Genomic DNA, 55676 nt, shown 5'->3' with positions numbered 1-55676 from the left:
ATCAGCGAAGGTAACGCCCGCGCAGCATGTTGTAGTACAGCGGCTTGATCATGTGCACCTTCAATCGCCACCACATCCAGCTCGGCTGCCCCTGGTCGATGAAGCCGAAGGTCGGGACCTCCTCAAGGGTGTAGTCGAACTCGACCAGGGCGGCCTTGCCCACCTCGGTGATCAGCGGGCAGGAGGTGTAGCCGTCGAAACGCTGTTGCGGTTCGCGATCCTGCAGCACCGACACCAGGTTGTCCGGGGTCACCGACCCGTGGGCCCGGACCGTGGAGGCCGTCTTGCCGATCGCCGTGTCCACCACGTCGCCGGCGCCGAACACGTTCGGGTAGCGGGCATGCTGCAGCGTCTGGTCGTCCACGGCCAGCCAGCCGCCTTCCGCCAGACTGCCGTCTTCCACCGCCAGACCGGCCTCGCGCACCCAGTCGTGGGCGCGCATGGGCGGCACCACGTGCAGGTAGTCGTAGTCCACCGTCTCGCGATTGCCGTCGCCATCCACGAAGGTCGCACGGCGCAGCTCGGGCTCCACGCCCTGCAGCACGGATCCGGATTCGATCCCCACTCCGCGCTCGCCATAGATGTCGCGCACCATCCCGTCGAAACGTTCGACACTGAACAGCGCCCCTTCACGGACGTGATAGTGGAAATCCACCCGGTCCCGGTGACCGGCCGTGCGCAGCAGGTCTTCCGCGATCAGGGTCGCCTTGATCGGTGCACCCGCGCACTTGATCGGCGTATTCGGAATGGTGAAGCGTGCCACACCACCCTGCTCGCCCAGGCGCTGCGTCTGTTCGTACGCATGCCGCGCCTGCTCGGGGCCGGCATAGATACTGGTCAGGCCGTTCTGCCCGATATCCGCGCGCTCCAGGCCTTCGATCGCCTCGTAATCCAGATGGATCCCGGTGGCAACGACCAGGAAATCGTAATCCAGACGATCCCCGCCGGCGGTCTCGACCACCTGACTCTCCGGATCCACCGCGGCCACGTAGTCCTTCTTCCAGTCGACGCCGCGCGGGATGTAATGCTCGTTGCGCGCGGTCACGTCGCTGACCGAATAGGTCCCGGCCGCGACCAGGGTCCAGCCGGGCTGGTAGTGATGGGTCTCGCTCGGTTCCACCACGGTGATGCGCGCCCCGTCCAGCAGGTCGCGCAACCGCGCCGCCACGGTCAGCCCGGCGGCGCCGCCGCCCAGCACAACGATCCGCGCGCGGGTCTGCACACCGGCCTGCGCCGCCGCCGGCGCAGACCCTACGGCTGCCGCCGCAGTCAGCCCGCCGGTCAGTTTAAGAAAGTCCCGCCGCGAAAGTCCGTCCCGCAATACCAGCGGTGCCTTTGACGAACCTGCCTTATTGCGATCTGTCATGTGTATGCCTCCTCGCGACCCCGTCATCCCGCGGGGCGTCTTTTTTCGGAGCGGTCGCCGGTGGCGCCGCGCTTCAGCCGTTCTGACATACAGATTTCGTGCCAGTGCCACAAAACCCGCAAAAACCGCATTCCGCGCCCCTCGCCCCCCCGACTCCGGAGGCTTTGTCTGCCGTGAGTGTCACTTCAATGTTCTAGACTGTCATGTGCGGCATGCACAACACCCCGGGGATTCCCTGTTCCCCGCGGGGTGCAGCCGCAAACCGCGTCGCAGCGCGAACACGCACCCCAAAGCGAGAACTGGCACGCAACTTGATTGTCATCCGGGCGGAACGCACAGCGCGTCCTCTCTCAATCGTTCACGGAGGCAATGCCATGGAGCTTGACCCCTTACTCCTGTCACGACTGCAGTTCGCATTCGTCGTGTCATTTCACGCACTGTTCCCGGTATTCACCATCGGGCTCGCCTCGTTCATCGCCTTCCTGGAATTCCGGGCCTGGCAGACCGGCGACGCCCTGTACACCCGGATCTCGAAGTTCTGGATCAAGATCTTCGCGGTCGTGTTCGGCATGGGGGTGGTCTCCGGGATCGTGATGTCCTTCCAGTTCGGCACAAACTGGAGCGTGTTCTCCTATGCCACGGCCAATTTCCTCGGGCCGGTGCTGTCCTACGAGGTGATCACCGCATTCTTCCTGGAGGCGGCATTCCTCGGCGTACTGCTGTTCGGGCGTGACCGTGTCCCGCAGGGCGTGCATGTGTTCGCCGCGCTGATGGTGGCGCTGGGTACCTTCATCTCCTCGTTCTGGATCCTGGTGGCCAACAGCTGGATGCAGACCCCGGCCGGCCTCGAACTGGTTGACGGCGTGTTCCAGGTCACCTCGTGGGCCGAGGCGATCTTCAACCCCAGCTTCTGGCCGCGTTTCTTCCACATGGGTCTGGCCTCGCTGCTGACCGCCGGCTTCGTGGTGGCGGGCGTCTCCGCCTACTACCTGCTGCGCAACAAGCACGTCGAGATGAACCGCAAGGCGCTGGGGACCACCATGTGGATCCTGCTGTTCGCCGCCCCGGCCCAGCTGGTGGTGGGTGACATCCACGGCCTCAACACCTTCGAGCACCAGCCGACCAAGGTGGCGGCAATGGAAGGGGTCTGGGAGACCGAACGCGGGGCACCGTTCCTGCTGTTCGCCATCCCGGATTCGGCCAACGAGACCAACCACCTCGAGATCGGCCTGCCCAACATGGCTTCGCTGGTGCTGACCCACGAGCTGGACGGCGAGGTGCCCGGGCTGAACGAAGTGCCCGCCGAAGAACGTCCCCCGGTCGGCATCACCTTCTGGTCGTTCCGCATCATGCTGGCCATCGGCTTCGTGATGATCGCGTTCGCCCTGTGGAGTGCCTGGCTGCGCTTCCGTGGTGACCTGTTCGGCTCGGAGCGTTTCCTCAAGGGCCTCACCTGGATGATCCCGACGCCGTTCGTCGCGGTGCTGGCCGGCTGGTTCGTGACCGAAACGGGCCGCGCGCCCTGGCTGGTGTACGAAATCATGGACCACGCGACCGGCCTCACGCCGTCGCTGACCGGCGGCATGGCGCTGTTCAGTCTGCTGGGTTACATCGCGGTGTATGCCGTGGTCTTCACCGCCGGCGTCTATTACATCGTGCGCATCGTGCGCAAGGGTCCGGAGCCGGACCACCCGGTGCAGGAGCCGCAGCACGCCAAGCGCCCGCTGTCGGCGGCCGATACGCCGTTCAACGACAACCCTGCCGCTGACGCAAGGAGCTGAAACCATGGTCGATATCACACTGGTATGGGTCGTGATCATCGCCGTCGGACTGGTCGGCTACGTCCTGATGGACGGGTTTGACCTGGGCGTGGGGATCCTCTTCCCCTTCGCCCCCGGCGAGCAGTCGCGCGACATCATGATGAACACGGTCGCCCCGGTCTGGGACGGCAACGAGACCTGGCTGATCCTCGGGGGGGCCGGCCTGCTGGCGGCCTTCCCGCTGGTCTACTCGGTGTTCCTGCCGGCGCTGTACATCGGGGTGTTCCTGATGCTGGCGGGGCTGATCTTCCGCGGCGTGGCCTTCGAGTTCCGCTTCAAGGCGAGTTCGGCGAAATCCCGGCGCGGCTGGAACGCCTCCTTCGCGATCGGCTCGATGGTCGCGGCCTTCGCCCAGGGGGCGGTCGTCGGGGCCTATATCCAGGGCTTCCAGATGGACGGGCTGAACTACGCCGGCACCGCGCTGGACTGGCTGACCCCGTTCACGGTGCTCACCGGTCTGGGTCTGATGGCGGGCTACGCCCTGCTGGGCGCGACCTGGATGATCCTCAAGACCGAGGGTGAAACCCAGGCCTTTGCCTACCGCGTGACCCCGTGGCTGCTGGGTGCCGTGCTGGTGGTGTTCGGGCTGGTCAGTGCGATCACGCCGTTCATCGATGCCAAGGTCATGGAACGCTGGATGGGCACCTTCGAGATCCTGTGGGTCCTTCCGGCCCTGGCGCTGCTGGCGGCCTGGCAGATCCTGCGCTCGGTGCGCCGGCGCCACGAGGGGCTGCCCTTCGTGTCCACGATCGCCCTGTTCATCTTCACCTTCCTGGGGCTGATCGTGAGCAAGTGGCCGTACGTGGTTCCGCCGGACTACACCTTCTGGGACGCCGCATCCTCCCCGGATGCGCAGCTCTTCATCCTGATCGGGGCGCTGTTCATCATCCCGATCATTCTCGGCTATACCGCGTGGACCTACTGGGTCTTCCGCGGCAAGGTCACGGCGGACGCGGGTTACCACTAGCGCCGCTGCCTGACCGTTCAGGGTTTGCGACCGGGTCTTTCTCTCTCTCTCCGGACCCGGCTCGCAGGCAACCGCCCGCTGCGGGGCGGACACGAGGCGCCACGAACCTTCGGGTTCGTGGCGTTTTTTGTTTGCGGAGCACCGCAACACGATGCGGGAACATGACTCCAACCGGGAACACGGGAGATACTGCCACACGCAGGGACCCATTCCCGGACACCGGAGCCGTCAGCATCGTGAACGAAAAGTTGCCCACAGAATCCGTGCCTCAATGGACACGCGGCCTGGACCGCGACGAGGTGGTCAGCATCCTCGACGTGTTTCAGGAGCCCGCCATCCTGCTGTCGCCGGACTACGACATCCTGGGCGCCAATCATGCCTATCGGCATCTGTACGAGGTAGATGCCGGGGGCAACGGGCAACGCTGCTACGAAGCCTCGCACGACTTCCGCCGGCCCTGTGATGAAGCAGGCGAGACCTGCCCTCTGCGTGACACCCTGGCCACCGGCAAGCCCAACCGCACGCTGCACGTCCACCACACGGCTCGCGGCAAGGAACACGTGGACGTCGAGATGTTCCCGATCCACGGTTCCGACGGCAAGCTGCGCTACCTGATCGAGGTCCTGCACCATCTGCCGGTCTCGTCTCCGCAGGCCGGGGAACAGGGGCTGGTCGGACAGTCCGCCGCCTTCAACGAGATGCTGGGGCTGGTCAGCCGGGTCGCGCCCAGCGAGGCATCGGTGCTGCTGCAGGGCGAGTCGGGCACCGGCAAGGAGCTGGTGGCCCGTGCCGTGCACGACCAGAGCCGCCGCGCGGAAGGCCCGTTCGTGCCGGTGGAATGCTCCGGCCTGACCGAGACCCTGTTCGAAAGCGAGCTCTTCGGCCATGAACGCGGCGCCTTCACCGGGGCCACCCATGCCAAGGCCGGGCTGGTGGAGTCCGCCGCCGGTGGCACACTGTTCCTCGACGAGATCGGCGACGTACCCCACGGGCTGCAGGTCAAGCTGCTGCGCCTGCTGGAGACCCGGACCTTCCGGCGGGTGGGCAGCACCGAACCGCGGCGCGCCGATTTCCGCCTGGTGTGTGCCTCGCACCGTGATCTCCGCCAGCTGGTCCGCGAAGGGGAGTTTCGCGAGGACCTCTATTACCGGCTGAGCACCTTTCCCATTCGCGTACCGCCGCTGCGCGAACGCAAGGCGGACATCCCGATCCTTTCCCAGGCCCTGTTCGAGCGTCTCGAACTGCCGGCCCGCCCGTATCTCAGTCCGGGGGCGCGCGAGGTGCTGGAACGCTATCCCTTCCCCGGCAACATCCGCGAGCTGCGCAATATCCTAGAACGCGCCGCGCTGCTCAGCGACGGCGAGGAGATCCGCGCGGAACACCTGGGCACCGAGGTGACCGAAGGCGTGGACGATCGCGACCTGCCGCCGCCGCGCGCGCTGGCCGACGGCGAGATCCGCCCGCTGGAGGAAGTGGAACGCGAATACCTGCGTTACGCGGCCACCGTACACCGGGGCGACCGGCGCTCGCTGGCGGCGCGTCTGGGGCTCAGCGAGCGCAGCCTGTACCGGCACCTGCAGCGGCTGGATGACGCCCTCTGAGCCGCACCCGCCGGTGCCGCTTCGCGTGGCGCATCAGCCCGTGACAACCCCGTAACAGCGATCCCCCAGCGGACAGCCGTCGCACAGCGGGCGTGGCCGGCAGCGCTGTTTGCCGTGTTCCACGATCAGTGCATGCAGTTCGTTGAACGCCACGGTATCCGCACCCAGCTCGGCCTCCACCGAGGCCCGCAGCGTCTCGTAGCCGTCCCGCGCATGCGGTCGCCCGAGGCGTTCGAACAGGCGCCGGGTGTAGGCATCCACGACGAACACCGGACGGTGGAAGGCGTACAGCACGATGTCATCGGCCGTTTCCGGACCGATGCCCTTCACCTCCAGCAGGGCCTCGCGCAGTGCTCCGGTCTCCAGCGCAGACAGCGCCTCGATCCCGCCCGTCCGCTCGAGGAACGCCAGCAGGTGCCGCAGGCGCCCGGCCTTGACGTTGTAATACCCCGACGGGCGGATCCGCTCGGCCAGTTCCTCCGGCTCCAGGGCCGCCATCCCTGCCGGCGTCAGCGCATCCGCCTCGCGCAGGGCCGCAAGCGCGCGCTCCACGTTGCTCCAGGCCGTGTTCTGCGTCAGCACCGCCCCGACCATGACCTCGAACGCGGTCTCGGCGGGCCACCAGTGCAACGGGCCATAATGCGCATGCAGCCGTTCCAGCACCGTGCGACAGTCCGGCGCCGCGGTGTCAGCCCCGTCGGTCATGATTCAGCGCCCCGGCCGGCCGCGTCCGCCGCGCGCTCCCCTGCCCTGGCGCGCGCCGGGCTTGCCGGATTTGGCGGTCTTCGCCCCGGCACCCGGACGTGACGAACTCCAGCCCTCGCCCTTGTCGCGACCCCCGGCTGCCCCGCCCTTTTTCTTTTTCGGCCGTGTGCCGCGACGTTTCTGCGGCGGCTGCAGGTTCTCCGGCACATTCAGCCCCGCCTCGCGATACAGCGCGGCCACTTCGCCCACCTCGAGGTCACGCGCAGCGCCCGATTTCAGCCCGCGCCCCAGCACCACCGGCCCGTAGCGCACCCGGATCAGGCGGCTGACCGTCACCCCGACCGCATCCCACAGCCGCCGCACCAGCCGATTGCGGCCCTCGGTCACGATCACGTGATACCACTGGTTGGCGCCATCGCCTCCCCCGGCCTCCAGGGCATCAAATCGGGCCGGTCCGTCCTCCAGCTCCACGCCCTCCAGCAGCATGCGCTGCGTCTCCTCCGGCACCTGGCCCAGCACACGCACCGCGTATTCGCGCTCCATGGCGCCGCCCGGATGCATCAGCGCATTGGCCAGTTCGCCGTCGGTGGTGAACAGCAGCAGCCCGGAGGTATTGAGGTCCAGGCGGCCCACCGCCACCCAGCGCTGGCCCTTGAGCTTCGGCAGGCTGGCAAACACCGGACGCCGGCCCTCCGGATCGGAGCGCGAACAGATCTCGCCGACCGGCTTGTGATAGGCGATCCAGCGGTGCGGATATTCCGGTCGCGTGACCACGCGGCCGCGCACCCGGATCACGTCATCCGGCCCCACGCGATCGCCCAGTCCGGCGGTGCTCTGGTTGATCTGCACCTCGCCGCGTTCGATCCAGCCCTCGATCTCGCGCCGCGACCCCAGACCGCGCGCCGCGAGGACCTTCTGTACCCGTTCCTGCATCGGCTCCTGCCACTGTTTATGATGGGCGCCCACGATACACCAACGGGAACCCGCCATGAGCCCCAATGCGCCCGAAACCGGTGACGCCGTCACCACACCGCTGAATATCGCCGTCCTCACGGTCTCCGACAGCCGTTCGGCGGCCGAGGATCGCTCCGGCGATGCCCTGGTCCAACGCCTGGAAGCCGCCGGCCATCAACTGGCCGAGCGCGACCTGCAGCCGGACGACATCTACGCCCTGCGCGCGGTGGTCTCGCGCTGGATCGCCGATCCGCGGATCGACGCCATCCTCACCACCGGTGGAACGGGTATCACCGGCCGCGACGGCACCCCCGAGGCGGTGTCGGTGCTGCTGGACAAGACCATTGAGGGCTTCGGCGAACTGTTCCGCGCGCTGTCGTACGAAGAGATCGGCACCTCCAGCCTGCAGTCGCGGGCCCTGTCAGGCGTGGCCAACGGCACTTACGTGTTCGTGCTGCCGGGCTCCACCGGGGCCTGCCGGACGGCCTGGGACCAGCTGATCCGCGCCCAGCTTGACGCCCGCACCATGCCCTGCAACCTGACCATGCTGATGCCGCGCCTGAAGGAAATCTGAGACGCGCAGGAGGTCAGCCCCCCTGACCGATCCCCTGACCGCTCCGGCACGGCATTCAGCCATCCACGTGGACCTGCAGCCAGTACTCCAGCAGTGCCGCGTGCCACAGCTTGGAGCCCTGGATGCGGGTGAAATACTGGTCCGGGGCGTCCAGCAGTTTGTCGATGTAGGCCGGCTGATACAGCCCGCGCTCGCGCGCCGCACGCGAGTTGAGGATGTCGCGCATGAAGTCGAGGAAATCCCCGCGCACGTATTTCAGCGCCGGCACCGGGAAGTAGCCCTTGGGCCGGTCCAGCACCGCGTCCGGCAGACGGCCGCGGGCGATGCGCCGCAGCACGTCCTTGCCGCCGTCGCCCAGCTTCAGATGCGGCGGCATCGCCGCGGCGGTCTCCACCAGTTCGTGGTCCAGGAACGGCACCCGCGCCTCCAGGCCGAAGGCCATGGTCATGTTGTCCACCCGCTTGACCGGGTCGTCGACGATCAGCGTGGTCACGTCCAGCGCCAGCACCGCATCAATGAACGAGTCCGCGCGGTCGGACTCCAGACGATGGAACTGTTCGCGCAGCCACTCCCCGGTCACGTCATTCGGCGGCGGATGGCGCAGCATCTCGGCCATCTCGGGGTGATCGCGATCGAAATAGTGCCGGCGGAAGCGTTCCACCCAGTCGCCGTGACGATCCTCCGCCATCTGCGGGTACCAGAAATAGCCGCCGAAGACCTCGTCCGCCCCCTGGCCCGACTGCACCACCTTCACGTGCTGCGAGACCTGTTCGGACAGCAGGTAGAATGCGACCGCGTCCTGCCCGAACATCGGTTCGGCCATGGCCTCCACGGCCTCCGGCAGCCGTGCGAGCACCTGGTCGTTGGGGATCAGCGTGGCCTGGTGATCGGTCGCGTAACGCTCCGCCACCGGATCGGAATACTCGAACTCGGAGCCCTTTTCCTCGGGCTGATCCTCGAACCCCACGGTAAAGGTGCGCAGATCCTGCGCACCTTCTTCCATGGCCAGCGCCACCAGCAGGCTGGAATCCAGGCCGCCCGACAGCAGCACCCCCACCGGTACATCCGCCACTTCCAGGCGCCGGCGCACCGCGCGGCGCAGGCCCGCCTCGATGCGTTCCTGCCATTCGGCGTCACTCACCGCCTCCGCAGGACGTCGGGCGTTCAGTTGCCAGTAGCACTGCTGGCGCTCCTGGCCGTGCGCATCGATGGTGATGTAATGACCGGGTTCCAGCTTGCGCACCCCCCGCAACACCGTGCGCGGCGCCGGCACCACGGCATGCAGCGAGAACAGCATGTGCAGGCCCTCGGGATCCAGCTCGGTATCCACACCGCCGCCGGCCAGCAGGGCCGCGGTATTGGAGGCAAAACGGATCCCGTCACCGGTGCGCGCAAGGTACAGGGGCTTGATGCCCATGCGGTCGCGCGCCAGCAGCAGGCGCTGGTGTTCCCCGTCGAACAGTGCGAAGGCGAACATGCCGTGCAGCCGCGCCACCACGCCCTCGCCCCATTCGGCATACCCGCGCAGGATCACCTCCGTATCACCGCTGGAGAAGAAGCGGTGACCGCGCCCCTCGAGCTCGCTGCGCAACGCGCGGAAATTGTAGATCGCCCCGTTGAACACCAGCGACAACCCGGTTTCGGGGTCGAACATCGGCTGGTGCGCCCGCTGCGACAGGTCCAGGATGGACAGCCGCCGGTGTCCCAGCGCCACCCGGCCCGAGGCCCACAGGCCATCGGCATCCGGGCCGCGGCGTTCCAGACAGGGCAGCATGCGCGCGACCGCATCCGCGTTCGCGCGTCGCTCGCCCCAGACGAATTCTCCGGCGATTCCGCACATGGGTTATGGATCCATCCCGGTCGAAGTTGGCAAAGATTGAAAGGCCGTGCGCAGTGCGTCAGCCAGCGCCCGCCCGGCGACGCCGGCCGCGTCACCGTCGGCCAGCGTGAGATAGAACGGCACCCGCATACGCCCGCCGGCCTCCAGCACCAGTTCCGCCAGGCGACCGGAGGCCAGATCATCCGCCACACGGTCCAGCGGCACCCAGGCGAACCCGACTCCGGAACGCAGCACTTCCAGCACCGTGGACACATGCCCCACGGTCCAGCGCTGATCGGCATCCAGCCAGCCGCCTTCACCGTTGCCACGGGCACCCGAATCGCGCAGCACGACCTGGCGATGAGGCCGCAGGTCACGCCGGGTGAGCACCGCACCCGACCTCGCCAGCGGGTGCCCCGGATGAGCGACACACACCATGGTCTGTTCCCCGATTTCCTGCGCCAGGAAATCCGAGGGCACCTGGGGCGCCAGCAGCATGTCCACTCGCCCCTGCTCCAGACGCTGGGGACCGTCCTCCAGCACCACCTCGTGCAGCTGGATGCGGGTCGCCGGCTGTTCGCGCGAAAACGCCTCCAGGGCATGGATGACCCGCGCGGCGGGGATGATCTGCTCCACCGCCAGGTGCAGTTCCGATTCCACGCCGGTGGCCAGCGCGCCGGCCAGGGCCTCGATGTCCGCGGCCTCCTCGAGCAGGTGTTCCGCGCGCCGCAGCAGCGCATGGCCCGCCGGCGTCAGTTCCGCCTTGCGGCCCTGCAGCTGGAAAACCTCGACCCCCAGCTGTTCCTCCAGCTTCTGCACCGCGTGGTTCACGCTGGAGGCGCTCTTGTGCACCCGCTCGGCGGCGCGGGCGAAACCACCCGCATCCACCACCGCCTTGAGCATGCGCCACTGCTCGAGGGTTACCCGGGACATCCGCAGTCCGGGCTGTGCGTGCGCGCATGCCATTCCGCACGCATGCGCTCCACCGCCCGCGTCCCCAGCAGGACCACGTGCACGGTCGACGGATAGATGGTGCCGGCCGCCCGCCATTGCTCGGCAAGCTCGGGCTCCTCGCCCCGACGGATCAGGAAGAAGTCACGCCCCTCTTCCAGCTCACCCTCGCGGGCCCGAAACATGCGGAACGCCGTGCCCTTGGGCTGGCCGTTCCATTCGTCGACCTGACGCAGCGTCAGCACCGGAACATCGCGGTAGACCACCGGCTCGGGCTCCGCCCCCCCGGCATCCTCGCAACCATGAAAACGACCCGGAGCGCGCGGGTCCCAAGCGTCGGAAGCAATCATGGTGGCATTATGGCACGCACAGACGATGCGTCGACCACCCGCCGACCCCGAGGAATCGCATGGAACTGCTGCAGGATTTCGGACTGTTCTTCGCCAAGGTCGTCACCGCCGTCATGGCGGTGCTGATCCTGATGAGCGCCTTTATCGGGCTGATTGCCCGCAGCCGCGAGCGCCGCCCCGACCAGCTCAACGTCAAACGCCTGAACGACCGCTATGCACGCATGGAAAAGACCGTGCGCCGCGCGGTGGAAGGCCCACGCACCCGCCTGCAGCGCCTGCGAGACCGCCTGCGCCGGCGCCGCCACCCCGGACACCCCTTTGATGGCAACGGCCAGGGCAACGGGACCCCCGATGGCGGGACCCCCTATGGATCGACGCAATCCGCCGGGGTAAGCGACGCCGACACCGCCGAATCGCCGGCCGACCCGTCCGGTTCTTCCGCGCCCGGGGGAAACCCGGTCAGCGAATCACCAACCGTGGTCGAACTCGAACAGGAAGAGGCCCCAGCGCCGCGGGTGTTCGTGCTGCGCTTTCAGGGCGACATTCGGGCGTCGGCGGTGGACAACCTTCGCGAAGAAATCACCGCCGTGCTCACCCTGGCCGAGCCCGGCCGCGATCAGGCCGTCGTGTGCCTCGAGAGCCCCGGGGGAATGGTACCCTCCTACGGCCTCGCGGCCTCCCAGCTCGTCCGCCTGCGCGAGGCCGGGCTGGATCTCACCGTGGTGGTCGACCGCGTGGCCGCCAGTGGCGGCTACATGATGGCCGCGGTCGGTCATCGCATCGTCGCCGCCCCGTTCGCCATCCTCGGCTCCATCGGGGTGGTGGCGCAGATCCCCAATCTGCATCGCTGGCTCGACCGCCACGACATCGACTTCGAACTGCTGACCGCCGGGGACTACAAGCGCACCCTGACCGTATTCGGCGAAAACACCGACGCCGCCCGGCGCAAGTTCCAGGATCACCTCGACGAAACCCACGAACTGTTCAAGCAGTTCCTGCAGCGATACCGCCCGCAGCTGGAACTGGACCGGGTCGCCACCGGCGAACACTGGTACGGGGACCAGGCCCGCGCCCTGGGGCTGGCCGACGAGATCGGCACCAGCGACGACCTGTTGATGAAACTGGCGCGCGAGGCCGAGGTCTTCGAGGTCTCCTATACCCGCGCGCAACCGCTTGGTCGACGGGTCGGCATGGCCGCCGAACAACTGCTGGAGCGCGTGCTGCACGCCCGCAGCCCCGAAGATCACGCCCGCGGGCCGGGCGAGCCGCCACGCTGACGGACACGCTGACGGAATGGATCCGGCCCGTCCATGCGTCTTGTTGGTATCGCCAGCCCACATTGCAAGGGAGAACGTGATGTCCGCACATGCAAGCCGTATCGGTCCCCTCGCCAGCCTGGTCGCCGGGGCACTCCTGCTGGGCGCCCCGCTTACCACCCCGGCACAGGACGACATGCCCTGGGGCTCCGCCGAGGTCAACCAGAAGGAGTACGAACCGGCCCGCGTGGTGTATGACGTGGCCGTGGATACCGCGGACGAGATGGATTTCGTCCTCGACCGCGTCAGCATGCTCAACAACGTGTACGAGGCCGATCCGTTCGATTCGCACATCGTGCTGGTGCTGCACGGCCGCGAAGTGCCCTTCTTCACCCACGATCAGTTCGATGAACATCGTGACCTGATGCGCCGCGCCGAGTCCCTGACCCGTGCCGGCAACATCGACATCCGCATGTGCGAGGCCTCCGCCGCCCTGCGCGGCATCGAGCCCGAGGACGTGCACGGGTTCGTGGAGATCGTCCCCATGGCGGACTCCGAAATCATCCATCTGCAGCAGGAAGGCTATTCCTACATGCAGTAAACCGATCCCGGCCGACGCCGAACCCGTTCGGCGCGCACAAAAAAGGCCGCCGGGGACTCCCCCGGCGGCCTTTTTACTGTCCTGTTTGGTCGGGACGGCAGGATTTGAACCTGCGACCCTCTGCACCCCATGCAGATGCGCTACCAGACTGCGCTACGCCCCGAACGCGATATATGGTAATCGAGAGCGGCCGTTCGCGAAAGGGGGCGAACAACCCCGTCTTCCGCGTGTTTCAGTTCCTCAGCACCTTCAGTACCGATTCCAGTTCCTGAATCGTGTCCTGGATGATCTGCCGGGCCTGCTGGTGATCCTCGCGCGCCTCGTCCCCGGAGAGCTTCTGCCGCGCGCCACTGATGGTAAAGCCTTCTTCGTACAGCAGCGCGCGGATCTGACGGATCAGGATGACGTCCTGACGCTGGTAGTACCGGCGGTTGCCGCGCCGCTTGACCGGCTCCAGCATCGGGAATTCCTGCTCCCAGTAACGCAACACGTGCGGCTTGACCAGGCACAGCTCGGCGACTTCCCCGATGGTGAAATACCGCTTGCCCGGGATCGCCGGCAGCTCCTGGTGGTTACTCGCTTCCAGCATAGCTCTCGACCCGTTCGCGCAGTTTCTGGCCCGGGCGGAACGTCACGACGCGGCGCGCGGAGACCGGGATCTCTTCCCCGGTCTTGGGATTGCGCCCCGGGCGCTGGTTCTTGTCGCGCAGCACGAAATTGCCGAACCCCGAGAGTTTCACGCCCTCGCCGTCTTCCAGCGACTGACGCATCTCCTCGAAGAACATTTCGACGAATTCCTTGGCCTCGCGCTTGTTCAGGCCCAGTTCCTCGTTCAGCGTGGCGGCCAGATCCGCCTTGGTCACAGCTGCCATCGATCAGTGCCTCAGGGTCGCATTGAACCGGCTTTCGAGGTGCGCCACCACCGCATCGGTCACGGCGGTCACATCGGAGTCATCAAGCGTGCGATCAAATGCCTGCAAAATCAAGCCCAGAGCCAGACTCTTCTCGCCCGGATTCAAACCCTTGCCCTGGTAGACATCGAACAGCCGGACGTCACGCAGCAGCTCCAGCTCGAGTTCGCCGATCGCCGCCAGCAGATCCCCGGCGGGCACGTTCTCCTGCACGACCAGGGCCAGATCCCGCCGGATCGAGGGATAAGCCGACAGGGGCCGGAACTGCGCCACCGGGTCGGTACTGACGGTCCGTGCATCCAGGTCGAACAGGAACACCGGGGCCCCGAGGTCGAAGCGCTCCGCCAGCGACGGATGCAGCTTGCCCACCCAGCCGATCGGCTGTTCGCCGGCCAGCACACGGGCACTCTGACCATCGTGCAGCGCGGGATGCTTCTCCGCGCGGAAGCGCAACGGCTCCGCCAGGTTGCCGCAAAGGGTCTCCACCTCGCCCTTGGCGTCGAAGAAGTCCAGCTCGCGGGATGCCGTCTCCCAGTGCTCGGGCATGGCCCGTCCGCTCAGCAGCCCGGCCAGCCGGGGTTCCTGGGACAGGCCGGAGGCCCCGGGCACGAAGCGCAGGCCGTGTTCGAACAGCCGCAGGTCGTACTGCTGCCGGGCCGTATTCCAGGCGGCCGTGCTCACCAGCCCCGGCCACAGACCGGGGCGCATCACGCTCATGTCGGAGGCGATGGGGTTGGCCAGCGCCAGCGGCTCCACCTCGGGATAGAAGCGCTGCGAAACCTCGCGGTCGATGAAGCTGAAACTGATCACCTCGTGGAACCCGCGCCGGGTCAGACCTTCCCACAGCGCCTTCAGGCCACCCGGCGGCGTCACCGGCGGCACCGCGCCCGGCAGGGTGCGCGGCAGACGGTCATACCCGTGCACCCGCGCCAGTTCCTCGATCAGGTCTTCCTCGCGCTCCAGGTCGAAGCGCGCACGCGGGGCCAACACCCGCCACGTGCCATCGCCACCGGGCTCCACCACGCAGTCCAGCGCCCGCAGGATACGCTCCACCTCGCCGTCGTCCAGGGCGACCCCGAGCAGCCGCTCAATACGTCCGGCGCGCAGGGTGATCGGCCGTTCATCGTGCGTCGAGGGGATGTCGCCGACCGTCTCCACGGGCCCGCAGGCGCCGCCGCAGATCGCCAGCAACAGCTCGGTGGCCCGTTCCATCGCGCGCGGCACCAGGGTGGGATCCACACCCCGCTCAAAGCGATGCGACGCATCGGTATGCAGCCCGTGTTCGCGAGCCCGGCCCGCCAGCGCACGCGGCGCGAAATGGGCACATTCCAGGACCACCCGGGTGGTGTCGTCATCCACCGCCGAAGCGGCTCCGCCCATGATTCCGGCCAGCGCCAGCGGTTGGGTCTCTCCGGCGATCACCAGATCCCGCGCCGACAGCTCCACCGTCTGCTCGCCGCCCAGCAGGGTCAGGGACTCGCCCTCGCCGCCCCGGCGCACGCGAATCACCTCGTCGGCACGGTCGGCATCGAAGGCATGCAGCGGCTGACCCAGCTCCAGCATCACGTAGTTGGTCACGTCGACAATCGCGGAGAGCGGGCGCACCCCGGCCCGGCGCAGGCGTTCGGACATCCACAGCGGCGTGGGTGCCCGGGCATCCAGACCCTCGAGGATCCGCCCCGAATAGATCGGACAGGCCTGCGCATCGTCGACGGTCACGCGCACACGTCGATCCAGCGTCGCCTCCACCGCGGGCGCCGGGCGGACCTGCAGCGGCCGGTCCAGCAGGGCCGAGCACTCGCGGGCGATCCCGCGCATGCCCAGACAGTCTGCGCGATTGGGCGTCAGGTCGACCTCCAGCACATGATCATCCAGCCCCAGCGCCGTGCGCAGGTCGCTGCCGACTTCCAGGTCCGCGGGCAGATCCAGGAGGCCCTCGGCGTCCTCGGCCAGGCCGATCTCGCGTGCGGAACAGAGCATCCCTTCGGAGGCCACGCCGCGCAACTTCGAGCGCTTGATGCGGAACTCGCCCGGCAGCTCCGCCCCGACCACCGCGACCGGCGCCACCATTCCCGTGTAGACATTGGGTGCGCCACAGACGATGTTCAGCGGTTCCGCCTCGCCCGCCTCCACCTGACAAACCCGCAGGCGGTCGGCATCCGGGTGCGGCTCCACGCTGATCACCCGGCCGACCCGCACGCCGTGAAAGACCGGCGCCGCCGCTTCGATGGCGTCCAGCTCCAGCCCCGCCATGGTCAGGCGGTGCCCGAGCTCCCGCGGGGTCTCGTCGATCTGCAGCCAGTCCTGCAGCCATTCCATACTGATGCGCATTAGCCTGCCTGCCCGAATTGCCGAATGAAGCGGATGTCGTTGTCGAAGAACAGCCGGAGGTCATTGACCCCGTGGCGCAGCATGGCCATGCGTTCCACGCCCAGGCCAAACGCGAACCCGGTGTATTCCTCCGGGTCGATCCCCACGTGACCCAGTACGTTGGGATGCACCATCCCGCAGCCCATCACCTCCAGCCACCCCGTGTGCTTGCACACGCGACAGCCTTCACCGCCGCAGTGCACGCACTGGATGTCCACCTCGGCCGAAGGCTCGGTAAACGGGAAATACGATGGCCTGAAGCGCGTGGCCAGATCGTCGCGCTCGAAAAAGCCCCGCAGGAACGCATCCAGCACCCCGCGCAGATCGGCAAAGGTGATGTCACTGTCCACGCACAGCCCCTCGATCTGATGGAACATCGGGCTGTGCGTCAGATCGGAATCGCAACGGTAGACCCGCCCGGGCGCGATCGCGCGCAGAGGAGGTTTCTGCTGTTCCATCGCCCGGATCTGCACCGGCGAGGTATGCGTCCGCAGCACGCGGTGGGCATCGAAGTAGAACGTGTCGTGCATCGCCCGCGCCGGATGATGCGCCGGGATGTTCAGGGCCTCGAAATTGTGGGTGTCGTCTTCCACCTCCGGGCCCTCCGCCACGCGGAACCCGAGACCGGCGAAGAAATGCTCGATGCGTTCGATGGTCGAGGTAATGGGATGCAGCGCCCCGCCGGCGGGACGGCGCCCCGGCAGGGTCACGTCCACCCGCTCGCGCGCCAGCTGCGCCTCGCGCTCGGCCTCGGCAAGCGCGGTCCTGCGCGCCTCGATGGCCTCCGCCACCCGTTCCTTGGCCGCGTTCACCGCCTGCCCCGCGGCCGGCCGTTCTTCCGCCGGCAGCCGGCCCAGCTCCTTGAGCTGCGCGGTCAGCACACCCTTCTTGCCCAGATAGTGGACCCGGACATCATCCAGCGCCTTCAGGTCCGTGGCGGCCTCGACCCGCGCCAGCGCCTCGTCGGTCAGCTCCTGCAATTGCTCCACGTACTGCCCCCTTTGCAAACAAAAAAGGGAGGGCCTGAACCCTCCCCTTTCGGGATCCCCGCATGATCCGGGGTTGCCGGCCTTTCCCGCCCGCGCTCCGGCGGGCCGTCGAGGCCGGCGATGATCCTGCGGGATCTCAGGCCGCCTGAGCGGCTTTCGCCTGTTCGGCCAGCTTGCCGAAAGCGGTCAGATCGTGCACCGCCAGATCGGCCAGCGACTTGCGATCGATCTCGATGCCGGCCTTCTTCAGCCCGCTCATGAAGCGGCTGTAGGACAGGTCGAACTGCCGCGCGGCGGCGTTGATGCGGACGATCCACAGCGAACGGAAGTCGCGCTTTTTCTGGCGACGGTCACGATAGGCGTACTGGCCAGCCTTGATGACCGCCTGGTTGGCAACGCGATAGACGTTCTTGCGTGCCCCGTAGTACCCCTTCGCCTGCTTGAGGACCTTCTTGTGACGGGCGTGAGCGGTTACACCGCGCTTGACTCGTGGCATATCTCGATTCCTCGGTCAGTTCAACGATGGTTGGGCAGCATCTTGCGCACGGCGGCCGTGTCGGCCTCGTGCACCATCGCCGGGCTGCGCAGGTGACGCTTACGCTTGGTGGACTTCTTGGTCAGGATGTGGCTGCGGTGCGACTGGAACCGCTTGTACTTTCCCGACCCCGTACGGGTGAAGCGCTTGGCCGCACCCCGGTTGGTCTTGATCTTGGGCATTTTCTTCTCCGGCATTTCGGACCGGTTCCCCGCAGGGCCGGTCGTTTGTGAAAAGGGCGATCAGGTATGCGGAAACCCGCCGCCCCTTGTCGATGTCCGCCCTACTGCTTCTTGCGGGCCGACATCACCATGATCATCTGGCGTCCTTCCATTTTGGGGCGCTGTTCCACCACCGCGATGTCGGACACGTCCTGTTCGATCTTGTCCAGCAGCTGATTGCCCAGCTCCTGGTGGCGCATTTCGCGACCACGGAAGCGGATGGTGACCTTGGCCTTGTCACCCGCCTCGAGGAAACGCCGCAGATTCCGCAGCTTGACGTTGTAGTCGCCCTCGTCCGTTCCGGGACGGAACTTCACTTCCTTGATCTGGATCTGCTTCTGCTTTTTCTTGGCTTCCTGAGCCTTTTTCGACTGTTCGAACTTGTACTTGCCGTAGTCCATGATCCGGCAGACCGGCGGCTCGGCATTCGGCGAGATCTCCACCAGGTCCAGGCCGGAATCGCGGGCCATCTCGAGGGCCTCGTCGCTGGTGGTAATCCCCCGGTTCTCGCCTTCGGCGTCGATCAGCCGGATTTTCGGGCTCGTAATCTGATCGTTCAGGCGAACGGTTTTCGCTGCGCTAATGGCCTTTTCTCCAGTTCAGGTTCCGGTGCCCCGGCTGGCAACCTCTTTCCCGAGGCGTTCGCTCAGTTCGTCCAGGGACATGGTGCCGAGGTCTTCCCCGTCGCGGGTACGAACCGCGACCTTGCCCTCTTCCATCTCCCGGTCTCCGAGCACCAGCAGGTACGGCACGCGCTTAAGCGTGTGCTCGCGGATCTTAAAGCCGATCTTTTCGTTTCTCAAGTCGGGCTCGATCCGAAAGCCCTGCTCGCGCAGGCGCCGCGCCACGTCCCGGGCGTAATCATCCTGGCGTTCGGTGATGGTCAGCACCGATGCCTGCACCGGGGCCAGCCAGGTCGGGAAATGCCCGGCGTAGTGCTCGATCAGAACGCCGAAGAAGCGTTCCACGGAGCCCAGCAGGGCGCGATGGATCATGATCGGCCGCCGCCGCTCATTGTCTTCGGCGACGTACTCCATGTCGAAACGCTCGGGCAGATTGAAGTCGAGCTGAATGGTGGAACACTGCCACTGGCGACCGATCGCGTCGTGGATCTTGATGTCGATCTTGGGACCGTAGAACGCACCGCCACCTTCGTCCAGGGTGTATTCCAGCCCCTTCTTCTCGATCGCGCCGCGCAGGGCCCGGGTCGCGTGATCCCAGATCTCGTCCGACCCGACCGCATCATCCGGCCGGGTCGACAGGTTCACGTCGAAATCCTCGAAGCCGAAGGTCCGCAGGGTCTCCAGCGTGAGGTCGATGACGCCCATGACCTCGTCCTCGATCTGATCCTCGCGACAGAAGATATGGGCGTCGTCCTGGGTGAACCCGCGCACGCGCATCAGGCCGTGCAGCGCCCCGGACATCTCGCGCCGGTACACCGTGCCCATCTCGCCCCAGCGGATCGGCAGATCACGATAGGAATGCAGCCGGTCCTTGTACATCAGCACGTGGAACGGGCAGTTCATCGGCTTGAGCTGGAACGCCTGGTGCTCGTCCTGCATCGGCTCGTACATCGAGTCGGCGTAAAACTCGGCGTGCCCGGAGGTATGCCACAGCTCCAGGTTGGCGATATGCGGCGACACGACGAAGTCGTAGCCGGCCTTCTCGTGCATCTCGTACCAGAAGTTCTCGATCTCGCGGCGGATGCGCGCGCCCTTCGGGTGCCAGAACACCAGCCCGCCGCCGGCCTCGTCCTGGATGGAGAACAGGTCCAGCTCCGCGCCGATCTTGCGATGGTCACGGCGTTCGGCTTCCTTCAGGCGATGAAGATGCTCCTCCAGCTGCTGCTTGTTCGGCCACGCGGTGCCATAGATGCGCTGCAGCATCTCGTTGTCGGAATCGCCGCGCCAGTACGCCCCGGCCACGCTGGTCAGCTTGAAGGCCTTCAACTTGCCGGTGGACGGGATGTGCGGGCCCCGGCACAGGTCGATGAAATCGCCCTGACGGTACAGCGAGATGGTCTCGCCCTGCGGGATGGATTCGATGATCTCGGCCTTGTATTCCTCCCCCATGTTGCGGAAGTACTCCACCGCCTCGTCGCGGTCCATGGTCGAGCGCTCCACCGGCAGATCCTGCTTCGCCAGCTCCTTCATGCGCTTCTCGATCTTTTCCAGATCTTCCGGCGTGAAGCCGCGGTCATACGCGAAGTCGTAGTAGAACCCGTTCTCGATGGTCGGGCCGATGGTCACCTGGGCATCGGGAAAGAGTTCCTTGACCGCCTGCGCCATCAGATGCGCGGTGGAGTGGCGGATGATCTCCACGCCTTCCGGATCGCGGTCGGTGACGATCGCGACCTCGGCGTCGTCATCGATCTCGTGGCGCACGTCCACCAGTGCGCCATTCACCTTGCCGGCGACGGCAGCCTTCGCCAGGCCGGTGCCGATGTCCTTCGCCACGTCCATGATGGTGACGGGTTGATCGAACTCGCGGCGGCTGCCGTCGGGGAGGGATACTGCAGGCATTGCGAAACTCCTTCGCCGACCCATACGCGGGGTCGAACGTCGCTGATTCAGAAAATGAAAAGGGTTCGGACAACCGAGTTGCAGAGGTTATCACGAACCCCGCACAAACCGACACGAATCCCTGCCCGCAGCGGGGCGGGGCGCCCCGGCCCGTCGGCCCCTCACCCTTCGGGCACGGCCTGGTCCAGCGGTACCGGCTCATCCGGCCCCGAGTCCCCACCGATGATATCGGTCGACCCCCCGCCCGGATCGGCGTCGTCATCGTCCATAAGCAGCACGTCCACCCGCCGGTTGCGGGCGCGGCTTTCGGCATCCACGTTCGGGCGCAGCGGACGGGTATCCGCATGGCCGGTCGCACGCATGCGGGCCGGCTCCACCCCGGTGCCCTCCATCACGTGCACCACCGAGACCGCCCGCGCGGTGGACAGGTCCCAGTTGGAGCGGAAACGTTCGCTGCGGATCGGCAGATCGTCGGTATGCCCGGCAATCACGATCTGGCCCGGGGTCTCGGCCAGCACCTCGGCCACCCGTTCCAGCACCGGCACGAAGTCCACGTTCAGATCCTTCTCCCCGATCTCGAAGGCGGCCTGCTCCTCGAAACGCAGCAGGATACCGGCGTCTTCTTCCGCCATGTCGATCAGCCCCTGCTCGAGCTCATCCTGCAGGGCCTCGCGCAGGGCCTCGGTGATCTCGTCCTGCTCGCGGTATTCCGGTTCGGGTTCCGGCTCCTCGACGGTGCGCGGCTCCGGCGAGCGGCCTTCGAGGTCGATAACGGTGGGTTCCGGAATGGCGGGCACTTCCTCCTGCACCTCGGTGGAGCCCAGCACCTCGCGCAGCGAATCGGCCATCTGCTCGTACTTCTCCGCGTCGATGGTGGAAAAGGCGTAAAGCATCACGAAGAACACCACCAGCACCGCCATCAGATCGGCGAAGGTGGTCATCCAGCGCGGTGCGCCACCCTCGCCTTTCTTGCTCCTGCGCACGGCCATCTACGAAGACGAACCCTGAGGCTGCCCCTCGGCCTGTCCCTGCTTTTCGAGCTCCTCGGCCGCCTTCTCGCGCTGCTTGCTGGGCAGGTACGGGAGCAGCATCTCCTCGATCATGCGCGAATTGAAGCCCTGGTGGATGCAGTTGACGGCATCCACGATCAGGCTCCGAGTGATGTGCTCGGAGCGCGCCCGCATCTCCAGATTGTCCGCGATGGGCAGGGCCACAAGCTGCGCGAAGATCGCGCCGTAAAGCGTTGTCAGGAGGGCAACGGCCATGCCGGGGCCGACCGCTTCCGGGCTTTCGAGGTTGCCCAGCATCTGCACCAGCCCCACCAGCGTTCCGATCATGCCGAAAGCCGGCGCCTGCTCGCCGATGGACCGGAACACCCTCTGACCGGTCTCGTGACGCTCCAGCGACAGTTCCAGGTCCTCGCGCAGCACGTGCTGGATGCGGTCGGGCTCGAAGCCGTCCACCGACAGCTGCAGGGCCTTGGCGTAGAACTCGTTCGGGGTCTCCTCGTCTTCCAGCGCCAGCAGCCCTTTCTTGCGCGCGACCTGGGCCAGCTCCTTGGTGCGCTCGATCAGGGCACGCGGGTCATCCGCCGGCTCATAGAGAGTCTTCCCCGCCACCCGGAACGAGCTCATCACATGCCGGAACGGGAATTTGATGAAGGTGCCGGCCATAGTGCCGCCCACCACCACCAGCACTGCCGGCGTGTGCCAGAAATCGGCCGCCTGGCCGCTGAGCATGATGGCCCCCAGGATGGTGGCCAGGCCCAGCAGCACGCCGAATAGGGTTGCCTTGTCCAAATCGGACCCCGTATGAGATGAAACCTGGGAAAGTGGGTCTATCCTAATATATGCGGGCCTCCGGCGCGCGTCCCGACCGTGACCCGCGGCCCGGCACCCGTCCGCTGTGTCACAATCCACCGATGGCCGCACATCCCTACGACGCCCTGACCCCCGAATGCATCCTGGATGCAGTGGAATCTACCGGCCTGCGCTGCGACGGACGCCTGCTGGAACTCAACTCGTTCGAAAACCGCGTCTACCAGATCGGCACCGAAGATGCTCGGGGAGGATCACGGCCGATCATCGGCAAGTTCTACCGCCCCGGGCGCTGGTCGGATGCCGCCATCCGCGAAGAGCACGCATTCGCCCTCGAGCTGGCGGCGGCGGAGATCCCGGTGGTCGCCCCCCTGCCCGATGCCGACGGCGAGACCTTCCACGAACACGCCGGCTTCCGCTTCGCGCTGTATCCGCAGCGCGGGGGCCGCAGTCCCGATCTGGAACAGCCCGAGGTGCTGGAACGCATCGGACGCTTCATCGGCCGCATCCACACCGTCGGCGCCGCCGCCCCGTTCCTGCATCGCGAGGTCATGGACCTTACCGGTCTGGCCACCGCGGCCCGCGAAGATGTCCTGTCCGGCGAGCATCTGCCGCCGGAACTGGTATCGGTCTATCGCGACCTCAGTGCCGACCTGATCGAGCGTCTGCGGGACTTCGAGCCGATACTGGGCGAAGTCCCGGCGATCCGGCTGCACGGCGACACCCATCGCGGCAACCTGCTGTGGACCGACGCCGGCCCGCATTTCGTCGACCTCGACGATGCCCGCACCGGGCCCGCGGTGCAGGATCTGTGGATGTTCCTGTCCGGCGATACGCCGACCATGACCGGACAGCTGCTGGACCTGCTGGAGGGATACGAGGACTTTCGTCCCTTCGACCGCCGCGAGCTGGCCCTGATCGCCCCGCTGCGGGCCCTGCGCATCCTGCGCCATGCAGCCTGGCTGGCACGCCGCGCCGACGACCCGGCCTTCGTCCAGGGCTTCCCGGTGTTCTACACGCCCCGTTTCTGGGAGGAGCACATCCTCACGCTGCGCGAGCAGCGCGCCGCCCTCGACGAGCCCCCTCTGAACCTGCCCTGAAGCTCCTCGTACGCCCCGTCAGTAGCGTGCGGGGATGTATTTGCCGGTCAGCAGCGGGCCGCGCGCGTCCTGATCGTTGGCCCACACGCGGGGTTCCAGCTCCGGTTTCTCGGGTGGATGATCACTGTAGGGGATATTCGCGAGGATATCCGCGATGCAGTTGAGCCGCGCGTGGCGCTTGATGTCCGCATCCACCATGCGCCAGGGGGCATGCGCGGTATCGGTATGGCGCAGCATGTCGTCCTTGGCCTTCGAGAACTCGTGCCACAGCTCCCGGGACTTCAGATCCATGGGCGAGAGCTTCCAGCGCTTGACGGGGTCCTCCACCCGCGCCTGAAAGCGGCGTTCCTGCTCCTGCTCGCTGACCGAGAACCAGTACTTGTACAGCTCGATGCCGTCTTCCACCAGCAGCCGCTCGAACGTCGGACAGGCATCGAGAAAGCGCTGCACCTCTTCTTCCGAGGCGAAGCCCATCACCCGTTCGACCCCGGCCCGGTTGTACCAGGAACGGTCGAACAGCACGATCTCGCCCGCCGTGGGCAGATGCGCGGCATAACGCTGGAAATACCACTGCCCGCGTTCGTGGTCCGAGGGTTTCCCCAGCGCGACGGTGCGCACGATGCGCGGGTTGCTCTTCTCCATGATGCGCTTGATCACCCCGCCCTTGCCGGCCGCGTCGCGGCCCTCGAACAGGATCACCACGCGGCGGCCTTCGGCCTTCACGCAGCGCTGCAGCTTGACCAGCTCCACCTGCAGCCGCCGCAGCTCGCGTTCATAGACCTTGCGCCGCAACACGCCTTCCTTGTTGTAGTCCTCGGCATCAAAGCGCCGCAGGCGTTCCCCGTCCGCCATCTGCTATCTCCGGCCATCGCAAACCCTGAGTATGACAGCCCGTGCGGGGCGCGGGCATCCACTCGGGACCGTGACCATGCATTGCAAGCCCGCGCCGAGTCGGGCAGGGTCGAACCACGCAACGGAAGGAACCGAATCATGGCCGACATCGCCTCCTGGGCCGGGGCCCTCGATCCCTGGCAGATCTGGCTGCTCGCCGCCCTGCTGATCCTGATCATCGACCTCGCCATCCTCGGCGGGCTGATGTCGGGCGGTGGCGGCATCACCCTTGTACTGGCCGGCGGCGCCCTCGGTGCCATGGTGGCCGCGGCCTTCGGTGCCGAACTGGCCGGCCAGCTCAGCGCCGGCGTGGTCGGCATGATCCTGGCCGGCGCCCTGGCGTTCTGGGTCGGCCGCCGCTGGGCCGGCCGCCCGCAGCAGGGGCCGCCGGATGATCCCCGGGTGCGCGACGAGATCCTGCACCTCGAACCCTACAATGGAGGGCTCGGCGTGCGCGTGCTGGGCGATGCCTACCCCGCCCGTCCCGAGGATCCGCAGCAGACCCTGCAGGAAGGCGACCCCGTGCGCATCCAGCGTTTCCAGGGCATCACCGCCGTGGTCCGGCCGGCCGGCGACGACCCCGGCACCCACTCCAGCCACACCAACGAAGGGAATCCCGCATGAATACGCTCATCACCCTCATCGCCATCGCCGTCCTCGTGGCGGTCTTCCTCAGCATGGGGATCACCATGATCCCGCAGCGCCGCGCCCAGGTGATCGAACGCCTCGGCAAGTACCACCGCACCCTGGAGCCGGGCCTGAACCTGATCATCCCGTTCATCGACCGTCCCCGGGCGATCACGATCCTCACCTTCAAGAACGACCAGCCGGTGGTGAGGACCGAGGACAAGATCGACATGCGCGAGGTCGTGCTCGACTTCCCCAGCCAGTCGGTCATCACTCAGGACAACGTCGGCGTACAGATCGACGGCGTGCTCTACTACCAGATCATGGACCCGCAGGCCGCGGTCTACGGCACCGAGAACCTGGTGCTGGCGATCCAGACCCTCGCCCAGACCTCGCTGCGCTCCGAGATCGGCACCATGGAGCTGGACAAGATCTTCGAGTCGCGCCAGGAGATCAACGCGCGCCTGCAGACGGTGATGGACGAGGCCGGCAACAAATGGGGCCTGAAGGTGAACCGCGTGGAGATCCGCGATATCGACACCCCGCAGGAGATCCGCGAGGCGATGAACCAGCAGATGGTCGCCGAGCGCAACCGCCGCGCCACGGTGCGCGAGGCCGAGGGCTACAAGGAAGCCGAGATCCAGAAGGCCGAGGGTGACAAGCAGGCGGAGATCGCCAAGGCCGAGGGCCAGAAACAGGCCGCCATCCTGGTGGCCCAGGGCGAGAAGGAGGCCATCCAGAACGTGATGGCCGCCCTCGAGGGCAAGGCCGACGACCCGATGGCCGGCGTGCAGTACCTGATCGCGCAGCGCTACATCGAGATGCTGCCCGAACTGGCCAAACAGGGCGACCGCGTGTTCGTGCCGATGGAAGGCACCGCCCTGCTGGGATCACTGGGCGGCATGCGCGACCTGTTCGGTGCCGGAGCGATGTCCAGTGTCGACAGCCCGGCCGCACCGGTGACCGGCTCCCCGACGCAGGGCAGCTGACGCCGCGCGCCACGGCACGCCCATGGCGGCCGGCCCCGGAAACGGACCGGCCGCCGCAGCCTTCCCTCAGTGCGGTTCGTGGTGGCGAGCCGCCAGGATGGCCGCCGCCACATCGCCGGGTTCGATGCCCGGGGCATCCAGCCCCACCCCGGACATGGCCGTGGCCACCGCATCCTGCAGCACCGGCTCTTCCAGCGGGATCCCCTGCAGGGCCTCCGCGACCCGGTCCATGCCGTCTTCGGGGAACACCGTGAAGTCGCCGGACAGCAGGAGATCGGCGATCTCGTCGTCCTTTTCCATCAGCTGCGCGCGGATCAGCCCGCCGGCCGCCTTGTGCGCGCCCTCGGTCAGGTGGGTGCCCGCGGCGATCTTGACCCCCATCTCGACGAACTTGCGGCCCTTGCGATAGGTCCATTCGGGATCCGCCAGGGCCTGCACCTGTTCGTCAATGGCGGCGGCCTCCTCGGCCGTCGGTTCGCTCAGCTCGACGTCCACGTCCAGCTCCTCGCCGACCCGCTTGAGGAAGGCGTCGCGCACCGTCTCGCGCGGCGGCTTCTCGCCCAGCTCGCGGGTCAGCGTGGTGATGTAGTCCTCCATGCCGGCACGCAGCTTGTCGCGGAACTTCTCCGACGGCACCTTCAGGCACTGCGCCATGGTCGCGGTGTCGAAATCGAACATGAAACTGCCGACCATCACGGTGGCATCGCCGATGCTGGCAGCACCCGTCCCCCCGATCTTGCGCCCGTCCACGTGGATATCGTTCACCGGCCGGAAGGTCGCATTGACGCCCAGATCCTGATACGTGTGGATCACCGGATCGATGAATTTCTGATAGATCTGCGAGACGATGCGCGGCGCCTTCGCGCTCGGATAGATGAAGTGGAAGAACATCTGGTCCCGATCCAGATACACCGCGCCGCCACCCACATGCCGGCGCACGATGGGGAGGTTCTGTTCCTCGCAGTACTCCTCGTCCACCTCCAGGGCGATCTCCTGATGCAGCCCCACGCAGACGTAGGGATCATCGGGGTTCACCAGGGTCAGGACCGGATCGTCGTCCGGCCCCATCGCCTCGGCCACGCCGTGGTACACGGCCTGGGAGCGCAGTGCGGGCTGCTGCCCGAAATCGATCACGCGCAAACGCATCTTCCTTCCTCTGATCGAGCGGGGCCGCGGCCCCGGTATCCATGACGGCTCCGGTCGCGGGCCGGATCAGAACTCAGCGTACCAGACCACCCCGAAGCTGCGGCCGGGGGCGAGGATCTCCTGCGCGCCACGCGCCGGGTCGATCTGGTCTTCCCGCTGCCCGGTCACGTGCTCGCGGTAGGCCTTGTCGGCGATGTTGTTCACCTGGAAGGTCAGCTCGTTGTGGCGCAGCAGACCGGACGGCTGGAAACGATAGCCCACCAGCAGATCCCCGGTCGCGAAGCCGGAGGTCTCGCGTTCGGTATTATCCGTGAAGCGGTCCGCCGTGCGATCCTGGCGCGCCACCGCGCGCAGCCGGCCTTCCCACTGCCAGCCCTGATCCACCGAGCGACGCAGCGCGATGCTGGCCTCCGGCGGCGGCATCTCCGCCAGCGGCTCGTCGAACCGGCTGTCGCGGTTCTCGCCGCGGATCCAGGTGCCGGTGAACTCGCCGGTCACGTGCTCGGTGAACGGGCGCCGGACCTGCAGCTCGACCCCGCGGATGCGCGCCTCGTCCAGGTTGACCGTCTGGCGCTGGCCGGCCTCCGGCACCACACCGCCGATGTAGTCGCGGATCCGGCTCTCGTAGGCAGAGACCATGTAGCTGAAGCCCTGCAGATGGCCGCGCGCCCCGACCTCCAGGGTCCGATTACGCTCGGGATCCAGCTGCGGATCGGCCTGCCAGAAGTTGCCGTCGCTGTAGGGGTAGGTCAGGAACCGTTCGATCAGGCTGGCCGAACGGTAGCCTTCGGACAGACTGACATAGGGATTGACCTCCTCGCGCAGGTCCCAGTTGAAGCCGGCGGACCAGCTCAGGTTGTGATCCACCTGCTGCAGGTCCCCGTCAGCACCGAAAACGGCATCCGCATCCCCTTCCACGCGGTCGTAGCGCACTCCGAGGTTCAGGGTTCCGGCATCGAGGAAGGTCTCGTGCTGCACGAACACGCCCTGCGAATCGATCTGTCCGTCGTCGATCAGATCCATGAACAGCGCGTCATCGTCATTCGGCCGGAAATCCTGGTTCACGTTACCGATATAGGAATCCGGACTGGCCCGCAGACGCCAGTACTCGGCGCCGACCAGCAGGATCTGGTTGTCGGTCGGGAACAGCTCGGTCTGGATGCGCGCCCCGTCGGTGGTGAAATCAGTGTCCGAGACGCGGTAGTCCCGCCCCAGCGCATGGCTCCAGTCGTAGTTGCCGCGCGAGAGCTCCTGACGGTACACCGAGGCCTCGACGCGAGGCGCCCAGGCCCCGCCAAAATCGCCCTGGTAGGTCGCCTCCAGCAGATCCCGGGTCTGCGTCGGCGTGTAATGGGTATTCAGCCCCTGAGGCGGCGCCTGCATCCGCAGAGCCGCTTCATCCGGATCATTGGGATCAAGGTTGGCCGGATCCATGGGGTTGAACGTCCGCGACGCCAGATACCACACGTCCTCGCGCTCGTCGCGCTGGGCACGGAAACCAAGTTCGTGATCCGGCGTCAGGCGGGTGCGATAGCGCAGGTGATAGGCCTCCTGGCGGGTACCGCTGTCGTCCAGGCGGTCACCGTCGCCCATGCGGTAGTCACCGGTATCCAGATAGGCGGTGGAGAAGTCCAGCACGTGGCGTTCGTTGGAGGCCGTCACGCCCAGCGCCGTGCGCAGTCCGCGATCCACCGAGCTGTACCCCAGGCGACTCCAGGCGTTCATCTCCTCTTCTTCGGTGAAATCGCCGCTGCGGGTGATGATGTTGATCACCCCGCCCATCGCGCCGGAACCGTAGAGCACCGAACTCGGGCCGCGCACGATCTCGATGCGTTCGATCAGGTCCATGTTCACGTAGGAGGCGAGCGAGCCGCGCGCCGGCGGCTGCATCGCGTTGACCCGCACGCCGTCCACCAGCACCAGCACCTGGTCACGCTTGAGCCCGCGGATGATCGGGTCCTGCCCCACCGAGCCGTCCACCGCGGTGGCCAGGCCCGCCTCGCCGCGCAGTAGGTCGCCCACGCCCACCCCCGGGCGGTTGCGGATCTCGTCGCGGTCGATGACCGTGACCGATGCCGGCGTATCCTCGATCAGGGTCTCATAGCCGGTGGCCGTGACCGATACCGGTGCCAGCTCCACGGCCTCGTCCTGGGCCAGGGCCGCGCCCGGCAGGGCCAGCAGCGTGGCCAGCGTCGTCTTCCCGATGGTACGTTGCGTCATGGTGATCTCCCCCGTTCCGAAGCCGCGCAATTTAGGCACCTGACGGCCGGGCCGCAAACCGATCCCCACAGCTCACATGGACTTCATCAGGAGACGTTGATGTACTGCAATCGGCTGTACCCGGAAATCGGGCCCGCGAGGGGCGGATGAAGACCCGTCCGGTACTTGGCTGGCGCGAGTGGGTGGGGCTGCCGGAACTGGGGCTCGACTGGATCAAGTGCAAGGTCGACACCGGCGCGCGCAGCTCGGCGCTGCACGCCTTCGCGATTGAAACCTTCGAACGTGACGGATGCGAGTGGGTCCGCTTCGGCATGCATCCGCGCCAGCAGGACAGTACGACCGAAACCTGGTGCGAGGCGCCGGTGCTGGACGTACGCCCGGTCACCGATTCCGGCGGCCACCAGAGCGACCGCTACTTCATCCGTACGCCCGTGCGCATTGGCGATTCGCTGCTGCCGGTGGATTTGTCCCTGACGGCTCGCGATACCATGCTGTTTCGCATGCTGCTCGGGCGCGAGGCGATGCGGGGCCGGTTCCTGGTCGACCCCGGCGCATCCTTCGCCCTGGGGAAACCTCCGGAGCGACCCGACATCCTGCAGCAGGACCACGACGACGAACCCGCAACCAGCCCCCGGGAAACCCCATGAAAATCGGCATTCTGTCGCGCAACGCCAAGCTCTACTCCACCCGCCGCCTGGTCGAGGCCGCCCAGGAACGCGAGCACGAAGTACGGGTGGTGGACCCGTTGCGCTGCTACATGAACATCACGGCGCACAAGCCGCAGATCCATTACAAGGGCGACATCCTCGACGAGTTCAACGCGGTTATTCCGCGCATCGGGGCCTCGATCACGTTCTACGGCACGGCGGTGCTGCGGCAGTTCGAGATGATGAACGTCTATCCGCTGAACGAATCGGTGGGCATCTCGCGCTCGCGCGACAAGCTGCGCAGCCTGCAGCTGCTGTCGCGCCGCGGCATCGGCCTGCCCGTCACCGGGTTCGCCCACTCCCCGGACGACATCGACGACCTGCTGGCCACGGTCGGGGGCGCGCCCTGCGTGATCAAACTGCTGGAGGGCACCCAGGGGCTGGGCGTGGTGCTGGCCGAGACCAAGCAGGCGGCCGAGAGCGTGATTCAGGCCTTCATGGGGCTCAAGCAGCACATCCTGGTGCAGGAATACATCAAGGAGGCGAAAGGCGCGGATATCCGCTGCTTCGTGATCGGCGACAAGGTTGTCGCGTCGATGAAGCGACAGGCGAAGGAAGGCGAGTTCCGCTCCAATCTGCATCGTGGCGGGAGCGCGGCACTTTGCCGCATCACGCCGGAGGAACGCGCCACCGCGGTGCGCGCGGCCAAGGTGATGGGCCTGAACGTCTGCGGCGTGGACCTGCTGCGTTCCAATCACGGCGCAGTGGTCATGGAGGTCAATTCGTCGCCCGGGCTGGAGGGCATCGAGGCCGCCTCGGGCAAGGACGTGGCCGGCATGATCATCGACTTCATCCAGAAGAACGGCAAGCCCAATCGCACCAAGACCAAGGGGCGCGGCTGAATGGCCGGATTGCCCCGGGCGCGACGCAACCGACCGGTCACGCTGGGCGACACCACCGTCCAGCCCGGTGAACGCCGCACGGTCGAACTGCAGGTCGGCAGCCTGTACACCGACGCCCCGGCGCACATGCCGGTGCAGGTAGTGTGCGGGCGCCAGAAGGGGCCGGTGCTGTTTGTCAGCGCCGCTATCCACGGTGACGAGATCAACGGCGTGGAGATCATCCGCCGGCTGCTCAAGGCCCCCGCCCTGCGGCGCATGAAGGGCACCCTGCTGGCCGTGCCGGTGGTCAACATGCACGGCTTCATCAACCAGAGCCGCTACCTGCCCGACCGGCGCGACCTCAACCGGCTGTTCCCGGGCTCGCGCAAGGGCTCACTGGGGGCCCGGGTCGCACGCCTGTTCATGCGCGAGATCGTGCACAACAGCACCCACGGCATCGACCTGCACACCGGGGCGATCCATCGTTCCAACCTGCCACAGATCCGCGCCAACCTGGACCACCGCGAGACCCGCGAGATGGCGCAGGCCTTCGGCGCACCGGTCATCCTCAACTCGGCCCTGCGCGACGGCTCCCTGCGCGAGGCCGCCGCCGAGCGGCAGGTCCCCATCCTGCTGTACGAGGCCGGCGAAGCCCTGCGCTTCGACGAACTCTCCATCCGCGGCGGGGTACACGGAATCATCGAGGTGATGCGCTACCTGGGCATGCTGCCGGCGCCGCCCCGCCAGCGGAGACGCAAGGAACCGGTGATGGCGCGTTCCGCCAGCTGGGTGCGGGCCCCGGAGAGCGGCATCCTGCGGATCTTCGTGCGCGAAGGGGACCGCGTAACCCGCGACCAGACCCTGCTGGCGATCGTCTCCGACCCGTTCGGCGAACGCGAGACCGAAATCCGCGCCCCGGTATCGGGGATCGTGATCGGCCAGCTGCGCCTGCCCCTGGTGAACGAAGGCGACGCGGTCTTCCACATCGCCCAGTTCCACCGCACCGACATCGCGGTGGAACGCCTGGAAACCTTCCAGGAAGACCTCGAAGCCCCTGGCTACCCGTATACCGACGGCGGCACCGACCGCAGTGAAGGGCCGTAACCGCCCCGGGGTTACGGCTCCCCGGGACGGACCTCTCCGCTGCCCGGGTCAGGAAGCCAGGGAACGCTCCAGCTCGGCGAACGTCTGGGCCGGCCCCTCGGGCGAGACCTCCACGCCCAGCTGACGCCCGACCTGGGTCGCCGAGAACAGGCCGCACACCGCCTCGCCGCCGCCATCCAGGGACGTCACAACCAGGGCATGCTGGCGACCGGATTTCTTCAGGGTCTCGACCACGTCGCCGACCCGCGAGTGTTCGACCTTGTCAAGATTGATGGCCTCCAGTTCGCTGACCTTGCTCATCACGTGTTTTACTTGCACCGCGTCACGCGGGATCCCTTCGTCCTGTGCGGCCTTCACCGGCCGCTCGCCCATGATGTCGCGCGCGGTCACCACACCCTTCACCGAATCCCGGCCGTCCACCACCAGCAACAGACGCACTCCTGCATGGATCATCCGCTGGAGGGCCTCGTCGGCTTGCATCTCCGCGGTAGCGGTCACCGCCGGCACCTTGCGCAGGTCGGTCATCGCGCGGTCAGCCGGTGATTCCGGCGTCACCCGTGGCGCCAGCACGCCATCGCAACGCAGCACGGTGGCATCCGCCGACAGCGGACGAGTCTGGATGGGGGCAAAACTCTTGTTCATGAACCGCTCCTTGACGTGGTTGCACGGCCCTCACGTTCGTCACGTGGAGGTCATGTCCTTTGAGTGTAGTCAGGAATGCGCCGTTCCGCGTCGCCCGGGGACGGAAAATCGAGAGCGGTAAAATGTGGCGTCCCCGGCAGGATTCGAACCTTTCTCGTGAATTACCAATTATCAGATCCCGGCTGGTTCTATACCCGTTTACGAAACAAATCGGGGCGTTCCTGTTGCCATGCCTTGAGTGTCTCCACCGGCGTTCGATGCCGCGACGCTTTTTTGCCCGATCTGACGGTTGTACAGGCCTGTTCGTCCCGAAGGGTATGCCAGCCACCCTTTTTTCACGGCTTCGCTCACGGTTTCGGCTCCTCTACGCACCGATCACGGTTCGTCGTGTAGCCCTCGCCATCCCAGAAGAAGATCGCCGCCGGCACCGCGACATCTTCTTTCAGCGGTTCCGGGCGATACTGCATGCACCCGCCCTCGTCCCGGCCAATCGGGACATAGCGAACGCTGGGCTCCGATTCGCCGGCCTTCGATTCTTGGGTTTCGACCCCGGCCTGACCGCCGCCGGCGCATGCGGAAAGCATGGTGGCCCCCGCGAGGGCCACCATGAGGGTCATGGCATATCGAGCCGCCATCAGAACCGCACCGCGTAGGTCACGGCACCGGCCCATTCACCCGAGGCGTTCGGGTCATGGTTCGGCTGGTCCATGTACAGCAGATTGGCGTTGAACCGGCTGTCCCGGTCGGGCATGAAGCTGTAGCCCAGCTCGATGTCCGTCTGGCGACCGTCGGTGCCAATGCTGGCCGTGCGGTCCTCGCGAACCACCTCACCATCCACCGTTCGGCCGACCGGCACACTGGCCTCGATCTCCCCACCGGTCACCCGCATCGGCTGGTTCGCCATGAGCGCGACCTGATGGTCATCGCCGTCCCACGCCACGCCCAGGGTGGCCTGTTCGGTGCGCAGGTTGTCGATGGAGCGGATCATGCCGGCACCGCCGTCCATACGGCCCTGGCCGTACTCGTACTGACCCGTCACGCTCAGTCGATCCGACACGGCATATTCCGCCCCGAAGCTGGTGACATGCAGCTCGTGTTCGTCACCCAGGTTCAGCGCGCCATAGCCGCGGGACCCCAGCATGCCGTTGTCCTCACGCAGCATGCCCTGACCCAGCGACAGCCGCAGATCGTCCGTGGCCTGCATGTGCAGGGCGACGTCCTGGCGGTCCACGCCGTAATCCGACAGACCCACGGTGTCTTCGCTCAGCATGCGCTCGGCCGGATCTTCGTCCGATCGCCCGGACCAGTATTCCGCGCTGATGCTGAACGTATCGGTCAGGCCCACCTCGGCGGCGACGCCGGCCACATCGTCCAGACTGTGGGTGAACTGCGGCGTGGTGCTGGACAGCATGGCGGTATCCGCCCCCTCCAGCACGGTCTCCATCGGGTTCTCCTCCCCACCCTGGAAGCCGAACGCGGACATGCGGGTATCGTCGAATTCCATGTCGAAACGACCGGTGAGCAGTTCTCCGGAATCCGTATAGCGCGCGGCCATGCTGACACCTTCGGCGATCTCGATGGATTCGTCACCCGCCACCGAGGCATTCCCCAGGTGCGTTTCCAGCCGCTGACGGACATGCGTGTCCAGCGCGAATCCGCCCGCATGATGCCCGCTCAGGTCCACGCGGTAGTCACGGCCCAGTTCGTCGAACGCCACCGCGCCGTCGAACAGCTCTTCGTCCGCCTGGAAGCCGTTGCCGAACGCGTGCGACCAGGACGCGTAGCTCTCCTGAACATCGTGGCTTTCGTCATCCTCGACCTGTTCGCCGGCCGGCTGGACGACATCGCCTTTCGGTTCCAGAGCGGCCTCGAAATCCGCATGACCCTGGCCAAGATAGTAATAGCCGCAGTTCAGGTCTTCGTTCGGCCCGCAGTCGTTTTCTTCATAAAGCTCCGACTCCTGGCTGGCCGTCTCGAGCAGACGCCCGGTGGCCTCGGATGCGTCCAGATGCGGCCACTGCGCGATGATTCCGGTCACCATGCCGGCAATCCGCGGGCTCGCGAACGAGGTCCCTCTGAACATCCCTTCGGCGTCGTCGTCGGTATTCGTTGCCGAACGCGCCGTGAAAGGCGCCACCAGGAACCGATCCTGGATTTCTTCATCCTGGCCCGGGTAGTTGCTGCTCGCGTGTTTCTTCCAGTCGTGCGAACCACCCGCAATCAGGATTTGATCCCAGACCTCACCCAAGTATTCAAAATCATCCGGATTGATATACTCACCTTCCCCATCTTCGGTTACATCATCCTTGCTCAGATTGTTTCCATCGTTACCGGCCGCAAACACTGCAGCAGTCCCCACCTCGATGGTTTCGCTTTCGCCATCTTCCTGTGGTTTTTCGTACGTGACCTCCTGAATCTGCTCGACCGTTTCTTCGTAATCCCACGTCGACCATTGGTCCCCCAGGGACGCATTGATGACCCGAGCCCCTTCATCGACGGCATGCGCCACTCCATCACGCACATAACCACTGAAAACCGTCCCATGATCATCCGCTGCAGCAATCAGCTCCATTCGGGCATTCCCGCTGATCCCGAATTCTTGCCCACCGAGCAGGGCTGCAACCGGGGTTCCATGGACATAATCCGGATTCCCGTCATCATCTTCCGTGGCTTCCACGCTATCCCGGTCGCCCGCCACGGCCTTCGTGCCCGACACACGGCCATCGAATTCTTCATGACTCGGACGGAATTCAGCATCGATGACCGCGACCTGGACTTCCACGGTGTCCCCGTCATCATCCAGGATCGCCTGCTGATCGTAGGTTGGCAGTACGCGTGTATCTTCTTCCTCGCCGTTGTCGGAGCCACCTCCACCACCATTGCTACTGCTTCCACCGCTACTGGCGCAGCCGGACAGTGCCACGATTGCTGCCGACACGGCGACGGCCACGAAGGTGGGACGAAAACGGTCCCTGAATTCAGGGTCTATTGAAATCATCATGATTCGGATCTCCCTGGTTGTTGCCGGGGCCAGCCCTGCGTGCGCTGCACAAGGCTGGCCCCAATTTCTTGTTTTCGAATCACGCGGAATGTCGACCGCGTTCGGGTCTCAATCCATCAGCTCCTGACCGACCACCAGATAGGCCTCCCGGGTCATCGTGTCCCGGTCTTTCTCGTCGAACACGGCCCGGCCGGCTTCGCCTTCAACGGGGTCAATCGGCACTCGGTTCCGGTCGGCCATCTCTTCTTCGAGCGGGGTTGTGAACAGGGAGATCGACCATTCCCAGGATTGCGAGGCACGGGCATCCTGAGCCGCCATCACGGCCACGACCATGCCTTCCTTCCCCTCGACCGGGAACGTCCCCTCGTCGGTCATCTCCCCCGCCGGTTGGGCGTGGTCTTCCACGGTCGTCCGGATCAACGCATCGCGATACTCACGACGCGACCGCTGGAGAGCCTGCTGCTCTTCCCGAACCTCGAAGGACTGCACGTTCGGTTCCGCACGTTCCACTCCGTCCAGGCGCCCCTGAACACGCTCTCGCTCGCGTTCGGAACGTGAGTGTTTCCGGTTGAGATCGCGCGCACTTCCATGCTTCGAGTCCGCCTCGTTCTGACGCTCGGAGAGCGTTTGTCGAGCCTGGCGAAGCTCGCCCCGGAGACTGTCCTCGGGTGCGTTGCGTCCAATCGGACCGAGCTCCTCTGTCACCTCGTAGGCCTCCAGCAGCCTCGAAGCCAGGATCGGGTCCAGGACCTCATTGACCCCTTCGCCACCATCGAAGGGCGATGGATCACGGTAGGGCGTCGGGGTCGCGAAAAGGCATACTCCGTGGGAGTCTCGAGCATCCACGGTAAGTGAGCTGTCCGGCCGTGGGCATTCCTCCCCCGGCCCCTTCTCCCACTCACGCCACGAATAACGACGCAGGTGGTCCAGCGTGTTGATGGGCAGATCTTCTGCCTCGATCGCCTCGTTCAGTTCCTGGCGGACCGTCTCGCGGATGTCTTCGAACTCCTGTTCGGCTTCCTCGATCTCGTCCTCGAGCTCGCTCACCGCTTCCACTTCGTCCCGCAGCATTGCTTCGCGCGCTTCGATCGCCTCCTCCGTTTCCGCAAGATCGGCGTCGATCGACGACAGCTCCTGCGAGAGCTCCTCCCGCCGCGCCTCGATTTCCTCTTCCCGTTCGGCCTTGATCGAGCGCCGGACTTCCAGGTACTCGGAGTGCGCCGCGCGCAGGGCCTCGCTTTCCGGGCCTTCGTACAACAATTCCGGTTTCGAACCGTCACCGGGGGTGTCCAGATAATCGGACAGTTCCTCGAGATGAGCGGCCACCGGCTCCAGCTCCGCCTCAACCTCGGTCGAAAGCATGAACGACCAGCCCGTTTCGAGCGTTTCCTCGAATTCTACCCAAATCATCCGGGCCACTGCACGTTCCTCTTCCGACTCCAACGCATCGAAATCGATCTCGGCCTCCGTGGGATACGAGTCGCACCCGGTCGCCAGTACCGCAAGCGCCGCGCTGACGCCCGCCACAAGAAGAGTCCTCTTCATGTCGCCTCCTTATTGTTTTCCTCGCAATTCAGTCTGCAGTGCATACCGATAGCGTTACCGTATCCCGACCTGCTAGACCGCTTCCGGAACGACAACCTTGTCGATCCCGGCCGAATCCTGAATATCTAGCGGGAATTCCCCAATCGGACGATGGCAGCCTCCCAATATCGTTCACGGGGGGTCGCGCTGAATGAGGTGCGCATACAGCGCTTTGCTCCGGGCCGGTCAGATTCGTACCGGGGGAATCTGGCCGGCATCGGGGCTATATGGGCAGGAACCGAACGTGGACGGGCCGGTAGCCGAACATGGACCGACACTCCGTTCTGACGAGTCCCGCAAGGTTGCCGGCCCGGACACCTTTGGCACCGCCCGTTATCGTTGCATTCGAGGTCAACACAGCCAGAAACTGGCCGAAGGAGACACAGGATGCTTAACGGGATGGCCAAACTGTCGCTCGCGCTGTTCATTGGCATTGGGGCCACCGGTTGCGCCAACACCCCCGTAGGTTCCGGTGATTACGAAACCGGACAAACCCGGTCGACCGGGACAGTGCAGACCGGTGAGGTGGTCGATGTTCGGCAAGTACGGATCCGCGAGGACGCACGGTCCGCGTTCGGTCGGCGTGGCGGGGTCGGTGCCAGCGCCGGTGCCGCTGCCGGCGCTCTGCTCGGGGACAATGTGGGCGGCGGGTCCGGCCGGGATCTTGCCCGCGTTGTCGGGGCCGGGGCCGGCGCGATTGCCGGGTCCCGGGTGGACCGAGAACTCGCAACCCAGAGCGGCCTGGAAATCGAGGTTAGAAAAGACGACGGCAGCCACGTTGTAGTGACGCAGGGAGACGATCAGACGTTTCAAGCCGGACAGCAAGTCCGTCTGATCAAACACGGAAGGACTTACCGCGTGGCACCCTGATGGATGGCAGGCAGACCGCGCCGCGATCCATCTACGGCGGGGGCATTCTGAACACAGGTACCCTGCACAAGCTTCTGCCCCCCTGAATTCTTCAGAAAACAGGAGAGTCCCTGATGAGCAACGAGAAACCGACTCCCGACAACCAGGACTCGGAAGAGGAAACGCCGCCGGAGGAACAATCCTTCATTGACACGGTACTCGATCACCTCGATCGAATCGGGGCCGGCCTCCAGAAAGCAGCGGATGCCAGTCAAAACCTGGCCGAGAAGGCGGCGGAAAACAACGAGCCACGCGAGACGCATCGCGGATTCGGGAACAAGAGTCCCCGTTCGTCGTCGTTGCCCTGGTGGATATACGGCCCTGACGCCGATAACGAACATTCGCCACCCAGCCACGAGGACGACTGAACATCCGCCCTTCGGCAGGTGATCGCCGGCCCGCCGTTCGGCCATACCGGACCTCCGGTCCGCCCCAATACGGCGGCCATTGAAAGACCCTGTGCCGGTAACAACCCAGAACACAAACACCAACCACGGAAACCACGAAGCCATGGAAAGCGCCGAAACCCACTCTACGCCCCGCAACGCGCTTCTTTGCGTGGCGGGGCTCGCACCCCAGATCATCACGGAAACACTCTACGGACTTGCCGTGCAGCGTGATCCCGCTTTTGTCCCCGACTCCATCCATGTCGTGACCACCCAGGAGGGAGCCGAACGCGCCCGCCTCACTCTTCTCGACCCCTCGCAAGGGTATTTCTACCGTCTTTGCGCTGATTACGGTCTGGATCCCGAACAGATTGACTTCAGCGCCGAAACCATTCATGTCATACGTGACCAGCACGGCCAACCACTGGATGACATCCGGGATCCCGCCCACAATGAAGCTGCGGCCGACCTGATCGTCGACCTCGTGCGCCGCCTGACCCAGGATCCTCAGCTAACGCTGCACGCGTCCATCGCGGGCGGGCGCAAGACAATGGGCTATTACCTTGGCTATGCGCTATCGCTGTTTGGGCGACCGCAGGATGAACTTTCCCACGTTCTGGTTTCCGAGCCGTTCGAGGGTCACTACCAGTTCTTCTACCCACCGCACACCCCGGTTGTACTGTATACGCGGGAACAAAAGCCGATCCGTACCAGCGACGCGGAAATCACCCTCGCCCAAATCCCGTTTGTTCGTCTGCGCGGCGGACTCTCCGATCTTCTGGTAGAGGAAGGGGTCGGTTTCTCCGAAGCGATCAACCGGGCGCAGGCGAGCCTCAAGCCGCCGCGTCTGGAACTGGACCTGGAGCGTCTGGAAATTCACTGTCGCGACGAGACGCTCACTCTCAGCCCGGTCAATTTCGCGTTTTATCTCTGGCTGGCACGCCGCGCTCGCAATGGTGAGCCGCCTGTAGCCCGCCAGGAAGTCGGCCCCGAGTACGCACAGCAGTTTCTTCAGGCATACTACGACATTTCCAACCCCATGGCGGGCGATCGTGAGCGCGTCGAGAAAGCCGTCAAAGAAGGAATGCCTCCGGACTATTTCGACCAGCGCAAGTCCCACGTCAACAGGGAGCTGAACAAACTGGGCCCCGCCGCCGAGGCCTACCGGATTCAGCAAACGGGCTCCCGGCCTCGCGTCCGATACCAGCTCACGTTGGACCCGGAGAAAATCGAGATCCGGCCTTCCACTCGCGGACCCTAGGTACGATCACTGCCGGCGTTTGCGGGTAGCCCGCGACCGACGCACAACGGGCTCCCCGAGAAACCGTACGCGCGGCGAAACCCTGGAGACGCGGGTTTTGTCCGGGTGCAGTTCGAGTCCCATCCGCCGAAGGCAACGATCCACATGACTGCGCGCCCGTTCAGCGTCGGTCCGGGTCGCAGCGAGTAGAAGAAAATCATCCGCGTAGCGGACGAACGGGATGCCGGCATCCGCCAGACTGCGATCAAGGCGGTCGAGGAAGATATTACAAAGCAGCGGTGACAAAACCGCTCCTTGTGGCACTCCTCTCCGGGATCCGGCCAACGAGGCGGAATGGCTGCCCGCGACAAGCCAGCGATCAATCAGGCGCCGCAAGCCGCGATCGCGTACGAAACGCTTCAGCTCCCGACGTACGCCGCGGTGCGGCACCTGATCGAAGAACGAGCGAATATCTGCGTCCACCACCCAGTCCAACCCCGTGGCAATCCGCTCACGCACGCGATGGAGCGCATGCGGAACACCCCGCCCCGGTCGATAGCCAAAACTGTCGGGATGCAGGAACGGTTCGACCCGCGGTTCGAGCACCTGATGCGCCATACGTTGGGCGAGCTTGTCCCGAAGGTACTGGGCGGAAATCACACGCCGCCCGCCGTCGCCCTTGGCCACAGCAAACTGACGCATTGCTCCTGGCCGATACCGCCCGGTTTGCAGGTCCTGAACCAACCGCAGCAGGTGGCGAGGCAGCGCCTGGTCCAGATGTTCCCGGTTGACCTCTGGCGACCAGGGAGCCCGGTCGCGGCGCACCCTGCGCCAGGCCTTCTGTACGTTCTCCGGATCCACCATGGAGTCCAGCAAGGCGTTCATGCCGAGATCTCCTGCCGGATCGACTCGAGCTCTGCCCGCAGCGACCGGACTTCCGCTTGCAGCCACGCACCCACCCCCTTGCCTGACACCGATTCCACGTCGTCATCGCCGGACACGGCGGGCGGAACCTCGCGGTTCCAGTACGCCCAGGCAGAATAAAAGCGGCCTCGCGGTTCCTTGTGCAGGCGGCAACCATCGAGATCGTTGTTGGAAAAATCGGCGGGCCCCACCACACGATCGAGCAGCCCCAGTACGAACAGATCCACCCAGGGCCGGAGCGGCTCCATCACATCCAGCGCCAGCGCCGGGCGGCCCGGTACCGGCTGATGCAGAAAGCCCAGATGCACATCCAGACCAGCCGCTTCGACCCGTGAGTGCGCCTGAGTCGCCAGCAGCGTATAGCCCAGAGACAGCATCGCGTTGACGGGATCCCGGGGTGGACGGCGGTTTCTCCCAAGGAATCGCCATTCCTCGGGAATTCGTTCAGCCAGCCAGTCATACCAGAACCGCGCCGCTGCTCCCTCCAGCCCTCGAACATGTTCGAGCGTTACCGCCTCGTCGAGGTGGGACTGCAGCTCAAGCAGTCGGTTCTGAAAGGTCGACTCGCCGTGCCCGGCCCAGATCAAGGCATCCATGTATCCCCGGAACTTCCGTTGCACCATTCGACGCGCAAGGAGCAAGCAGCCTTGAGCGTCCTCGGCAGCCCTGAACTGACACCTGCGGATGTTCAACGATCCGCCCAGCCCGCCACCCACCCAGGCCGCGGGGCCATGGCCCCGTCCCGGCAACAACACCGCCGGAACTCCCTGGCCGGCCAACAAGCGCCACACGTCGCTGGCGACGGAATTCCTGCCATGGATCACGACCGCCTCCAGCAGCGCCGGAGGCACTCGCCGAAACGAACCGTCCGGCTCATCCACCCGCACCGACTGGTGTTCAACCGAGAGCGTGGCCCCGCGACGGTCGACGATCAACCAGAGTCCGTCACTCATGCGGACGCCCGCCAGCGCCGTATCCGTTCCGACAACCAGTCCCACCACACGCCGATGGCCTCGACCGACTCATTGCGTTCAACGCTTGCACTGACCATTGCGCCGCCACACCAGAGTCGAGCCGGGTGCGGCACGGGATAGGCCCTCAGATCATCCACCGACGGTTCCATGTGCCCCTCAAGTCGGCCCAGAAGCTCCTGCAGATACTGCCGGCTTCCGCGCACCAGGTAGACCGACTGCTGCAAACCCTGAGCGTCCTTTACGATTTCGCGCTGGACCCGACGCAAGCGCCGCGGGCAACGGATGTCATAGGCGACCAGATACCACTTATCCCCATGCATCATCCGACCCTCAGCATCCGGCGAAACAGGCTCTCGCTGTCGCCACTGCCCCGCGCCTCGATCGGGGCATTCGGCGTCAACCAGGCCAGCAGAAGACGATCCTTGTCCGGGTCAATCAGCTCACCGAGCTGGAGGTAGAGCTCGTCCGCTTCCTGCGGGGCAAGAAGGCATTCGTGGACCGATTTCTGGCCATCGATACGCCACTGGACCAACTGCCGGTGAACGCGCCGACGGCGCAAGGGGCTGCTGATGTCGTAAGCAATGATCGCGGGTCGACGTCGCATGGTGCGGCTCCTTTCGATTCGATGAATTGGCAATTACGATCCTCCACCGTGCGCGCCGCCGTGTCCGGCCCGGCAAGCTTGTCGGGATTGTCGAGCCGTCGGACCTTGCGTGGCACCTCTCCGGCGGGCTAGCCTTTGGCCGTGGTTATCCCGACTCAACAAGCAAACTTTTTCTGCACCAGATTGGTGCAGGACTGGACGTCGCAAGCCGCTGAATCTACGGCTTATCTACGAAGCGGAAGAGTCCGACCGATGCCCCGACTGAAAGGGGATTAAGACCACGGGGAGACGACTCAAAAAATAAAAGTCAGAGGTCCGACCGATGCCCCGACTGAAAGGGGATTAAGACTGTTCATCACTTCTCCCTTCAAAGGTGTTAAACGTCCGACCGATGCCCCGACTGAAAGGGGATTAAGACCCTATGCCGCCGAATGCCCCTACGGCCGTGGCCGTCCGACCGATGCCCCGACTGAAAGGGGATTAAGACGCGGGTTTACTCCCAGACCAGCTCCATAGAGCTGTCCGACCGATGCCCCGACTGAAAGGGGATTAAGACGCCTTCGCCGTCGCTACTGGGTGCATAAGAGCGTCCGACCGATGCCCCGACTGAAAGGGGATTAAGACTCTGCATCATGGCCGGGGCCTGGGGCAGCTCGTCCGACCGATGCCCCGACTGAAAGGGGATTAAGACCTTCCGGGGCCGCACCTCGCGGATGCGGTTTACGTCCGACCGGTTACCCGGAACGCGCGCGACTCGAACCTCCGCGTGTCAGCGGTATTTCCGCCGAGTGCCGCACATACCGCCGCTACGCCCTCCACCGAGATACTTCCCGAGTCCGGCCACAACCTTTTCGCAGCTGCCGCATCCGCATTTTTTTTGTACCCTCCAGCAAAAAATCGTCCCCGCCGCCAGGAGGCAAGGCCTCCGGCCCGTCAAGGAAGGACCTATGCGCTACCACGCCTATCTGTTCGAAGCCCGCTCCATCCAGCCATTCCTCTTCGCCTCCGGCCGCCTGGCCGACATGGTGGCGGGGAGCGACCTGCTGGACGAGCTCTCGCGTGGCATCCTCGACCAGGCCCTGCGCGCCTGCGAGGTGGAACCCGAGTCGCTGCCGGCACCGCGGCGGGCCGGTGGTGCCCTGTACCTGGTGTTCGAGGACGCAGAGACCGCCCGGCGCTTCCGGGCCCTGTGGCGCACGCTGGTGGCCCAGCTCCTGCCCGGCATCGAGCGGGTGGACTGCATCTGCTCGGGTGAGTCGGTGAAGGGGGCCATCAACACGGGGATCGACACGCTTGCCGGCATGCGCAACCTGCGCCCCGCCGCGCTGCCGAACCCGGCGCCCGTCGCCGAGCGCAACGCCCGTACCGGCGAGGTCGCCGTGGCCCGGGACCGCAAGCGTGACCGGGAACCGGTGGATGCCGCCACTCGGGTCAAGCGGCAGTTCGCTCGGTCGGAACACGCGGGTCTGGCGCACAAGTTCGACCCGGATGACCGGGCCGAGTGGCCCCGGAACTTCGAACAGGACGAGCCCGGATCGCGGCGCTTCCCGCTGGGCGAAGACGGCATGGTCGGGCTCATCCACGCGGACGGCAACGGCCTGGGCCAGATCCTGCGGGTACTGGGAGACGCCACCGGACACGCCCCCGAACACTACGTCCGGCTTTACCGCGCCTTCTCGGAAGGGCTGGACGCAGCCACGGGCGACGCCGCCCGCAGCGCCACGCAGGACGTGCTGCAGCCGCAGATCAACGACGGCGTCTACCCCGCACGCCCGCTGGTTCTGGGGGGTGACGACCTGACCCTTCTGGTGCGCGCCGACCTTGCACTGGACTTCACCGAGAACTTCATCGAGGCCTTCGAGCGCGAATCCGAACGCATGCTGCAGACCCTTCGCGGACAACTGAAGGAGGCCGGCACACCGGACGATGTCATCGAGCGCCTGCCAGAACGGCTGACCGCCTGTGCCGGCATCACCTATCTCAAGTCCGGGCAACCGTTCGCCCGCGGCTATCAGCTGGCGGAAAGCCTGTGCGACCGTGCCAAGCAGCAGTCGCGCTCGGCCACCGAGGAGGCGACAGTGCCGTCATCCATCGCCTTCCACCGGATCCAGACCAGCCTGGCGGACGATGCCGCGGCCCTGAGTAGTCAGGAGATGGAACGCTACGAGTCGACGCACAACACGGTCTATCACCTGGGCCTCCCGGCTTACGCGGTAGGCCAGGTGGACGCCGCCGGCCTGCCGAGGCTGCAAACGCTGCGTGATCTTGTCGAGCACCTGCAGGACGGTGCCCTCAACGCCGCGCGCCTGCGCCAGCTCGCCACCCGCATCCACGAAAGCCCCGAGCTTGCGCGCAAGGAATACAACCGCTGGCGCGCCCTGGCCGAAGCCCCGGCGGCCCGGGCACTGCACGAGTTCGACCGCCACCTGGAAGCGCTGGTCGGCCGGGCCGATGAACACGATCTCCCGTTCGGCCCCGAGCGTGACGGCGACCGCGACGGAGGGAGCCGGGAGCGCTACAGCCCGCTGGGCGACCTGCTGGCGCTGCTGGCCCTCCACAGGCAAGACACCCGGAAGGAGACCGCCTGATGTCGACGAAGACCCTGACCGTGCAGCTGCACGGCTACTGGCACTGTGGCAGCGGCCATTCCGCCGGTACGCATCTCGACGCACTCACCGCACGCGACCGTGACGGCCTGCCGGTCATCCCCGGCCGCCATCTCAAGGGCCTGCTGCGCCATGCGATGCGCTGCGCCGGCACCTGGAACTGGTTCGACGGGGTCACCCTGCCCGACGGCCCTGCCGGAAACGTGGAAGAACTCCTGTTCGGCTCCCGCAGCGGCCAGGAGGCGCGCTCCGCCACCCGGCCGGGGATGCTGCAGGTGGATGACGCCACGCTGCCGGAGCCCGAGCGAGCATTCCTCGCCCATCCCGACACCGATGGCCCGCAGCTGCGGCCGTTCCTGTTCCGGGACGTCCATCGCACGGCCATCAACCGACAGGGCAGCGCCAGCGACAAGACCCTGCGGGGCACCGAGGTCGCCCTCCCCATGCAGCTGCAGACGCCACTGGGCCTGGAGGTAACCTCGCTGGAAGAGGAACTGCGTCGGCAACAGCAGCGCGCGCTCGATGAAGCCGATCTGTGGAGCACGCTGGAAGGCGTCCTGCCGCTGATCAGCGCCGTCGGCGCCGAACGCAACCGCGGCCTGGGTGAGGCCGAACTCAGCCTGAGGGATCCGTCATGAGTGCCACGCGCCACGCCTTCCGCGTCACCCTGGAGCAGGACGTGATCGTCAGCCGGTCTGCCGCCACCGCAGGCGAACACGAAACCCTCGATCATCTGCCGGGCAGCCTCTTTCTGGGCCTGGCGGCGGGCCGGCTGTACGCCAGCCTGGCCCCCGATCAGGCCTGGCAGGTGTTTCACGGCGGGGGGGTCCGCTTCTGCGACGCCCTGCCCGAAAGCGAACCCGGCACCCCCGCCTGGCCGGTGCCGCTCGCCCTTCACCACTACAAGAACGAAGACGCCAAGCAGAAGGTTGCGGGAAGCGGTCACGCCCGTCTGGACCGCGACCGGGTGCTCAACCTCATGCATCGCGAACCCGAGGACGGGCGCCAGCCCCGCCAGCTGCGTGGCGGCCATGTCGATGCCTGCGGTCGGTGGATCCGCCCGCGCACCCGACAGTCACTCAAGACCGCCATCGCGCCGGAGACCGGCCGGGTCGAAGAAGGCCAGTTGTTCGGCTACGAAGCCCTGGAGCGCGGGCAGAGCTTTGTCTTCGAGCTGCAGACCGACGACACCCTGGACGAGGCGCTCGTGCAGCGCCTGCACCAATGTCTGAACGGCCCCGCGCGTCTCGGCCGCTCGCGCAGCGCCGAGTTCGGCCGCGTGCAAATCGAGCCGCTGGACCAGGCGCCGCCGCATCCGGCCAGCGTTGGCGGTTCTGACAACACCCTGACCCTGTGGCTGCTGTCCGATCTGGCGCTGCGTGACGAACGCGGGCAGCCCACCCTGCAGCCCCGACCGCAGTACCTCGGCCTGCCCGAAGGCGCCGAGTGGGACCACCAGAAGAGTTTCCTGCGCACGCGCAGCTACAGCCCGTACAACGGCAAGCGCCGGGGGCGGGATGCCGACCGCCAGGTGATCGCCCGCGGCAGTGTGCTGCATTACACCCTGCCCGCCGGCACCCCGCCCGAGGCCCTGCCCGCGCTGGAACACGGCCTCGGGCACTACCGCGAGGCCGGCCTGGGCCAGGCCGTCGCCCGGCCGCAGATGCTCGCCGACAAGTCCCTGCAGGTGGAGGCGCCCGCTGCGCGAACCACGGACACCCGCTCGGTCCCGGCGGCACCCGACACCGCGCTGCTGCGCCGGCTGCGCCGGATGGCCCGCACCGAGTTCCTCGAATTCGACGCCGAGCACCGTGCCCGGCGGGTCTTCGAGGCCCTGATCGCATCCCTTGACGAGGCCCGCAGCTGGCAGGGGATCCCGCCCAATGCGCCCCTGGCGGAGGACGAGGTCCCCGGGCGCAGCCAGTGGGGCCGTTTGCGCGACGCCGCCAACCGCCACCGGGGCGACCCGGACGGCCTGTGGCGCGCCCTGTTCCAGCCGCCCAAGGACTCCGGGGCCACCAAGGATCGCGAGCCCCCCGAAGACGCCATCGTGCGTACGCGTTCGGGATGGCAACTCAAACTGGGTCCCAGGCAAGAAGACGTCCTGGGAGTGCGCCTCAAAGCTCAACTGGAGGCGATTCATCGCAATGCTCCGGAGCAGCTGTCCGAGGTGGTGGTGCGGCTGGCATCGCTGGGCCAGACCCCCGAATGGACCCGTGCCGTGGAAGGGCACGCAACCAAGGAGCCGCAGGCATGATCCCCGAACTCCCGGTACACGACTTTGCCCGCGTCACCCTGGAAGCCGAGACCCCGCACGCGATCGGTTCGGGGGCCGGCGATGCCACACATGACCTGGTCCTGATGCGGGACGCGAATCACCTGCCCACCCTGCCCGCCAGCGGACTGGCCGGCGTGCTGCGCCACGCCTGCGCGGACGAATACGGCGACACCGTCGCCGACCGGCTGTTCGGCCACCTCGAAGGCGAAGGACGCGGCGAAGGGCGCATCTCGCGCGTGCAGGTCTTCTGGGGCTTGGTCCACGACAGCCAGGACCGGCCCGTGGAAGGCCTGCGCGAGGAGGAGGACGTGCGCGGCGACGCACTGCTGTCGCGGCTGAGCCGGAGTCACCCGCTGATCCGCCAGCGCGTCCGGCTCAACCACCGGGGCGCCGCCGATGACCGCGGCAAGTTCGATGTCACGCTCGCTCCGCGCGGCACCCGCTATACCTTCCTGCTCGGCCACTGGAGCGACGGCTCGGACGCCGCCTCCCGGGAATGGGACGGGCTGCTGCGCCTGCTGCAGTCCCCGGCCCTGCGTCTGGGCCGCGGCACCCGCGCGGGTTCGGGCGCGTTCCGGGTGGCCGAACTCCACATGGCGCGCTGGGACCTGCGCACCCCCGAAGGCCGCGAAGGATTCCGCAAGCGCCCGCGCCACCGTGCCAGCCGCGACGGACTGCAGGCCCTCACGCCCGGGGATACCGCGTTTCGCATCCCCGGCGTGGAGCTCGATCTGCAGGCCGAAGCCGGCTGGCGCATCGGGGGCGGCGAGCACCCGCTCGGCGAGTACTCGGGCACGAAAGAACCCGACAACATGCTCCCGCAGAGCGAGCCCGTGATCGAATGGCGCGACGGACGCGGCACCTGGACCCGGCCCCGGCCGGTGGTGCCCGCCTCGGCGATCAAGGGCGCGCTCGCCCATCGGGTGGCCTTCCACCACCGTCGCCTGACCGGGGAGTTCATCAACCCCGACGGGCCACCGCCCGATGCGGAACGCAGCGAGGCAGTGCGCTGCCTGTTCGGCCACGCCAGCGACCGCGATGCCTCCGGGCTCGCCGGTGCCGTCATTATCAACGACACCTATCTGGAACCCGATCCGCAGGTCCACGCACCGCTGCACAATCGCATCGACCGTTTCACCGGCGGTGTCCAGCGCGGCGCCCTGTTCCAGGAGGAACAGCTCTGGCGCAGTCGCCTGCCGCTGCGCCTGCATATCCTGCCGCGCCGGGACATCCCGGTCCCAGTGGAGGTGCGCGAGGCCCTGGATCTGGCCCTGCGCGACCTCGCGCGCGGCTGGTTGCCGCTGGGCGCCGGCGGCAGCCGCGGGCTGGGCGGATTTGCCGCCGAACACGATCCCGAATGGAACGACGACGGGGCCTGGGTCGCCGGCCAGGACGCGCCAACGCTCAACGCCGAAGGAGACACCGCCCGATGAACCGTCTCGAATCGCTGCTCGCCGACCACCGCCGCTTCCTTCGGGCCTGCGAGGAGCAGGGCTGGGAATGGACCCCGCCCGCGCTGACCCCCGTGCGCCTGAAGCACGACTGCGAGGACCTGGACTCGACCACCGTGCACGAGCGCTGTCGTGCGCTGTGCAACGACCGGGGCTGGATGCAGTGGCCCGCCGAGGTCCGCAGCCTGCCCGCCGAGCCCGTGGACGGCATGCCGCCGCTGGAGGGCGAAGGCCTGGCGGCGGACGGGACGCGCTGGCAGCTCGAATACCGGGGCGGCGACGGCTGGCGCCTGCACTGCTTCCGGATCGAAGAGACAGACACGGACCCCGGTTATCTGGCCGAGACGGTCATCCATCTCAACGACCATCGGGCACCCGCGCCCCTGCGTTACCTGCGCCTGTACGGCTTCGCCGGGCACACCGACGGCGATCCGGCCGACGACGCCACCCCCGAGGCCGTACTGGCCGTATTCGACGGATTCAAGGAGGACCGGGCATGACCCTCAACCTGCCCTACAACTTTGTGCCGCTCACCCCGTTCGTGCTGCGCCCGGACTGGCACGCGCACGTGAGCCACGACCACCCGTTCCAGGACGGCTGGAGCGGCGAGATCCGCATCCGCCTGACCGCACACACCCCGCTGAGCGTCGGCGGCGCGCAGACCCCGGGCAGCGACAGGGAACCCGGCAAGGTCCATTTGGCCCGCACGCCGGACGGGCGTCCGGCCGTGCCGGCCAGCAGCCTCAAGGGCATGCTGCGCCACGTGCTCGAGATCGCCGCGTTCGGCCATTTCCGTGAGGTGGAGGACCAGCGCCTGGGGGTGCGCGACCTCACAAAGGCGGACAACTTCTACATGAAGGAGATGGTCAAGGCACCGGTGCAAGCGGGCTGGCTGCGCTACCGCGAGGGCAGCTGGTACATCCGGCCGGTGAACTTCGTCCGCCTGCACCAGGAAGAACTGATCCGGGCGTTCGGCGTTGATGAACAAAAATGGAAGAAAGCGGGGACCGTGCAGAAACGATACGGGCTGATCGGGACCCTCCCCGAGATCCACTTTGATGTCGGGCCCGTGCGCAACAACGATCAGGCCGATGCCATCGACCTCGGGCGCGGACCGCGCCACGGCCACGTGGTGGTCACCGGCCAACCCGGCCCGGACTACACCCGAAAGAACGCCAAGAAACGCGAGTTCATCTTCTACGACGCCGGCAAACCCCGGGACGAGATCCCCGTATCCCCCGAGGTGATGAGCGACTTCCAGTTCATCCACCAGGAATCCCCTGAATGGAATGACTTCTGGAAGCCTCAACTCCACAGCGTTTCCCCCGGCGTACCGGTGTTCTGGCACGCCGAAGGCGATCAGAGCAGCGTACGCTCGCTGGGCCTGGCCATGATGTATCGCCTCGCCTATCGCAACACTCTGCACGACGCCATCCGCCACACCCGTGCCGGCAAGAACGCGGCCTCCGCGCATCTGGACGACGATGCCCCCGACCTGGCCGAACTCCTGTTCGGCCGCATTGATGCCGAAGGCCCGAATGGCAGCCTGCGGGGCCGCGTGATGCCCGGGCTGGCCGAGTGCGAAGAGGACGTCGCCACCCACTGGGAAGGCCCGATGGTCCTCAACGGGCCCAAGCCCACCTTCTACCCGGCCTACCTGCGACAGCAGGAGACAAAGAAGGACTACATCACCCTGATGGATGACCGCGCCGAACTGTCCGGCTGGAAACGCTATCCGGTCCGAAGCTCCCATCACGTTCCCCGCCCGCCGGACAAATCCGGCCCGAAGGTCCAGGTGAAGCTGGAAACCGTGCCCTCCGATACCACCTTCTCCACGCAGATCCGCTTCCACAACCTGCGCGACGTGGAGCTGGGCGCGCTGGTGTGGGCGCTGGACTTCGGCGGGCGCGGCGACCTTCGCCACTCGCTGGGAACCGGCAAGCCGTTCGGGTTCGGCCAGGTCTCGGTCGGCGTGACCGATGCCCGTCTGGAGCCGAACGATCCGGCACGCGAGATCGACGACGACGCGCTTGTGAACCTGGAGGCCTGCCGCCACGCCTTCGTACAGTACATGAACGACGCCTGGGCACAGGCCACCGACGGCGCGGAAGAGCGCTGGGAAGACAGTGAACCCCTGCGCCAGCTACTGGCCATGGCCGACCCGTCCCGGGCGGCGGATGCCCCGCTGGACAAGCTGGGGAATCCAAAGTTCTTCATGGACGCGCGCAAAGACGGCGAATACCTGAAGCCACATCTAAAAGAAAAGGACGGCTGGCACAGCCTTCGCACGCAGCTCGGTGACAGCGCCGCACCCGAAGCCCCCGGCTTCGGCCAGGCCCTGGAAGAGACCCGCCGCCAGCACCAGCAGGCGCAGGAAAAACAGGAGCGCGAACAGAAGCGCCAGGCGATGAGCCCCGAAGAAACGCAGGTCGACGACCTCCGCCAGGCCCTGGAGGCCTGCGAGGCCGAGCCCGGCAAGAGCCGCTGGAACAACCTCAACAAGGCCATCCGCGAACTCCCCGATGAAGCCGCCGGCTGGGACGAACTCATCCCGCAGCTCGCCGACCTGCTGGACCGCGCGGAGAACCTGGCCGACGGTCACGACCAGAAGAAGATCGTCAAGGCCGTGCGCCAGGCCCGCACCCGCCTGAGCATCGCCGGCGACTGACCCCATTCACCGCGACCGGGCCATGCCCGGTCGCAGTCCAGGGCCCGCGCATATCTGCGCCTCACGCCCACCCACCGAACGAGCGAGCGAGCCGAACAGGCTCACGCAACTTTGTTCCGTCTCAGAGGGACGACCGTAACCAGTTCAAGTGCCTTTGGAGCCGGTGACAAGCTTGTGGGTCCGGACGCGCCCGGCAGCCTCTTTTACAGTCGAAGCCCTGAACAACAACAATCGGGCGCGCTGTAGCCATCAGCGCTCCGGGGCTCCGGCCAGGGGCATCAGGTGGTATTGCCCGAGCCCCATGGTCGTGCCCTTGCCCGCGTGCCACCACTGCCCCTGCCATAACCATGGCCAGACGTCATTCAGGGCTTCCCCGGCAATCCGGACAGTCCCGAGCAGTCCGCCCATGGGGACAGCACGACCCTGACGGGCGGAATAGCGTCGAAGATCCCGCCAGGCGAGATCGCTGGACAACAGTCGCAAGTGGCTCGCACGACGACCGATCCGTGCCAGTTCGGATTCCTCGAAGTCAGGGCAGTGACTGGCACCCAGGTGTGTGGCCCGGCGCAGGACGGTGCGCACGAAAGAGACCGGGTCAAACGCATCCGGTGTCACGTAACGCCCGCGAATGCGCATCCGCAGGGGCGTGACCAGCCGGACATCAACCGCTGGCGGTGCCGGCGGAACGACCATCGCCGAGGGGGGCTCAAGCGATTGATCGATGGAATCATTATTCAGGACACGCCAGGGGGGCTCACCATCTTCCCCTCCTGCCCGAACGTCGGCCTGTTCGATGCTCACAAGTTGAAGCGGCACCCGGTTGTGCCCCATTCCCAGCGCACCGGCGCGCTCCAGCGCTCGGACCATCAGCGCACACGCCCGCGCGTCCTGACTCACGAGATTGAGGCCCAGAGTAGTCCGGGTCACATCCTGATCTTCGCCGGACGCATCCGGGCGCAGCACGAAGGGGGGCGTTGTTGCGCCATTGTGCTGCAGCAGGGCACTCGGCGGGTCGGCCGGGACGCGGGTCTCGAACAGCGCCGGATAGGGGCACTGATCGACGACAGGACAGCCATTACACTCCGGCAACCCGGTGGTGCATACCAGTTCGCGAAGCCGGGCACCAAGCGCACCACGCCAGACCGCACCGGGAAATTCCCCTAGGCGGACCGGGATCGACGCAAAAAAGTGAAGGCGCAACAGCGTTAAGGGAAGTGCATTCATCAGCCGGCTCGTCGACAGGCGGTTGGACTGCGTACGGTATCGAATTCCAGGAGATGACATGAAGAAACTCGCCGGAACCCGCAATCGGTCCCTGCTCAATGCACTACAGAACGTCCTCGGCGGCAACACATGGCGGGCCATTCTCCTCGTCGTGGGCATTCTTCTGGCCCTCGACTGGCTGGGCTCCAGTCTGTTCCTCCTGACGGAGAGCACACTGACGGAGTGGGGAGTGCCCTACCCGCCTACCACGACTCCTCTGCTGTTCCTGATCATTGGTCTGCTTATCATCCTCTATGCCATCCATTTTCTGCGCAATCAGGAAGCCCCGGCCGACTTTGCAGCCGAACAGCGCGAGATCACTCTGGATCCTCCTGACACTCGCGTCCTTGTACTGTTCCTGAGCGCCCTTCCGAAGGACCACTCCCTGAACGACGCGGCATCACTGCCATCCAGGCTGGACCCCGCCACAGACCTGAATCAATGGCAGGACACCCTTGCTAACTGGCGGATGCCGCTGGAAGCCATCAAACCGCATCTGAGCGCGGAACCTGAAAAGACGCGGCTAAAGGAGATTGTGGTCATACCGTCCGGGGGTGACGACGGCTCAGTCCGTGACCTCGACCTTTTCCGACAGATCCTTACGCGGCTGCTGGCCCCACACAACATTCGGATCCTCAGTCTGGATGATTTCAAGCATTCGGCACCGGGGACGAACGTTTTCGATCCCCAGGGCTGTGATTTCAACGAGGTCGAATCGGTCTGGAACCATCTTCAGGTGATTTGGGAAACCTATCGCCAGCAGGAAGAAGGGTGGGTACGCCGGCTCAAGGAACGCCAGATTCTGGTGGACATCACCGCCGGCACCAAACTCGCCTCGGTGGCCGGCGCACTCTTCACCCGCGAACAGGACCGGCGTTGCCAGTATGTCCGGATCTCGGACGGCACACCACGCGTATTCACGATCGACGTACTCCGAACCGACAGGTCATGAGCCGCGGACCGGCGAGTACCGGCCCGATCGAGCGGCTTCGATTCCCTTCACCCAATGGTCACACCACGCGATGAGGACAACATGCATTCATTGAGCACTTTTCTCGGACGCGGCCGGTACTCGGAAGCCACGGGCTACCGGACGGCCAGTTACGCCTTTCCCGGGGGTTCGATCCGCGTCAGCCCGTTTTTCGGGCTGGAACTGGCCAAGGAACTGATGCCGGACCGACTCGTCATTCTGGGAACCAGCGGCAGCATGTGGAGCGTGCTGGTGGAACATCTGGCAGACCAAGGGGACAACCGGCGGGAGAACGAGCGTCTGGAACTGCTCGAAGCGGAAAGCCACCACCGCGTCTCCGAGGAACAACTGGCGCCCCTGACTGCACTCGCGCAAGAGGCCACGGGCATGGATGTCGAACTGCGCCTGATTCCGGAAGCCCGTGACGACCGTGAGCAGATGCGCATTCTTCAGGGAATCGCCGAGTCGATACCGCGCGGGCGAGTCGATCTTGACCTGACCCACGGGTTCCGTCACCTGGGGATGCTCGGTTTCCTCTCCGCATACTTTCTGGAGGCCCTGCGCTCCATCCAGGTAAACCACTTGTGGTACGGCGCGCTCGACATGACCCCGAGTGACGGCCCGGATCAAGGCATGACGCCCGTACTTCAGCTCGATGGTCTCGATGGAGTTCACCGCTGGATAGAAGCCCTCACCCGGTTTGATGCCTCGGGGGACTATGGGGTGTTCGGGCCCCTCCTGGCACGGGATGGTCTGCCCTCGGACAAGGCCAGGGCGCTGGCAGAAGCGCATTTCCATCAGACCACGCTCAATATTCCGGCTGCACGCCAGCGACTCCAAACCGTACTCAAGGAGCTCGAAGAAACCGAACTGAGCGGGGCTTCCGCCCTGTTCAGGGAAAAACTCATCGAACGGCTCTCCTGGGCACGGTCCGACAACCTCGGCAACAATCAGCGAGCACTGGCCCTGCGTGCCCTGCGCCGACGGGACTATCCGCGCGCCGCGATATTCGGGTTCGAGGCGTTTCTCACCAGCCTTTGTATCGAACAGGGAGAGACCCCGACCAATTACAAGGCTCGGGAACAAATCCGCGACGCCTTCAGCAAGCGGGTCAACAAGGAAGAACCCGATTGGAAACGCGACGCGTGGCACCTTCTGCGCGAGCTGCGGAACGCCATGGCTCATGGCACCCCGCCCAGAAATTCAAAGGTGCGGCAAATCATGCATGACCGGGAGCGGCTACAACGCGAGCTCGAGGCCGCCATCAACCGGCTCAATAACACCTGAAATGGATCGCGCGGCAAGCTTGCCAATCCGGACTCCGGCGAGCCAATCGCGGAGTATGCACTCACTCTCAGCCAACCGGAGGATGTCATGCCCGAACGGACCTATTTCGTAACCCGCCATCCCGGAGCGGTGGAATGGGCAGAACGCCAGGGACTGGCGGTCGACGAATCCCTCGCGCATCTCGACCCGAGCATTCTGGCCCCAGGCGACCGGGTACTGGGCACCCTGCCCGTCCACCTCGCCGCAACCGTCTGCGAGCAGGGCGCCCGTTACTTCCATCTTTCACTGGACATGCCGCCAGAGGCTCGGGGCAAGGAACTCAATGCCGACGACCTCGAAGCCTGCGGCGCACGCCTTGAGGAATTTCGCGTGGTTCCAGTAAAGCCCCAGTAACAATGAACCCCGATGACCCACCCAAGGCGGCGGCCCCGCAAGGTTGTCGGCCCGGATAACCAGCGCTTTCCATCCTAGCCTGTATCCATATCGCGCTGACGAACAGCACGAGCACGACCCACGATCCTTGCCCGTCGGACAATCAAGCGAACACCCAATCAAGCAAAGGAGAACAATGAAACGCTCGATCCACGTAACCCTGGCTTCTGCTGTTGCGCATTGTGTCCACTAGAGCCCGAGACCCCGTTCCACACTGTTCAGGGGCCGTGAAACATATTCTCTGGAGGTCGGCTTGGAGGGAGCGAAAGTGGCGAAGGATCAATCGGATACCAACGTATGCACCCCCGAAGCGCCTAACCGTGAAACATTCAAAGAGGGGGCCGTGAAACTCACCGGCGATGCCACCTACCCGATCCCGTGGGGGCACCCGGCCGGCTGGCCGGCCGTGGAGTTATGGTCAAGTCTGGTGTATGAGCGATGGCTGGTTCAGGCGGCGCTCCGGTCGGTGATGGATGATGCCTCGTCGTTGGTCGGTTCGGTCTGCTCGATGCCGTCGATGAAC

52 protein-coding genes, 1 tRNA gene, 2 pseudogenes and 1 CRISPR repeat array are annotated in these 55676 nt (G+C 66.0%); of the genes and pseudogenes, 25 read left to right on the top strand and 30 right to left on the bottom strand.

Annotation, left to right across the window (positions count from 1 at the left end; all coding sequences use genetic code 11):
* Window position 1: 1 nt before the first annotated feature.
* Window positions 2-1366, bottom strand: a complete 1365-nt coding sequence (locus tag B1A74_RS03340; protein ID WP_077243759.1) for an NAD(P)/FAD-dependent oxidoreductase — start codon at window positions 1364-1366, stop codon at window positions 2-4.
* Window positions 1367-1740: 374 nt separating this feature from the next.
* Here B1A74_RS03340 and B1A74_RS03335 point away from each other — a divergent pair, with 374 nt between their 5' ends.
* From B1A74_RS03335 to B1A74_RS03325, 3 genes are all read left to right on the top strand, one after another.
* Complete coding sequence (locus B1A74_RS03335; protein ID WP_077243758.1) at window positions 1741-3147, top strand: cytochrome ubiquinol oxidase subunit I; 1407 nt, start codon at window positions 1741-1743, stop codon at window positions 3145-3147.
* Between the two features lie 4 nt (window positions 3148-3151).
* Entirely contained in the window at window positions 3152-4153 is a 1002-nt protein-coding gene (cydB, locus tag B1A74_RS03330; protein WP_018946079.1) for a cytochrome d ubiquinol oxidase subunit II, read from the top strand.
* A 236-nt stretch (window positions 4154-4389) separates the two neighbouring features.
* Complete coding sequence (locus B1A74_RS03325; RefSeq protein ID WP_077243757.1) at window positions 4390-5754, top strand: sigma-54 interaction domain-containing protein; 1365 nt, start codon at window positions 4390-4392, stop codon at window positions 5752-5754.
* A gap of 33 nt (window positions 5755-5787) precedes the next feature.
* Here B1A74_RS03325 and B1A74_RS03320 read toward each other — a convergent pair whose 3' ends face one another.
* Both B1A74_RS03320 and rluB read right to left on the bottom strand, forming a co-directional pair.
* Window positions 5788-6459: an endonuclease III domain-containing protein gene (locus B1A74_RS03320; protein WP_077243756.1), complete on the bottom strand. Its 672-nt coding sequence runs from the start codon at window positions 6457-6459 to the stop codon at window positions 5788-5790.
* Between the two features lie 3 nt (window positions 6460-6462).
* Entirely contained in the window at window positions 6463-7392 is a 930-nt protein-coding gene (gene rluB, locus B1A74_RS03315; RefSeq protein ID WP_077243755.1) for a 23S rRNA pseudouridine(2605) synthase RluB, read from the bottom strand.
* 55 nt (window positions 7393-7447) lie between these two features.
* Between rluB and moaB the strand changes: the two genes are divergently transcribed.
* A complete protein-coding gene (gene moaB, locus B1A74_RS03310) occupies window positions 7448-7987 on the top strand; it encodes a molybdenum cofactor biosynthesis protein B (RefSeq protein ID WP_077243754.1) in 540 nt (179 codons plus the stop codon).
* Between the two features lie 55 nt (window positions 7988-8042).
* Here moaB and B1A74_RS03305 read toward each other — a convergent pair whose 3' ends face one another.
* From B1A74_RS03305 to B1A74_RS03295, 3 genes are read right to left on the bottom strand one after another with little or no spacing between them, the layout of a single operon-like run.
* Entirely contained in the window at window positions 8043-9827 is a 1785-nt protein-coding gene (locus tag B1A74_RS03305; RefSeq protein ID WP_077243753.1) for an N-acetylglutaminylglutamine amidotransferase, read from the bottom strand.
* 3 nt (window positions 9828-9830) lie between these two features.
* On the bottom strand, window positions 9831-10739 hold the full coding sequence (locus B1A74_RS03300) for a LysR family transcriptional regulator (protein ID WP_077243752.1): 909 nt from the start codon (window positions 10737-10739) through the stop codon (window positions 9831-9833).
* Complete coding sequence (locus tag B1A74_RS03295) at window positions 10727-11107, bottom strand: hypothetical protein (RefSeq protein WP_244263423.1); 381 nt, start codon at window positions 11105-11107, stop codon at window positions 10727-10729. Before B1A74_RS03295 ends, B1A74_RS03300 begins: the two co-directional genes overlap by 13 nt.
* A gap of 59 nt (window positions 11108-11166) precedes the next feature.
* Here B1A74_RS03295 and sohB point away from each other — a divergent pair, with 59 nt between their 5' ends.
* Both sohB and B1A74_RS03285 read left to right on the top strand, forming a co-directional pair.
* Window positions 11167-12384, top strand: a complete 1218-nt coding sequence (gene sohB, locus B1A74_RS03290) for a protease SohB (RefSeq protein WP_077243751.1) — start codon at window positions 11167-11169, stop codon at window positions 12382-12384.
* 79 nt (window positions 12385-12463) lie between these two features.
* Complete coding sequence (locus B1A74_RS03285) at window positions 12464-12964, top strand: DsrE family protein (RefSeq protein ID WP_077243750.1); 501 nt, start codon at window positions 12464-12466, stop codon at window positions 12962-12964.
* 86 nt (window positions 12965-13050) lie between these two features.
* Here B1A74_RS03285 and B1A74_RS03280 read toward each other — a convergent pair.
* The 11 genes from B1A74_RS03280 to B1A74_RS03230 form a co-directional block, all read right to left on the bottom strand.
* A tRNA-Pro gene (locus tag B1A74_RS03280) sits at window positions 13051-13127 on the bottom strand.
* Between the two features lie 69 nt (window positions 13128-13196).
* Complete coding sequence (locus B1A74_RS03275; RefSeq protein ID WP_024329756.1) at window positions 13197-13553, bottom strand: MerR family transcriptional regulator; 357 nt, start codon at window positions 13551-13553, stop codon at window positions 13197-13199.
* Complete coding sequence (locus B1A74_RS03270) at window positions 13537-13836, bottom strand: integration host factor subunit alpha (protein WP_024329755.1); 300 nt, start codon at window positions 13834-13836, stop codon at window positions 13537-13539. The genes B1A74_RS03275 and B1A74_RS03270 overlap by 17 nt, the downstream gene beginning before the upstream one ends.
* A 3-nt stretch (window positions 13837-13839) precedes the next feature.
* Complete coding sequence (pheT, locus tag B1A74_RS03265) at window positions 13840-16206, bottom strand: phenylalanine--tRNA ligase subunit beta (protein WP_077243749.1); 2367 nt, start codon at window positions 16204-16206, stop codon at window positions 13840-13842.
* Window positions 16206-17234 (bottom strand): phenylalanine--tRNA ligase subunit alpha, encoded by a 1029-nt coding sequence (pheS, locus tag B1A74_RS03260; protein WP_077243748.1) that lies wholly within the window; start codon window positions 17232-17234, stop codon window positions 16206-16208. Before pheS ends, pheT begins: the two co-directional genes overlap by 1 nt.
* A 136-nt stretch (window positions 17235-17370) precedes the next feature.
* Entirely contained in the window at window positions 17371-17730 is a 360-nt protein-coding gene (gene rplT, locus B1A74_RS03255) for a 50S ribosomal protein L20 (protein WP_018869320.1), read from the bottom strand.
* Between the two features lie 20 nt (window positions 17731-17750).
* Complete coding sequence (rpmI, locus tag B1A74_RS03250; RefSeq protein ID WP_018869319.1) at window positions 17751-17951, bottom strand: 50S ribosomal protein L35; 201 nt, start codon at window positions 17949-17951, stop codon at window positions 17751-17753.
* A 101-nt stretch (window positions 17952-18052) separates the two neighbouring features.
* On the bottom strand, window positions 18053-18550 hold the full coding sequence (infC, locus tag B1A74_RS03245) for a translation initiation factor IF-3 (RefSeq protein WP_425274669.1): 498 nt from the start codon (window positions 18548-18550) through the stop codon (window positions 18053-18055).
* Window positions 18551-18589: 39 nt separating this feature from the next.
* On the bottom strand, window positions 18590-20512 hold the full coding sequence (gene thrS, locus B1A74_RS03240; protein ID WP_077243746.1) for a threonine--tRNA ligase: 1923 nt from the start codon (window positions 20510-20512) through the stop codon (window positions 18590-18592).
* A 161-nt stretch (window positions 20513-20673) separates the two neighbouring features.
* Entirely contained in the window at window positions 20674-21501 is an 828-nt protein-coding gene (locus B1A74_RS03235; RefSeq protein WP_077243745.1) for a flagellar motor protein MotB, read from the bottom strand.
* The gene (locus tag B1A74_RS03230; RefSeq protein ID WP_077243744.1) at window positions 21502-22311 is read right to left on the bottom strand and encodes a motility protein A; all 810 of its coding nucleotides are present in this window, start codon (window positions 22309-22311) and stop codon (window positions 21502-21504) included.
* Between the two features lie 50 nt (window positions 22312-22361).
* On the opposite strand from B1A74_RS03230, the gene B1A74_RS03225 reads away from it, so the two are divergent.
* On the top strand, window positions 22362-23429 hold the full coding sequence (locus B1A74_RS03225; RefSeq protein ID WP_077243743.1) for a serine/threonine protein kinase: 1068 nt from the start codon (window positions 22362-22364) through the stop codon (window positions 23427-23429).
* 18 nt (window positions 23430-23447) lie between these two features.
* Here B1A74_RS03225 and ppk2 read toward each other — a convergent pair whose 3' ends face one another.
* The gene (gene ppk2, locus B1A74_RS03220) at window positions 23448-24281 is read right to left on the bottom strand and encodes a polyphosphate kinase 2 (protein ID WP_077243742.1); all 834 of its coding nucleotides are present in this window, start codon (window positions 24279-24281) and stop codon (window positions 23448-23450) included.
* A 138-nt stretch (window positions 24282-24419) separates the two neighbouring features.
* Between ppk2 and B1A74_RS03215 the strand changes: the two genes are divergently transcribed.
* A complete protein-coding gene (locus B1A74_RS03215) occupies window positions 24420-24944 on the top strand; it encodes an NfeD family protein (RefSeq protein ID WP_019021978.1) in 525 nt (174 codons plus the stop codon).
* Window positions 24941-25936 (top strand): SPFH domain-containing protein, encoded by a 996-nt coding sequence (locus B1A74_RS03210; RefSeq protein ID WP_019021977.1) that lies wholly within the window; start codon window positions 24941-24943, stop codon window positions 25934-25936. The genes B1A74_RS03215 and B1A74_RS03210 overlap by 4 nt, the downstream gene beginning before the upstream one ends.
* 66 nt (window positions 25937-26002) lie before the next feature.
* Here the strand turns inward: B1A74_RS03210 and B1A74_RS03205 are convergent, their stop codons facing one another.
* Window positions 26003-27082 (bottom strand): lipoyl protein ligase domain-containing protein, encoded by a 1080-nt coding sequence (locus B1A74_RS03205; protein ID WP_077243741.1) that lies wholly within the window; start codon window positions 27080-27082, stop codon window positions 26003-26005.
* A gap of 66 nt (window positions 27083-27148) precedes the next feature.
* Window positions 27149-29302, bottom strand: coding sequence for a TonB-dependent receptor plug domain-containing protein (locus tag B1A74_RS03200; protein ID WP_208855973.1), 2154 nt, complete (start codon window positions 29300-29302; stop codon window positions 27149-27151).
* A gap of 146 nt (window positions 29303-29448) precedes the next feature.
* Between B1A74_RS03200 and B1A74_RS03195 the strand changes: the two genes are divergently transcribed.
* Genes B1A74_RS03195 through B1A74_RS03185 form a run of 3 tightly spaced genes read left to right on the top strand, consistent with a single transcriptional unit; the run spans window position 29449 to window position 31934 of the window.
* Window positions 29449-29949, top strand: a complete 501-nt coding sequence (locus B1A74_RS03195) for an ATP-dependent zinc protease family protein (protein WP_077243739.1) — start codon at window positions 29449-29451, stop codon at window positions 29947-29949.
* Window positions 29946-30851, top strand: coding sequence for a 30S ribosomal protein S6--L-glutamate ligase (rimK, locus tag B1A74_RS03190; RefSeq protein ID WP_018946102.1), 906 nt, complete (start codon window positions 29946-29948; stop codon window positions 30849-30851). Before B1A74_RS03195 ends, rimK begins: the two co-directional genes overlap by 4 nt.
* Window positions 30852-31934: a succinylglutamate desuccinylase/aspartoacylase family protein gene (locus B1A74_RS03185; protein ID WP_024329742.1), complete on the top strand. Its 1083-nt coding sequence runs from the start codon at window positions 30852-30854 to the stop codon at window positions 31932-31934.
* A 48-nt stretch (window positions 31935-31982) separates the two neighbouring features.
* On the opposite strand, the gene B1A74_RS03180 is transcribed toward B1A74_RS03185, so the two are convergent.
* The 5 genes and pseudogenes from B1A74_RS03180 to B1A74_RS03165 all read right to left on the bottom strand — a co-directional run bounded on the left by B1A74_RS03180 (window position 31983) and on the right by B1A74_RS03165 (window position 37122).
* Window positions 31983-32576, bottom strand: coding sequence for a CBS domain-containing protein (locus B1A74_RS03180; protein ID WP_018946104.1), 594 nt, complete (start codon window positions 32574-32576; stop codon window positions 31983-31985).
* Window positions 32577-32764: 188 nt separating this feature from the next.
* Window positions 32765-32873: pseudogene (locus B1A74_RS14585) on the bottom strand (IS481 family transposase); the annotation flags it as partial.
* 50 nt (window positions 32874-32923) lie between these two features.
* A complete protein-coding gene (locus B1A74_RS03175; protein WP_077243738.1) occupies window positions 32924-33193 on the bottom strand; it encodes a hypothetical protein in 270 nt (89 codons plus the stop codon).
* Between the two features lie 17 nt (window positions 33194-33210).
* A complete protein-coding gene (locus tag B1A74_RS03170) occupies window positions 33211-35574 on the bottom strand; it encodes a S8 family serine peptidase (protein WP_244269161.1) in 2364 nt (787 codons plus the stop codon).
* Between the two features lie 111 nt (window positions 35575-35685).
* Window positions 35686-37122 (bottom strand): hypothetical protein, encoded by a 1437-nt coding sequence (locus B1A74_RS03165; RefSeq protein WP_024329737.1) that lies wholly within the window; start codon window positions 37120-37122, stop codon window positions 35686-35688.
* A 426-nt stretch (window positions 37123-37548) separates the two neighbouring features.
* Here B1A74_RS03165 and B1A74_RS14550 point away from each other — a divergent pair, with 426 nt between their 5' ends.
* From B1A74_RS14550 to csm6, 3 genes are all read left to right on the top strand, one after another.
* Window positions 37549-38031, top strand: a complete 483-nt coding sequence (locus B1A74_RS14550) for a glycine zipper 2TM domain-containing protein (protein ID WP_051130347.1) — start codon at window positions 37549-37551, stop codon at window positions 38029-38031.
* Between the two features lie 113 nt (window positions 38032-38144).
* A complete protein-coding gene (locus tag B1A74_RS03155) occupies window positions 38145-38438 on the top strand; it encodes a hypothetical protein (RefSeq protein WP_024329735.1) in 294 nt (97 codons plus the stop codon).
* 142 nt (window positions 38439-38580) lie between these two features.
* The gene (gene csm6 / locus B1A74_RS03150; RefSeq protein WP_024329734.1) at window positions 38581-39717 is read left to right on the top strand and encodes a CRISPR-associated ring nuclease Csm6; all 1137 of its coding nucleotides are present in this window, start codon (window positions 38581-38583) and stop codon (window positions 39715-39717) included.
* Between the two features lie 6 nt (window positions 39718-39723).
* Here csm6 and B1A74_RS03145 read toward each other — a convergent pair whose 3' ends face one another.
* Genes B1A74_RS03145 through B1A74_RS03130 form a run of 4 tightly spaced genes read right to left on the bottom strand, consistent with a single transcriptional unit; the run spans window position 39724 to window position 42198 of the window.
* Window positions 39724-40581 carry a reverse transcriptase domain-containing protein gene (locus tag B1A74_RS03145; RefSeq protein ID WP_024329733.1) on the bottom strand — a complete coding sequence of 286 codons (858 nt, stop codon included), beginning with the start codon at window positions 40579-40581 and terminating at the stop codon, window positions 39724-39726.
* Window positions 40578-41573, bottom strand: coding sequence for a CRISPR-associated endonuclease Cas1 (gene cas1, locus B1A74_RS03140; protein ID WP_077243737.1), 996 nt, complete (start codon window positions 41571-41573; stop codon window positions 40578-40580). The genes B1A74_RS03145 and cas1 overlap by 4 nt, the downstream gene beginning before the upstream one ends.
* On the bottom strand, window positions 41570-41917 hold the full coding sequence (locus B1A74_RS03135; protein WP_018870801.1) for a CRISPR-associated endonuclease Cas2: 348 nt from the start codon (window positions 41915-41917) through the stop codon (window positions 41570-41572). The genes cas1 and B1A74_RS03135 overlap by 4 nt, the downstream gene beginning before the upstream one ends.
* Complete coding sequence (locus tag B1A74_RS03130) at window positions 41914-42198, bottom strand: CRISPR-associated endonuclease Cas2 (RefSeq protein ID WP_018870800.1); 285 nt, start codon at window positions 42196-42198, stop codon at window positions 41914-41916. Before B1A74_RS03130 ends, B1A74_RS03135 begins: the two co-directional genes overlap by 4 nt.
* 243 nt (window positions 42199-42441) lie before the next feature.
* A CRISPR array of direct repeats spans window positions 42442-42889; the repeat unit is 36 nt; unit sequence GTCCGACCGATGCCCCGACTGAAAGGGGATTAAGAC.
* 256 nt (window positions 42890-43145) lie between these two features.
* On the opposite strand from B1A74_RS03130, the gene B1A74_RS03125 reads away from it, so the two are divergent.
* The 6 genes from B1A74_RS03125 to B1A74_RS03100 are packed head-to-tail and all read left to right on the top strand — an operon-like array spanning window position 43146 to window position 51201.
* Window positions 43146-44786, top strand: a complete 1641-nt coding sequence (locus B1A74_RS03125; RefSeq protein WP_024329731.1) for a hypothetical protein — start codon at window positions 43146-43148, stop codon at window positions 44784-44786.
* Window positions 44786-45442 carry an RAMP superfamily CRISPR-associated protein gene (locus B1A74_RS03120; protein WP_024329730.1) on the top strand — a complete coding sequence of 219 codons (657 nt, stop codon included), beginning with the start codon at window positions 44786-44788 and terminating at the stop codon, window positions 45440-45442. Before B1A74_RS03125 ends, B1A74_RS03120 begins: the two co-directional genes overlap by 1 nt.
* Window positions 45439-47061 (top strand): hypothetical protein, encoded by a 1623-nt coding sequence (locus B1A74_RS03115; protein ID WP_077243736.1) that lies wholly within the window; start codon window positions 45439-45441, stop codon window positions 47059-47061. The genes B1A74_RS03120 and B1A74_RS03115 overlap by 4 nt, the downstream gene beginning before the upstream one ends.
* Window positions 47058-48515: an RAMP superfamily CRISPR-associated protein gene (locus B1A74_RS03110; protein ID WP_077243735.1), complete on the top strand. Its 1458-nt coding sequence runs from the start codon at window positions 47058-47060 to the stop codon at window positions 48513-48515. Before B1A74_RS03115 ends, B1A74_RS03110 begins: the two co-directional genes overlap by 4 nt.
* A complete protein-coding gene (locus tag B1A74_RS03105; RefSeq protein ID WP_077243734.1) occupies window positions 48512-49033 on the top strand; it encodes a hypothetical protein in 522 nt (173 codons plus the stop codon). Before B1A74_RS03110 ends, B1A74_RS03105 begins: the two co-directional genes overlap by 4 nt.
* Window positions 49030-51201: a TIGR03986 family type III CRISPR-associated RAMP protein gene (locus B1A74_RS03100; RefSeq protein WP_077243733.1), complete on the top strand. Its 2172-nt coding sequence runs from the start codon at window positions 49030-49032 to the stop codon at window positions 51199-51201. The genes B1A74_RS03105 and B1A74_RS03100 overlap by 4 nt, the downstream gene beginning before the upstream one ends.
* A gap of 249 nt (window positions 51202-51450) precedes the next feature.
* Here the strand turns inward: B1A74_RS03100 and cas6 are convergent, their stop codons facing one another.
* The gene (cas6, locus tag B1A74_RS03095) at window positions 51451-52425 is read right to left on the bottom strand and encodes a CRISPR system precrRNA processing endoribonuclease RAMP protein Cas6 (protein WP_029681305.1); all 975 of its coding nucleotides are present in this window, start codon (window positions 52423-52425) and stop codon (window positions 51451-51453) included.
* A 58-nt stretch (window positions 52426-52483) separates the two neighbouring features.
* On the opposite strand from cas6, the gene B1A74_RS03090 reads away from it, so the two are divergent.
* The 4 genes and pseudogenes from B1A74_RS03090 to B1A74_RS03075 all read left to right on the top strand — a co-directional run.
* Window positions 52484-53416 (top strand): hypothetical protein, encoded by a 933-nt coding sequence (locus B1A74_RS03090; protein ID WP_024329724.1) that lies wholly within the window; start codon window positions 52484-52486, stop codon window positions 53414-53416.
* Between the two features lie 81 nt (window positions 53417-53497).
* Complete coding sequence (gene csx2 / locus B1A74_RS03085) at window positions 53498-54721, top strand: TIGR02221 family CRISPR-associated protein (RefSeq protein ID WP_077243800.1); 1224 nt, start codon at window positions 53498-53500, stop codon at window positions 54719-54721.
* Between the two features lie 87 nt (window positions 54722-54808).
* Window positions 54809-55114 carry a CRISPR-associated protein Csx16 gene (csx16, locus tag B1A74_RS03080; RefSeq protein WP_024329722.1) on the top strand — a complete coding sequence of 102 codons (306 nt, stop codon included), beginning with the start codon at window positions 54809-54811 and terminating at the stop codon, window positions 55112-55114.
* A 307-nt stretch (window positions 55115-55421) separates the two neighbouring features.
* Window positions 55422-55676, top strand: a pseudogene (locus B1A74_RS03075) (hypothetical protein); the annotation flags it as partial.

The sequence above is a fragment of the Thioalkalivibrio halophilus genome (genome assembly GCF_001995255.1).
Lineage (GTDB): Bacteria > Pseudomonadota > Gammaproteobacteria > Ectothiorhodospirales > Ectothiorhodospiraceae > Thioalkalivibrio > Thioalkalivibrio halophilus.
Note: the sequence above shows the minus strand (reverse complement) of the source record. Positions and strands in the feature narration are given on the sequence as shown.

Bases quoted from the DNA above. Each gene is read 5' to 3' on its own strand.
- B1A74_RS03320 (WP_077243756.1), bottom strand. From the start codon at position 6,459: ATGACCGACGGGGCTGACACCGCGGCGCCGGACTGTCGCACGGTGCTG.
- cas1 (WP_077243737.1), bottom strand. From the start codon at position 41,573: ATGAGTGACGGACTCTGGTTGATCGTCGACCGTCGCGGGGCCACGCTC.
- B1A74_RS03285 (WP_077243750.1), top strand. From the start codon at position 12,464: ATGTCCGCACATGCAAGCCGTATCGGTCCCCTCGCCAGCCTGGTCGCC.
- cas6 (WP_029681305.1), bottom strand. From the start codon at position 52,425: ATGAATGCACTTCCCTTAACGCTGTTGCGCCTTCACTTTTTTGCGTCG.
- B1A74_RS03110 (WP_077243735.1), top strand. From the start codon at position 47,058: ATGATCCCCGAACTCCCGGTACACGACTTTGCCCGCGTCACCCTGGAA.
- csx16 (WP_024329722.1), top strand. From the start codon at position 54,809: ATGCCCGAACGGACCTATTTCGTAACCCGCCATCCCGGAGCGGTGGAA.
- B1A74_RS03145 (WP_024329733.1), bottom strand. From the start codon at position 40,581: ATGAACGCCTTGCTGGACTCCATGGTGGATCCGGAGAACGTACAGAAG.
- rluB (WP_077243755.1), bottom strand. From the start codon at position 7,392: ATGCAGGAACGGGTACAGAAGGTCCTCGCGGCGCGCGGTCTGGGGTCG.
- B1A74_RS03180 (WP_018946104.1), bottom strand. From the start codon at position 32,576: ATGAACAAGAGTTTTGCCCCCATCCAGACTCGTCCGCTGTCGGCGGAT.
- B1A74_RS03275 (WP_024329756.1), bottom strand. From the start codon at position 13,553: ATGCTGGAAGCGAGTAACCACCAGGAGCTGCCGGCGATCCCGGGCAAG.
- B1A74_RS03105 (WP_077243734.1), top strand. From the start codon at position 48,512: ATGAACCGTCTCGAATCGCTGCTCGCCGACCACCGCCGCTTCCTTCGG.
- B1A74_RS03130 (WP_018870800.1), bottom strand. From the start codon at position 42,198: ATGCGACGTCGACCCGCGATCATTGCTTACGACATCAGCAGCCCCTTG.
- B1A74_RS03135 (WP_018870801.1), bottom strand. From the start codon at position 41,917: ATGATGCATGGGGATAAGTGGTATCTGGTCGCCTATGACATCCGTTGC.
- B1A74_RS03120 (WP_024329730.1), top strand. From the start codon at position 44,786: ATGTCGACGAAGACCCTGACCGTGCAGCTGCACGGCTACTGGCACTGT.
- B1A74_RS03155 (WP_024329735.1), top strand. From the start codon at position 38,145: ATGAGCAACGAGAAACCGACTCCCGACAACCAGGACTCGGAAGAGGAA.
- B1A74_RS03225 (WP_077243743.1), top strand. From the start codon at position 22,362: ATGCGGGCCTCCGGCGCGCGTCCCGACCGTGACCCGCGGCCCGGCACC.
- B1A74_RS03205 (WP_077243741.1), bottom strand. From the start codon at position 27,082: ATGCGTTTGCGCGTGATCGATTTCGGGCAGCAGCCCGCACTGCGCTCC.
- rimK (WP_018946102.1), top strand. From the start codon at position 29,946: ATGAAAATCGGCATTCTGTCGCGCAACGCCAAGCTCTACTCCACCCGC.
- B1A74_RS03200 (WP_208855973.1), bottom strand. From the start codon at position 29,302: ATGACGCAACGTACCATCGGGAAGACGACGCTGGCCACGCTGCTGGCC.
- csx2 (WP_077243800.1), top strand. From the start codon at position 53,498: ATGCATTCATTGAGCACTTTTCTCGGACGCGGCCGGTACTCGGAAGCC.
- B1A74_RS03185 (WP_024329742.1), top strand. From the start codon at position 30,852: ATGGCCGGATTGCCCCGGGCGCGACGCAACCGACCGGTCACGCTGGGC.
- B1A74_RS03170 (WP_244269161.1), bottom strand. From the start codon at position 35,574: ATGATTTCAATAGACCCTGAATTCAGGGACCGTTTTCGTCCCACCTTC.
- B1A74_RS03175 (WP_077243738.1), bottom strand. From the start codon at position 33,193: ATGACCCTCATGGTGGCCCTCGCGGGGGCCACCATGCTTTCCGCATGC.
- cydB (WP_018946079.1), top strand. From the start codon at position 3,152: ATGGTCGATATCACACTGGTATGGGTCGTGATCATCGCCGTCGGACTG.
- pheT (WP_077243749.1), bottom strand. From the start codon at position 16,206: ATGCGCATCAGTATGGAATGGCTGCAGGACTGGCTGCAGATCGACGAG.
- B1A74_RS03215 (WP_019021978.1), top strand. From the start codon at position 24,420: ATGGCCGACATCGCCTCCTGGGCCGGGGCCCTCGATCCCTGGCAGATC.
- B1A74_RS03340 (WP_077243759.1), bottom strand. From the start codon at position 1,366: ATGACAGATCGCAATAAGGCAGGTTCGTCAAAGGCACCGCTGGTATTG.
- B1A74_RS03335 (WP_077243758.1), top strand. From the start codon at position 1,741: ATGGAGCTTGACCCCTTACTCCTGTCACGACTGCAGTTCGCATTCGTC.
- B1A74_RS03295 (WP_244263423.1), bottom strand. From the start codon at position 11,107: ATGATTGCTTCCGACGCTTGGGACCCGCGCGCTCCGGGTCGTTTTCAT.
- B1A74_RS03165 (WP_024329737.1), bottom strand. From the start codon at position 37,122: ATGAAGAGGACTCTTCTTGTGGCGGGCGTCAGCGCGGCGCTTGCGGTA.
- B1A74_RS03270 (WP_024329755.1), bottom strand. From the start codon at position 13,836: ATGGCAGCTGTGACCAAGGCGGATCTGGCCGCCACGCTGAACGAGGAA.
- B1A74_RS03210 (WP_019021977.1), top strand. From the start codon at position 24,941: ATGAATACGCTCATCACCCTCATCGCCATCGCCGTCCTCGTGGCGGTC.
- ppk2 (WP_077243742.1), bottom strand. From the start codon at position 24,281: ATGGCGGACGGGGAACGCCTGCGGCGCTTTGATGCCGAGGACTACAAC.
- moaB (WP_077243754.1), top strand. From the start codon at position 7,448: ATGAGCCCCAATGCGCCCGAAACCGGTGACGCCGTCACCACACCGCTG.
- B1A74_RS03100 (WP_077243733.1), top strand. From the start codon at position 49,030: ATGACCCTCAACCTGCCCTACAACTTTGTGCCGCTCACCCCGTTCGTG.
- B1A74_RS03090 (WP_024329724.1), top strand. From the start codon at position 52,484: ATGAAGAAACTCGCCGGAACCCGCAATCGGTCCCTGCTCAATGCACTA.
- csm6 (WP_024329734.1), top strand. From the start codon at position 38,581: ATGGAAAGCGCCGAAACCCACTCTACGCCCCGCAACGCGCTTCTTTGC.
- sohB (WP_077243751.1), top strand. From the start codon at position 11,167: ATGGAACTGCTGCAGGATTTCGGACTGTTCTTCGCCAAGGTCGTCACC.
- B1A74_RS03300 (WP_077243752.1), bottom strand. From the start codon at position 10,739: ATGTCCCGGGTAACCCTCGAGCAGTGGCGCATGCTCAAGGCGGTGGTG.
- B1A74_RS03195 (WP_077243739.1), top strand. From the start codon at position 29,449: ATGAAGACCCGTCCGGTACTTGGCTGGCGCGAGTGGGTGGGGCTGCCG.
- rpmI (WP_018869319.1), bottom strand. From the start codon at position 17,951: ATGCCCAAGATCAAGACCAACCGGGGTGCGGCCAAGCGCTTCACCCGT.
- B1A74_RS14550 (WP_051130347.1), top strand. From the start codon at position 37,549: ATGCTTAACGGGATGGCCAAACTGTCGCTCGCGCTGTTCATTGGCATT.
- B1A74_RS03125 (WP_024329731.1), top strand. From the start codon at position 43,146: ATGCGCTACCACGCCTATCTGTTCGAAGCCCGCTCCATCCAGCCATTC.
- B1A74_RS03305 (WP_077243753.1), bottom strand. From the start codon at position 9,827: ATGTGCGGAATCGCCGGAGAATTCGTCTGGGGCGAGCGACGCGCGAAC.
- B1A74_RS03235 (WP_077243745.1), bottom strand. From the start codon at position 21,501: ATGGCCGTGCGCAGGAGCAAGAAAGGCGAGGGTGGCGCACCGCGCTGG.
- B1A74_RS03115 (WP_077243736.1), top strand. From the start codon at position 45,439: ATGAGTGCCACGCGCCACGCCTTCCGCGTCACCCTGGAGCAGGACGTG.
- thrS (WP_077243746.1), bottom strand. From the start codon at position 20,512: ATGCCTGCAGTATCCCTCCCCGACGGCAGCCGCCGCGAGTTCGATCAA.
- rplT (WP_018869320.1), bottom strand. From the start codon at position 17,730: ATGCCACGAGTCAAGCGCGGTGTAACCGCTCACGCCCGTCACAAGAAG.